General features: G+C 64.5%; 44 protein-coding genes, 11 tRNA genes and 1 pseudogene. 47 read left to right on the forward strand and 9 right to left on the reverse strand.

Going from position 1 to position 55,698, the window contains the following annotated elements; translation table 11 throughout:
• Positions 1-303 precede the first annotated feature (303 nt).
• From ACNFG0_RS16655 to ACNFG0_RS16670, 4 genes are all read left to right on the forward strand, one after another.
• Positions 304-1,272 carry a GTP 3',8-cyclase MoaA gene (locus tag ACNFG0_RS16655; RefSeq protein WP_196145013.1) on the forward strand — a complete coding sequence of 323 codons (969 nt, stop codon included), beginning with the start codon at positions 304-306 and terminating at the stop codon, positions 1,270-1,272.
• A 65-nt stretch (positions 1,273-1,337) separates the two neighbouring features.
• Complete coding sequence (locus ACNFG0_RS16660; protein ID WP_416765677.1) at positions 1,338-1,943, forward strand: DUF4823 domain-containing protein; 606 nt, start codon at positions 1,338-1,340, stop codon at positions 1,941-1,943.
• A gap of 10 nt (positions 1,944-1,953) precedes the next feature.
• The gene (locus ACNFG0_RS16665; protein ID WP_416765679.1) at positions 1,954-2,511 is read left to right on the forward strand and encodes a DUF1285 domain-containing protein; all 558 of its coding nucleotides are present in this window, start codon (positions 1,954-1,956) and stop codon (positions 2,509-2,511) included.
• A gap of 198 nt (positions 2,512-2,709) precedes the next feature.
• Positions 2,710-3,096 carry a cupin domain-containing protein gene (locus ACNFG0_RS16670; protein WP_230385991.1) on the forward strand — a complete coding sequence of 129 codons (387 nt, stop codon included), beginning with the start codon at positions 2,710-2,712 and terminating at the stop codon, positions 3,094-3,096.
• Positions 3,097-3,159: 63 nt separating this feature from the next.
• Here the strand turns inward: ACNFG0_RS16670 and ACNFG0_RS16675 are convergent.
• Positions 3,160-3,235, reverse strand: a tRNA-Asn gene (locus tag ACNFG0_RS16675).
• A 62-nt stretch (positions 3,236-3,297) separates the two neighbouring features.
• Positions 3,298-4,494 carry an amino acid aminotransferase gene (locus tag ACNFG0_RS16680; RefSeq protein ID WP_196145017.1) on the reverse strand — a complete coding sequence of 399 codons (1,197 nt, stop codon included), beginning with the start codon at positions 4,492-4,494 and terminating at the stop codon, positions 3,298-3,300.
• 278 nt (positions 4,495-4,772) lie between these two features.
• Between ACNFG0_RS16680 and uvrB the strand changes: the two genes are divergently transcribed.
• The 11 genes from uvrB to ACNFG0_RS16735 all read left to right on the forward strand — a co-directional run bounded on the left by uvrB (position 4,773) and on the right by ACNFG0_RS16735 (position 11,539).
• The gene (uvrB, locus tag ACNFG0_RS16685) at positions 4,773-6,788 is read left to right on the forward strand and encodes an excinuclease ABC subunit UvrB (RefSeq protein ID WP_196156320.1); all 2,016 of its coding nucleotides are present in this window, start codon (positions 4,773-4,775) and stop codon (positions 6,786-6,788) included.
• Positions 6,789-6,939: 151 nt separating this feature from the next.
• A complete protein-coding gene (gene gltX, locus ACNFG0_RS16690; protein WP_416765682.1) occupies positions 6,940-8,421 on the forward strand; it encodes a glutamate--tRNA ligase in 1,482 nt (493 codons plus the stop codon).
• Between the two features lie 331 nt (positions 8,422-8,752).
• Positions 8,753-8,828, forward strand: a tRNA-Ala gene (locus tag ACNFG0_RS16695).
• Between the two features lie 78 nt (positions 8,829-8,906).
• Positions 8,907-8,982 (forward strand) — tRNA-Glu (locus tag ACNFG0_RS16700).
• A 53-nt stretch (positions 8,983-9,035) separates the two neighbouring features.
• Positions 9,036-9,111: transfer RNA gene (locus tag ACNFG0_RS16705), tRNA-Ala, on the forward strand.
• Positions 9,112-9,153: 42 nt separating this feature from the next.
• Positions 9,154-9,229, forward strand: a tRNA-Glu gene (locus ACNFG0_RS16710).
• Positions 9,230-9,297: 68 nt separating this feature from the next.
• Positions 9,298-9,373 (forward strand) — tRNA-Ala (locus tag ACNFG0_RS16715).
• A 43-nt stretch (positions 9,374-9,416) separates the two neighbouring features.
• Positions 9,417-9,492 (forward strand) — tRNA-Glu (locus ACNFG0_RS16720).
• 168 nt (positions 9,493-9,660) lie between these two features.
• Positions 9,661-10,200, forward strand: coding sequence for a TetR/AcrR family transcriptional regulator (locus ACNFG0_RS16725; protein ID WP_196145019.1), 540 nt, complete (start codon positions 9,661-9,663; stop codon positions 10,198-10,200).
• 24 nt (positions 10,201-10,224) lie between these two features.
• Positions 10,225-11,058, forward strand: a complete 834-nt coding sequence (locus ACNFG0_RS16730; protein ID WP_196145020.1) for an alpha/beta fold hydrolase — start codon at positions 10,225-10,227, stop codon at positions 11,056-11,058.
• Between the two features lie 43 nt (positions 11,059-11,101).
• Positions 11,102-11,539 carry an acyl-CoA thioesterase gene (locus ACNFG0_RS16735; RefSeq protein ID WP_416765683.1) on the forward strand — a complete coding sequence of 146 codons (438 nt, stop codon included), beginning with the start codon at positions 11,102-11,104 and terminating at the stop codon, positions 11,537-11,539.
• A gap of 123 nt (positions 11,540-11,662) precedes the next feature.
• Here ACNFG0_RS16735 and ACNFG0_RS16740 read toward each other — a convergent pair whose 3' ends face one another.
• On the reverse strand, positions 11,663-11,869 hold the full coding sequence (locus ACNFG0_RS16740) for a hypothetical protein (RefSeq protein WP_416765685.1): 207 nt from the start codon (positions 11,867-11,869) through the stop codon (positions 11,663-11,665).
• Between the two features lie 313 nt (positions 11,870-12,182).
• Between ACNFG0_RS16740 and ACNFG0_RS16745 the strand changes: the two genes are divergently transcribed.
• Positions 12,183-13,154, forward strand: coding sequence for a tRNA dihydrouridine synthase (locus tag ACNFG0_RS16745; RefSeq protein ID WP_196145021.1), 972 nt, complete (start codon positions 12,183-12,185; stop codon positions 13,152-13,154).
• Positions 13,155-13,368: 214 nt separating this feature from the next.
• The gene (locus ACNFG0_RS16750; protein ID WP_196145022.1) at positions 13,369-13,812 is read left to right on the forward strand and encodes an Hsp20 family protein; all 444 of its coding nucleotides are present in this window, start codon (positions 13,369-13,371) and stop codon (positions 13,810-13,812) included.
• A 61-nt stretch (positions 13,813-13,873) separates the two neighbouring features.
• On the opposite strand, the gene ACNFG0_RS16755 is transcribed toward ACNFG0_RS16750, so the two are convergent.
• Both ACNFG0_RS16755 and ACNFG0_RS16760 read right to left on the reverse strand, forming a co-directional pair.
• Positions 13,874-17,170: a PAS domain S-box protein gene (locus ACNFG0_RS16755; RefSeq protein WP_196147001.1), complete on the reverse strand. Its 3,297-nt coding sequence runs from the start codon at positions 17,168-17,170 to the stop codon at positions 13,874-13,876.
• Positions 17,171-17,226: 56 nt separating this feature from the next.
• Positions 17,227-18,105 (reverse strand): LysR family transcriptional regulator, encoded by an 879-nt coding sequence (locus ACNFG0_RS16760; RefSeq protein ID WP_196147002.1) that lies wholly within the window; start codon positions 18,103-18,105, stop codon positions 17,227-17,229.
• Between the two features lie 131 nt (positions 18,106-18,236).
• Here ACNFG0_RS16760 and leuC point away from each other — a divergent pair, with 131 nt between their 5' ends.
• From leuC to ACNFG0_RS16860, 20 genes and pseudogenes are all read left to right on the forward strand, one after another.
• On the forward strand, positions 18,237-19,670 hold the full coding sequence (gene leuC / locus ACNFG0_RS16765) for a 3-isopropylmalate dehydratase large subunit (RefSeq protein WP_196156325.1): 1,434 nt from the start codon (positions 18,237-18,239) through the stop codon (positions 19,668-19,670).
• Positions 19,667-20,311, forward strand: a complete 645-nt coding sequence (gene leuD / locus ACNFG0_RS16770; protein ID WP_416765688.1) for a 3-isopropylmalate dehydratase small subunit — start codon at positions 19,667-19,669, stop codon at positions 20,309-20,311. The genes leuC and leuD overlap by 4 nt, the downstream gene beginning before the upstream one ends.
• Before the next feature lie 119 nt (positions 20,312-20,430).
• Entirely contained in the window at positions 20,431-21,513 is a 1,083-nt protein-coding gene (gene leuB, locus ACNFG0_RS16775; protein ID WP_196147005.1) for a 3-isopropylmalate dehydrogenase, read from the forward strand.
• Positions 21,514-21,577: 64 nt separating this feature from the next.
• Positions 21,578-22,690, forward strand: a complete 1,113-nt coding sequence (gene asd, locus ACNFG0_RS16780; RefSeq protein WP_196147006.1) for an aspartate-semialdehyde dehydrogenase — start codon at positions 21,578-21,580, stop codon at positions 22,688-22,690.
• Positions 22,691-22,892: 202 nt separating this feature from the next.
• The gene (locus ACNFG0_RS16785) at positions 22,893-23,897 is read left to right on the forward strand and encodes an aspartate-semialdehyde dehydrogenase (RefSeq protein ID WP_416765689.1); all 1,005 of its coding nucleotides are present in this window, start codon (positions 22,893-22,895) and stop codon (positions 23,895-23,897) included.
• 71 nt (positions 23,898-23,968) lie between these two features.
• Positions 23,969-26,599, forward strand: a complete 2,631-nt coding sequence (locus ACNFG0_RS16790) for a FimV/HubP family polar landmark protein (RefSeq protein WP_416765690.1) — start codon at positions 23,969-23,971, stop codon at positions 26,597-26,599.
• Between the two features lie 195 nt (positions 26,600-26,794).
• On the forward strand, positions 26,795-27,649 hold the full coding sequence (gene truA, locus ACNFG0_RS16795; RefSeq protein WP_416765692.1) for a tRNA pseudouridine(38-40) synthase TruA: 855 nt from the start codon (positions 26,795-26,797) through the stop codon (positions 27,647-27,649).
• Positions 27,650-27,709: 60 nt separating this feature from the next.
• Entirely contained in the window at positions 27,710-28,330 is a 621-nt protein-coding gene (locus ACNFG0_RS16800; protein WP_196146004.1) for a phosphoribosylanthranilate isomerase, read from the forward strand.
• 250 nt (positions 28,331-28,580) lie between these two features.
• Entirely contained in the window at positions 28,581-29,474 is an 894-nt protein-coding gene (gene accD / locus ACNFG0_RS16805; RefSeq protein WP_196146005.1) for an acetyl-CoA carboxylase, carboxyltransferase subunit beta, read from the forward strand.
• Positions 29,474-30,777: pseudogene (folC, locus tag ACNFG0_RS16810) on the forward strand (bifunctional tetrahydrofolate synthase/dihydrofolate synthase). The gene accD and the pseudogene folC overlap by 1 nt, the downstream one beginning before the upstream one ends.
• A complete protein-coding gene (locus ACNFG0_RS16815; RefSeq protein ID WP_416765694.1) occupies positions 30,761-31,429 on the forward strand; it encodes an SPOR domain-containing protein in 669 nt (222 codons plus the stop codon). The pseudogene folC and the gene ACNFG0_RS16815 overlap by 17 nt, the downstream one beginning before the upstream one ends.
• A gap of 263 nt (positions 31,430-31,692) precedes the next feature.
• Positions 31,693-32,247: a CvpA family protein gene (locus ACNFG0_RS16820; protein WP_084855060.1), complete on the forward strand. Its 555-nt coding sequence runs from the start codon at positions 31,693-31,695 to the stop codon at positions 32,245-32,247.
• 42 nt (positions 32,248-32,289) lie between these two features.
• The gene (purF, locus tag ACNFG0_RS16825) at positions 32,290-33,795 is read left to right on the forward strand and encodes an amidophosphoribosyltransferase (protein WP_196146008.1); all 1,506 of its coding nucleotides are present in this window, start codon (positions 32,290-32,292) and stop codon (positions 33,793-33,795) included.
• Between the two features lie 15 nt (positions 33,796-33,810).
• Complete coding sequence (locus ACNFG0_RS16830) at positions 33,811-35,022, forward strand: O-succinylhomoserine sulfhydrylase (RefSeq protein ID WP_196146009.1); 1,212 nt, start codon at positions 33,811-33,813, stop codon at positions 35,020-35,022.
• Positions 35,019-35,792: an SDR family oxidoreductase gene (locus tag ACNFG0_RS16835; protein WP_196146010.1), complete on the forward strand. Its 774-nt coding sequence runs from the start codon at positions 35,019-35,021 to the stop codon at positions 35,790-35,792. The genes ACNFG0_RS16830 and ACNFG0_RS16835 overlap by 4 nt, the downstream gene beginning before the upstream one ends.
• A gap of 360 nt (positions 35,793-36,152) precedes the next feature.
• Positions 36,153-36,228 (forward strand) — tRNA-Val (locus ACNFG0_RS16840).
• 78 nt (positions 36,229-36,306) lie between these two features.
• A tRNA-Asp gene (locus tag ACNFG0_RS16845) sits at positions 36,307-36,383 on the forward strand.
• A gap of 99 nt (positions 36,384-36,482) precedes the next feature.
• Positions 36,483-36,559 (forward strand) — tRNA-Asp (locus tag ACNFG0_RS16850).
• Positions 36,560-36,699: 140 nt separating this feature from the next.
• Positions 36,700-36,776: transfer RNA gene (locus tag ACNFG0_RS16855), tRNA-Asp, on the forward strand.
• 188 nt (positions 36,777-36,964) lie between these two features.
• Complete coding sequence (locus ACNFG0_RS16860) at positions 36,965-37,804, forward strand: DUF2242 domain-containing protein (RefSeq protein WP_196154634.1); 840 nt, start codon at positions 36,965-36,967, stop codon at positions 37,802-37,804.
• A 279-nt stretch (positions 37,805-38,083) separates the two neighbouring features.
• On the opposite strand, the gene ACNFG0_RS16865 is transcribed toward ACNFG0_RS16860, so the two are convergent.
• Together ACNFG0_RS16865 and ACNFG0_RS16870 are read right to left on the reverse strand one after the other, a co-directional pair.
• Complete coding sequence (locus tag ACNFG0_RS16865; RefSeq protein WP_416765696.1) at positions 38,084-39,169, reverse strand: AraC family transcriptional regulator; 1,086 nt, start codon at positions 39,167-39,169, stop codon at positions 38,084-38,086.
• 3 nt (positions 39,170-39,172) lie between these two features.
• Positions 39,173-40,291: a nitrilase-related carbon-nitrogen hydrolase gene (locus ACNFG0_RS16870; RefSeq protein WP_416765697.1), complete on the reverse strand. Its 1,119-nt coding sequence runs from the start codon at positions 40,289-40,291 to the stop codon at positions 39,173-39,175.
• A gap of 187 nt (positions 40,292-40,478) precedes the next feature.
• Between ACNFG0_RS16870 and ACNFG0_RS16875 the strand changes: the two genes are divergently transcribed.
• Complete coding sequence (locus ACNFG0_RS16875) at positions 40,479-42,515, forward strand: FAD-dependent oxidoreductase (protein WP_416765699.1); 2,037 nt, start codon at positions 40,479-40,481, stop codon at positions 42,513-42,515.
• Positions 42,516-42,661: 146 nt separating this feature from the next.
• Positions 42,662-43,558 carry a 1-aminocyclopropane-1-carboxylate deaminase/D-cysteine desulfhydrase gene (locus tag ACNFG0_RS16880; RefSeq protein ID WP_416765700.1) on the forward strand — a complete coding sequence of 299 codons (897 nt, stop codon included), beginning with the start codon at positions 42,662-42,664 and terminating at the stop codon, positions 43,556-43,558.
• Here ACNFG0_RS16880 and ACNFG0_RS16885 read toward each other — a convergent pair.
• Together ACNFG0_RS16885 and ACNFG0_RS16890 are read right to left on the reverse strand one after the other, a co-directional pair.
• A complete protein-coding gene (locus ACNFG0_RS16885; RefSeq protein WP_196154637.1) occupies positions 43,549-44,094 on the reverse strand; it encodes a cytochrome b in 546 nt (181 codons plus the stop codon). The genes ACNFG0_RS16880 and ACNFG0_RS16885 overlap by 10 nt on opposite strands.
• A 220-nt stretch (positions 44,095-44,314) precedes the next feature.
• Positions 44,315-45,304, reverse strand: a complete 990-nt coding sequence (locus ACNFG0_RS16890; RefSeq protein ID WP_416765702.1) for a DUF1853 family protein — start codon at positions 45,302-45,304, stop codon at positions 44,315-44,317.
• A 57-nt stretch (positions 45,305-45,361) separates the two neighbouring features.
• Here ACNFG0_RS16890 and ACNFG0_RS16895 point away from each other — a divergent pair, with 57 nt between their 5' ends.
• The 8 genes from ACNFG0_RS16895 (at position 45,362) to ACNFG0_RS16930 (ending at position 55,564) form a co-directional block, all read left to right on the forward strand.
• A complete protein-coding gene (locus ACNFG0_RS16895) occupies positions 45,362-46,252 on the forward strand; it encodes an NAD(+) kinase (protein ID WP_084855071.1) in 891 nt (296 codons plus the stop codon).
• The gene (locus ACNFG0_RS16900; RefSeq protein WP_196146017.1) at positions 46,252-47,223 is read left to right on the forward strand and encodes a metallophosphoesterase; all 972 of its coding nucleotides are present in this window, start codon (positions 46,252-46,254) and stop codon (positions 47,221-47,223) included. The genes ACNFG0_RS16895 and ACNFG0_RS16900 overlap by 1 nt, the downstream gene beginning before the upstream one ends.
• Entirely contained in the window at positions 47,220-48,095 is an 876-nt protein-coding gene (locus ACNFG0_RS16905; RefSeq protein WP_196154639.1) for a rhomboid family intramembrane serine protease, read from the forward strand. The genes ACNFG0_RS16900 and ACNFG0_RS16905 overlap by 4 nt, the downstream gene beginning before the upstream one ends.
• Before the next feature lie 13 nt (positions 48,096-48,108).
• Entirely contained in the window at positions 48,109-48,369 is a 261-nt protein-coding gene (locus tag ACNFG0_RS16910; protein ID WP_084855074.1) for a YeaC family protein, read from the forward strand.
• Positions 48,366-49,196 carry a DUF2797 domain-containing protein gene (locus ACNFG0_RS16915; RefSeq protein ID WP_416765706.1) on the forward strand — a complete coding sequence of 277 codons (831 nt, stop codon included), beginning with the start codon at positions 48,366-48,368 and terminating at the stop codon, positions 49,194-49,196. The genes ACNFG0_RS16910 and ACNFG0_RS16915 overlap by 4 nt, the downstream gene beginning before the upstream one ends.
• Before the next feature lie 13 nt (positions 49,197-49,209).
• Positions 49,210-51,867, forward strand: a complete 2,658-nt coding sequence (pepN, locus tag ACNFG0_RS16920; RefSeq protein ID WP_416765707.1) for an aminopeptidase N — start codon at positions 49,210-49,212, stop codon at positions 51,865-51,867.
• Positions 51,868-52,136: 269 nt separating this feature from the next.
• Positions 52,137-53,165, forward strand: coding sequence for a WD40/YVTN/BNR-like repeat-containing protein (locus ACNFG0_RS16925; protein ID WP_416765709.1), 1,029 nt, complete (start codon positions 52,137-52,139; stop codon positions 53,163-53,165).
• Complete coding sequence (locus tag ACNFG0_RS16930; RefSeq protein ID WP_196154643.1) at positions 53,162-55,564, forward strand: efflux RND transporter permease subunit; 2,403 nt, start codon at positions 53,162-53,164, stop codon at positions 55,562-55,564. Before ACNFG0_RS16925 ends, ACNFG0_RS16930 begins: the two co-directional genes overlap by 4 nt.
• Positions 55,565-55,698: the final 134 nt, after the last annotated feature.

Genomic DNA, 55,698 nt, shown 5'->3' on the forward strand with positions numbered 1-55,698 from the left:
GCAAGCCCGCTCCCACAGGCCCTGTGTACGCTTGTTGCGGGAGGTCACCCAGCCCTTTGGGCTGCGCTGACGAGCAAAGAACAAACGGCCAGTGCTGACCCTCTGTGGGAGATTCTATGGTTGTGGGCAAGCCGGCTCCCACTGGTGCAGCGCCAACCACACCCTGTAGGAGCGGCCTATGCCGCGAAAAGGCCGCGTAGCAGCCTCCATTCGATCGCCCGGCAAAAGAAGGGGCTTGCAAAAACCTGATTTATGAGTCAGGTTTTGCCAGCCCCGATTCATCCGTGCCGGAGTCACCCACCCATGATCGTCGATCGTCAAGGCAGGCGCTTTCGCAACCTGCGAGTCAGCCTGACGGCTGCCTGCAACTACGCCTGCACGTATTGCGTGCCTGACGGCAAGCGCCTGGTGGCGGCGCAGGACGAACTCTCGGCTGAGCTGCTGGCCCGCGGTGTGGCCTACCTGGTCGAGGCTGCCGGTATCGAACGGCTGCGTATCACTGGGGGAGAGCCGCTGGTCAGCCCGCGGCTCGAGGCCTTTCTCGAGGCCGTGGGGAAGCTGGGCCTGGCGGATATCGGCCTGACCACCAATGGCCAGTTGCTTTCGCGCAAGCTCCCGTTGCTCAAGGCCGCCGGTATCCGTCGGCTGAATGTATCCCTCGACACGCTCGACCCCGACGCCTTCCGCCGCATCGCCCGTGGCGGCGACCTGGCCACGGTGCTGGCCGGCATGGAACAGGCCAGTGCCGCCGGCATGGGCATCAAGGTGAACATGGTGCCGATGCGCGGGCAGAACCTGGACCAGGTAGTGCCATTGCTCGACTACTGCCTGGAACGGGGCTACGAATTGCGCTTCATCGAGCTGATGCGCATGGGCCATCTTGCCCGCGACCACAACGCATTTCTTCAGCAGTTCGTCAGCCTCGAGCAATTGCTCGGCCTGGTTGGCCAAGCCCATGCCTTCCAACAGGCCAGCGCGCCGCTGGATGCCACCGCCTTACGCTATCGGGTGGCCGGTAAAGGCCATTTTGGCGTGATCGCCAACGAGAGCGTGCCGTTCTGCCGGACCTGCTCACGGCTGCGCTTGTCTTCCACCGGCTGGTTGCACGGCTGCCTGTCGTCGGGTAACCGGCATTTTGTCGGCGACCTACTGGAAAAGCCTCGCCACCAAGCCTTGCCGGCCCTGCAACGCTTGCTGGTCAAGGCTCTGGCGGACAAGCAGGACGTGGCGTTTTCCGGTGGTGTGACGGTGATGAAGGTGATCGGCGGCTGACCTGGCGTAAAAGCTGCATCTGGCGGCTATTCGCCGGTTTTTCGTCGCCGGTTTCTGGAGGAAGAATGCGTAGGCTGGTCTTGCCGCTGGCGCTGTTGGCGCTGGGCGGTTGCATGAATGTCAGTGATATGGGCGAGGGGGTTCGCTACCACATGAGCGATGCCGGGCTGCTGGATCACAGCGATACCCGTCGCAGCCTGTCGGTGCGCCTGCAGCCCGACTCGTTCATCTTCATCGGCCAGGGGCATTTCGCACCGCCAGGCAAGGGGCCTGTGCCCCGGGCGAACGTGGTGGCCGAGGAGGCCTACAAGAGCTTCGTCGAATACTTCCCGCTGGTGCGTCGTGCCCAAGGCCCGCTGGGGTTGGAGGAGGCATTGGCCGAAGCGCGCTCGGTGGGCGCTCATTATGTGCTCTACACCCGTTTCGCCCGAACCGACGATCGCATCGGCAACGGTGACGAATGGTATGACGAGCAGGCCGTCGACCGCCTGGGCGTCGACACCGGCGTGGTGCAGATGATGTTGATCGAGACCAGCACCCGCTACTTGATCGATACCGCGCGGATCAAGAGCCGTGGCGGTTTGTTGACGTTTCACGACAAGGCGCCGGAAGATTTGCTTGGCCCCCCTATGCGCGATTACGCTCGTAGCCTCTTGGGCATGAGTCGTTGAGGGTAGGGTGATGACAGGTACCGGCAAGGCCAATGATCTTCTGGCGCAGATCCCCAAGGAAAAGGGATTGCCGCCGGTACACCTGTGGAACCCGGATTTCTGCGGCGACATCGACATGCGCATCGCCCGCGATGGCACCTGGTACTACCTGGGGACGCCGATCGGGCGCAAGCCGATGGTCCGGTTGTTCTCCACCATCATCCGTCGTGATGGCGATGACTATTTCCTGGTTACGCCGGTAGAGAAGGTCGGTATCCGGGTCGATGACGCGCCTTTCGTCGCCGTGCTGCTCGAGGTGCAGGGCAGTGGCGAGCAGCAGGTGCTGCGCTTTACCAGCAATGTCGATGATCAGGTCGAGGCGGGCCCAGAGCACCCGTTGCGGGTCGAGATCGACCCTCTGACCCAAGAGCCTTCGCCCTACATCCTGATGCGCAGCAACCTCGAGGCGCTGATCCACCGCAATGTGTTCTACCAATTGGTGGAGCTGGCGGTGCCGCGTGAGATCGAGGGGCAGGAGTGGCTTGGGGTCTGGAGTGGCGGGGAGTTCTATCCGGTGGGGCGTCTTTGAGGATGCTGGGGCTGCCTTGCAGCCCTTTCGCGGCGCAAGGCCGCTCGTACATGGGTACAGCGTGTGCGTCGCCTGCGGCCCTAATAGGCCTCCTCGTTTTTCCCTGTATTGGCCATTTGTCCGCGAGCCGCCTGGGCATAACCTGCTGGCAGTCGCCAACAGGAGAACACCATGAACATTCCCCGTCTATCCATCGCCATGCTGTTTGCCTTCTGCGTACTAGGCGTCCAGGCTCCCGTCTGGGCCCACGGTGAGCAGCCCGATCAGGTCAAGGTCCTGCAGGAAAAGCGCCCCAGCAATGCGCCGGGCAAGAAAGCCGTGATGCTCACCGTTCACTATGCTCCAGGCCAGGCATCGCCTGCCCATCAGCACCCAGGGGCGGTGATGGCCTACGTGCTTGAAGGCGCGGTGGTATCGAAGCTCAACGATGACCAGGAACACACCTACAAGGCGGGGGAGTATTGGTACGAAGCGCCGGGCACCGTGCACAGCGTCTCGCGTAATGCCAGCAAGACCCAGCCAGCCAAGCTGCTGGTCTGGAGCCTGGTGGACGAAGACAAGCCAGTGACCGAACCGCTGAAATAAAAAGTGCGACGCCAGAAACGAAAAAACCTCCAGTGCTTGCGCAACTGGAGGTTTTTCAGTGTTTGGCTCCGCGACCTGGACTCGAACCAGGGACCCAATGATTAACAGTCATTTGCTCTACCGACTGAGCTATCGCGGAATCTGGGCGTATCTTACTGATTGCCAAGGGGAAGTCAAGCTTACCCCCTGGCAATCAACGGGTTACAGCACCTCGACGATGGCCTTGGTGACCACGTGGATGTTGCTCTGGTTCAGCGCGGCCACGCAGATGCGGCCGGTGTCCAGGGCATAGATGCCGAACTCGTCCTTCAGGCGGCCGACCTGTTCGGCGGTCAGGCCCGAGTAGGAGAACATGCCGCGCTGGCGACCGACGAAGCTGAAATCGCGCTTGGCACCGTATTCGGCCAGCAACTGGACCATCTGCTTGCGCATGCCATGGATGCGACCGCGCATCTCGCCCAGCTCGGCTTCCCACATCTGGCGCAGCTCGGTGCTGTTGAGCACGGCGGCGACGATGCTGGCGCCGTGGGTTGGCGGGTTGGAATAGGTGGTGCGGATCACGCGCTTGACCTGGGACAGCACGCGGGTGCTTTCGTCCTTGGAACCGGTGACGATCGACAGCGCGCCGACGCGCTCGCCGTACAGCGAGAACGACTTGGAGAACGAACTGGAAACGAAGAAGTCCAGGCCCGACTCGGCGAACAGGCGCACGGCGAAGGCGTCTTCGGCGATGCCATCGCCGAAGCCCTGGTAGGCCATGTCGAGGAACGGCACATGGCCCTTGGCCTTGACCACCTCCAGGACGTTCTTCCAGTCGTCCAGGCCCAGGTCGACACCGGTCGGGTTGTGGCAGCAGGCGTGCAGGACGATGATCGAGCCGGACGGCAGGTTGTTCAGGTCCTCGAGCATGCCGGCGCGGTTGACGTCGTTGCTCGGCGCATCGTAGTAACGGTAGTTCTGCACCGGGAAGCCCGCGGTTTCGAACAGGGCCCGGTGGTTTTCCCAGCTCGGGTCGCTGATGGCGACCACGGCGTCGGGCGAGAGGCGCTTGAGGAAGTCTGCGCCGATCTTCAGAGCGCCGGTGCCGCCGACCGCCTGCACGGTCACCACGCGGCCTGCGGCCAGCAGCGGCGACTCGGCGCCGAACAGCAGCTTCTGTACTGCCTGGTCGTAGGTGGCGATACCGTCGATCGGCAGGTAGCCGCGGGAGGCGTGCTGGGCGGCACGCTGGGTCTCGGCTTCGATCACCGCGCGCAGCAGCGGGATACGGCCTTCCTCATTGCAATAGACGCCCACGCCCAGGTTGACCTTGGCGGTACGGGTATCGGCGTTGAATGCTTCGTTGAGGCCCAGGATGGGGTCGCGGGGTGCCAGCTCGACAGCGGAAAACAGGCTCATTGTTACCTTGGCTCTGAATGGGAGAGTGATAGGGCGCGCATGCTCCGGCCGAGTGCGTTGAAGCGGTGCGCAAACGGGGAGTCAGTATAGTGATACCGACCGGTCACCGCGACAGTCTGGCGCAGCTTTTCCGGGCTTTTGTGCGAATATTTTTCGACCATTGGTCTAATTGCCCGGTCCATTGAAAGGCCAGTCCTTGAAACGGGCGCCGGGCGCGCTCATTTGGGTTAGACTACTGGCTAAATTTACAGTTGCCGCGTCATCCACGAGGTCCCGTCATGTCCGAGTTCCAGCTCGTCACCCGTTTCCAGCCGGCCGGCGACCAACCCGAGGCCATCCGCCTGATGGTCGAGGGTATCGAGGCCGGGCTTTCGCACCAGACCCTGCTCGGGGTGACCGGCTCGGGCAAGACCTTCAGCATCGCCAACGTCATCCAGCAGGTACAACGCCCGACCCTGGTGCTGGCACCGAACAAGACCCTGGCCGCGCAGCTGTATGGCGAGTTCAAGGCGTTCTTCCCGAACAATGCGGTGGAGTACTTCGTTTCCTACTACGACTACTACCAGCCGGAAGCCTACGTACCGTCATCGGACACCTTCATCGAGAAGGACGCGTCGATCAACGACCACATCGAACAGATGCGCCTGTCGGCGACCAAGGCGCTGCTGGAGCGTCGTGACGCGATCATCGTCACCACGGTGTCATGCATCTACGGCCTGGGCAGCCCGGAGACGTACCTGAAGATGGTCCTGCACGTCGACCGTGGCGACAAGCTCGACCAGCGTGCCTTGCTGCGCCGCCTGGCCGACCTGCAATACACCCGCAACGAGATGGACTTCGCCCGCGCCACCTTCCGCGTGCGTGGCGATGTGGTCGACATCTTCCCGGCCGAATCGGACCTCGAAGCCATTCGCATCGAGCTGTTCGACGACGAGGTGGAGAACATCGCCGCCTTCGACCCGCTCACCGGCGAGGTCATCCGCAAGCTGCCGCGTTTCACCTTCTACCCCAAGAGCCACTACGTCACCCCGCGCGAAACCCTGCTCGAGGCGGTGGAGGGCATCAAGGAAGAACTCCAGGACCGCCTGGAGTACCTGCACAAGGCCAACAAGCTGGTGGAGGCCCAGCGCCTGGAGCAGCGCACCCGCTTCGACCTGGAGATGATCCTGGAGCTGGGCTACTGCAATGGCATCGAGAACTACTCGCGCTACCTGTCCGGGCGCCCGGCCGGCGCGCCGCCGCCGACCCTGTACGACTACCTGCCGGCCGATGCGCTGCTGGTGATCGACGAGTCCCACGTCAGCGTTCCCCAGGTCGGTGCCATGTACAAGGGCGACCGCTCGCGCAAGGAAACGCTGGTCGAATACGGCTTCCGCCTGCCGTCGGCGCTGGACAACCGGCCCATGCGTTTCGACGAATGGGAGGCGGTCAGCCCGCAGACCATCTTCGTCTCGGCGACCCCCGGCCCCTACGAGGCCGAACATGCGGGCAGGGTGGTGGAGCAGGTGGTACGGCCCACCGGCCTGGTGGACCCGCAAGTGGAGGTGCGCCCGGCGCTGACCCAGGTCGACGACCTGCTTTCGGAAATCCACAAGCGCGTCGCTGCCGGCGAGCGGGTGCTGGCCACGACGCTGACCAAGCGCATGGCCGAGGACCTCACCGACTACCTGGCCGACCACGACGTGCGTGTGCGCTACCTGCACTCGGATATTGACACCGTCGAACGGGTGGAAATCATCCGCGACCTGCGCCTGGGTACCTTCGACGTGCTGGTGGGCATCAACCTGCTGCGCGAGGGCCTGGACATGCCCGAAGTCTCGCTGGTGGCCATCCTCGATGCCGACAAGGAAGGCTTCCTGCGCTCGGAGCGCTCGCTGATCCAGACCATCGGCAGGGCCGCGCGCAACCTCAATGGCAAGGCGATCCTCTATGCCGACCAGGTCACCGGCTCCATGCAGCGGGCCATCGACGAGACCGAGCGGCGCCGGGCCAAGCAGATCGACTTCAACCAGGCCCACGGCATCGTGCCCAAGGGTGTGGTCAAGGACATCACAGACATCATGGAAGGCGCCAGCGTGCCCGGCGGGCGCAGCAAGAAGCGCAAGGCCATGGCCAAGGCGGCAGAGGAGAGCGCCCGCTATGAGGCCGAGCTGCAGACCCCAGCCCAGATCACCAAGCGCATCAAGCTGCTGGAAGAGAAGATGTTCCAGTTGGCCCGCGACCTGGAGTTCGAGGCCGCGGCGCAGTTGCGTGACGAAATTGCCCAGCTGCGCGATCGCCTGATCGCCAGTTGAGTGCCTTGCCTACAAGGACGAAGCCCTTGCCCTGCGACTGGGCCGGCCCTGTCTGCGGCCCTCGACGCACGTCGGCGCGCCATCGCTGGAGCCCGACGCCCGCTCCCTGCTACCATTCGGCCTTTGTTTCATCTTTCGTCCGAGACTCTCCATGACCACCGTTCGCACGCGCATCGCGCCATCGCCTACCGGCGATCCCCATGTCGGCACCGCCTACATCGCCCTGTTCAACTACTGCTTCGCCAAGCAGCACGGCGGTGAGTTCATCCTGCGTATCGAAGACACCGACCAGTTGCGTTCGACCCGCGAGTCGGAGCAGCAGATCTTCGACGCCCTGCGTTGGCTCGGCATCGAGTGGAACGAGGGCCCGGACGTCGGTGGCCCCCATGGCCCGTATCGGCAGAGCGAGCGTGGCGAGATCTACGCCAAGTACGCCAAGCAATTGGTAGACGCCGGCCACGCCTTCTATTGCTTCTGCACCGCCGAAGAGCTGGAGCAGATGCGCGCTGAGCAGATGGCCCGCGGCGAGACCCCACGCTACGACGGTCGCGCGCTGTTGCTGAGCGCCGAGGAAGTGCAGCGCCGCCTGGACGCCGGTGAGCCCCATGTGATCCGCATGAAAGTGCCGAGCGAGGGTGTGTGCGTGGTGCCGGACATGCTCCGTGGCGACGTCGAGATCCCATGGGACCGCATGGACATGCAGGTGCTGATGAAGAACGACGGCCTGCCGACGTACTTCCTGGCCAACGTGGTCGATGACCACCTGATGGGCATCACCCACGTCCTGCGCGGCGAGGAATGGCTGCCGTCGGCACCGAAACTGATCAAGCTGTATGAGTATTTCGGCTGGGAACAACCCAAGCTGTGCTACATGCCGCTGCTGCGTAACCCCGACAAGAGCAAGCTGTCCAAGCGCAAGAACCCGACCTCGGTGACCTTCTACGAGCGCATGGGCTTCATGCCCGAGGCGATGCTCAACTACCTGGGCCGCATGGGCTGGTCGATGCCCGACGAGCGCGAGAAGTTCTCCCTGGCCGAGATGGTCGAACACTTCGACCTGTCGCGTATCTCCCTGGGTGGCCCGATCTTCGACATCGAGAAGCTGTCCTGGCTCAACGGCCAGTGGCTGCGCGACCTGCCGGTGGAAGAATTCGCCGCGCGTGTGCAGAAGTGGGCCTTCAACAGCGACTACATGATGAAGATCGCGCCCCATGTACAGGGCCGGGTCGAAACCTTCAGCCAGATCGCCCCGTTGGGCGGCTTCTTCTTCGAAGGCGGCCTGAGGCTCGACGCCAAGCTGTTCGAAAGCAAGAAGCTGTCCGCCGACCAGGTGCGTCAGGTGATGCAGTTGATCCTGTGGAAGCTCGAGAGCCTGCGCCAGTGGGAAAAGGACCGCATCACCGGTTGCATCCAAGCCGTGGTCGAAGCCCTGGAACTGAAATTGCGTGATGCCATGCCGCTGATGTTCGCCGCGATCACCGGCCAGGCCAGTTCGGTCTCGGTGCTCGATGCCATGGAAATCCTCGGCCCTGACCTGACCCGCTACCGCCTGCGCCAGGCCCTGGACCTGCTCGGTGGTGTGTCGAAGAAGGAAAACAAGGAGTGGGAGAAGCTGCTGGCGACTATCGCCTGAAGCCTTCCGCGCTTTCGTAGGAGCGGCCTTGCGTCGCGAAAGGAGCGCACGCGGTCTCGCGTTTTGCATCTCGGTGCCAAACCCATGGGGCCGCTGTGCGGCCCTTTCGCGGCGCAAGGCCGCTCCTACAATTCGCGCTTACAGGACCCAGTGGTCTCGAAAACGGGGCAGGGCGATAAGTGATTGTTATCTGTGAAAAATTTTTTGGATATTTTCAAAAATATGTTTGACAGCCCTGCAATCGGATCTTAATATGCGCCCCGTCCACAGCGATGAGCTAAAGCGAAACGCCAGGCACCCAGCCAGCGATTCCAGTTCAGCGCGACATTGTGGGGCTATAGCTCAGCTGGGAGAGCGCCTGCATGGCATGCAGGAGGTCAGCGGTTCGATCCCGCTTAGCTCCACCAAATTCCGCTTCACGATCAGCTAGGCTGGTCGGGAAGAAAGATCGGTTCCAGCAAATCGGTCTTGAAGGTAGAAGGTTCGTCCCCTTCGTCTAGTGGCCTAGGACACCGCCCTTTCACGGCGGTAACAGGGGTTCGAGTCCCCTAGGGGACGCCAGTTTTACACAAGCGATGTTTCACGATGTCGCTGGGCCGAGAGGCTAGAAATCCGGGGCTATAGCTCAGCTGGGAGAGCGCCTGCATGGCATGCAGGAGGTCAGCGGTTCGATCCCGCTTAGCTCCACCAATTTTGCCAGGTCCGCGTAAGCGGGTCGGTACGAAGGTTGTTGTCCCCTTCGTCTAGTGGCCTAGGACACCGCCCTTTCACGGCGGTAACAGGGGTTCGAGTCCCCTAGGGGACGCCACTTTTACCCGCGTTTTGCGGGAGTTGAAAGGCTCATTCGCACATTGGATGGGCCTTTTGTTTTCACTTGGGGCTATAGCTCAGCTGGGAGAGCGCCTGCATGGCATGCAGGAGGTCAGCGGTTCGATCCCGCTTAGCTCCACCAATTCTGCCAGGGTCTGCGTAAGCAGGCCTGCACGAAGGTTCACGTCCCCTTCGTCTAGTGGCCTAGGACACCGCCCTTTCACGGCGGTAACAGGGGTTCGAGTCCCCTAGGGGACGCCATTTTTACCCGCGTTTTGCGGGACTTCAAAGGCTCATTCGCATATTGAATGGGCCTTTTGTTTTTCTTCCTCCAAAAAAATCAAGTGATTGCAGCGTCGGCGGCAGATTTCGCTTGCCAATAAATATTACGAGCATAATATTACGCTCATAATGTTTCGAGGCCCGGCCATGAGCGACAAGAAGAGCAAGACCCGCGAACGCATCCTGGATGCGGCCTGCAGTGCCCTTATCCAGCACGGCCCCGCCGAACCGAGCGTGAGCCAGGTAATGAGCGCCGCCGGGCTGACGGTAGGTGGGTTCTATGCCCATTTCGACAGCAAGGATGAACTCATGCTGGAGGCGTTTCGCCAGTTGCTGGGCGAACGACGCGCCTTGCTCGCCCAGGTGGACCCCAGCCTCGATGCCGAAGGGCGGCGAGCCCTGGTGGCGGCGTTCTACCTCTCGCGCAAGCACCGTGATGCCCAGGAGCATGCCTGCCCACTGCCCAATGCCTTGAGCGAGATGCAGCGCCTGCCGGACGCCTTTCGCGACGTGCTGGCCGAGCACATTGAGCTGATCACCGCACAGATGGTCGATCGGCCCGAAGACATCGACAAGGCCCTCGCCGACCTCGCCTTGATGGTTGGCGGCCTGGCTCTGGCCCGGGCGCTGGGCGGTAGCGAATTGTCCGACCGGATCTTGCGTGCCGCCAAGTCGGCGGTGATCTGAACCACCTGACCCCTGGAGCAAGCCATGACTACCCTGAGTTGGATTCGCGGTGTCAACGGTACACTTGGCCACCTGGCCCCCGAGCATGTCGCCGGCAGAATGCGCCGAGCCTTCATGACCCCGCGCAACTTGCCACCACGGCAGTGGGAACTGCCGCTGCTGGCCAGGGCTGAGCGCATCACCCTGCGTTTCGGCCTGTCGGCCCTGCGTTGGGGCAAGGGTCCGACGGTGTTGATGATGCACGGTTGGGAAGGGCGCCCAACGCAATTCGCCGCGCTGATCGACACCTTGGTGGCCGCCGGGCATACGGTGGTGGCCCTGGAAGGCCCGGCCCATGGCCGTTCTCCCGGGCAGCAGGCGCACGTAGTGCTGTTCGCCCGTGCCTTGCTGGAGGCGGCTGGCGAGTTGCCACCGCTGCGAGCTGTGATCGGTCATTCCATGGGCGGCGCCAGCCTGCTGCTGGCCTTGCAATGGGGGTTGCGTACCGAGGCGGCGGTGAGCATTGCCGCGCCGGCACAGCTGTTGGGGGTGCTGCGCGGTTTTGCCCATCGTCTGGGGTTGCCGGCGCGGGCCAGGGCGGCGTTCATTCGCCAGATCGAGCAGGACGTCGGCGTGCAGATCTCGCGCCTGGACGTGAGCGGCTATCAGCTGGACCTACCCGGTCTGGTGGTGCATGCCCGCGATGACACCCTGGTGCCGGCCAGCGAGGCGCAGCTGATCCACAAGGCCTGGTTCGACAGCCGCCTGATGGTGCTGGACGAAGGTGGGCACCAGCGCGTGCTGGCCGACCCGCGGCTGAACGAGGCGGTGCTCGAACTGCTGGCCCGCACCGCGACCGGGGTACGGCAAAGCGCCTGAGATCCGGTACACTCTGCCCGTTCACTGACCAACGGGAGCGGGCATGAGCTGGGACCTGGCATCGCCATTCATCATCGACCTTCGTGTCGGCGCCGAGGACATCGACGGCCTCGGCCACGCCAATAACGCCGTCTACGTCACCTGGCTGGAACGCTGCGCGTGGCGCCATTCCCAGCGCCTGGGGCTGGACCTGGCCGAGTACCGGCGCCTGGATCGCGCCATGGCCGTGGTGCGCCACGAAATCGACTACCTCGCCGCCGCCTACGAGGACGACGAACTGCAACTGGCCACCTGGATCATCGACTGGGACCAGCGCCTGCGCATGACCCGCCGCTTCCAGCTCAAACGCCCCCGCGATGGCGTCACCGTGCTGCGCGCGCAAACCACCTTCGCTTGCATCGAGCTATCCAGCGGCAAGCCCAAGCGTATGCCGGCCGAGTTTCTCGACGGTTATGGCCCGGCTCTTTTGCCAATCAGTTGACCGATTTGCTTAATGATCAAATGGAGCTGTATTGGTTTGGCTAATGGCTGAGCTCTATCAAGGGGCCTGTTCCCTTCCGTTGCGGTTTCTTCGGGTTCTGGTGGAGGTTTTGCTGCAGGTAGCTCAAGGGAAAAATTGAGTATTTCGTAGTTGTAAGGCCTGATAGGTTTCATGGGACGATAATCGCGTAGGCTCTTCCGTACCTTGCGGTCTTTGAAGAGCATTCATCGAGAAGCATCGTCTCTCTGTTGTTGGCGCTAAGGTGCGGACCAGGAAGAGTGCAATGCCACGAAGTGCTTTGGTTTCCTGATCGGTAAACAATGTCTTCATCGAAATCTCCTGGCCTCGTTAGCGAGTCGGAAAATCGTATACCGGCCTTTAGCGGCGTGGTTGTGGCTCGCTTCTGAGTGACATGTAGTCCTTTTCTTTTGGTTTTCACGGAAAAGATATCCGGAAGATGAGTAGATCGTGCGCCGTCTGCCTGTGATCAAAACCAGGCGCTGCATCCTTCGAGGCGAACACTTCGCAAGACAAGCACCTCCTTTCTTTTAAGCTGACGACGGAGGCCTTCTCGGACGAATGCTTGACCGTTTTTTCAGCGAGTCTGGTAGCATTCGCGCATTTTTCAATGCGACTTCTTCCCATGCAAATTGCCCTGGCCCCCATGGAGGGGCTGGTCGACAACATCCTGCGCGACGTCCTGACCCGGGTCGGTGGCATCGACTGGTGCGTCACCGAGTTCATCCGTGTCTGCGACCGCCTGCTGCCACCATCGTCGTTCGACAAGCTGGCGCCGGAGCTGCGTCAGGGCGCGCGGACCGCGGCCGGGGTGCCGATGCGTGTGCAGTTGCTCGGCTCGGACCCGGCATGCCTGGCTGATAACGCCGTGCTGGCCTGCGAGCTGGGTGCGCCGGTGATCGACCTGAACTTCGGTTGCCCGGCCAAGACGGTGAACAAGTCCCGTGGCGGTGCGGTGCTGCTCAAGGAGCCGGAACTGTTGCACGCCATCGTTCGCGAAGTGCGCCGGGCGGTACCGGCGCACATTCCGGTGACGGCGAAGATGCGCCTGGGCTTCGACAGCCCGGACGGTGCCTTGGAATGCGCCACGGCCTTGGCCGAAGGCGGCGCCGAGCATCTGGTGGTGCATGCCCGGACCAAGGTCGAGGGCTACAAGCCGCCGGCCCACTGGGAGTGGGTGGCGCGGGTGCAGGATGTGGTGAAGGTGCCGGTGTTCGCCAACGGTGAGATCTGGACCGTGGACGATTGGCGGCGTTGCCGTGAAGTCAGCGGGGCCGAGGACATCATGCTCGGGCGTGGCCTGGTCTCGCGGCCGGACCTTGGCCTGCAGATCGCCGCGGCACGCGATGGCCGCGACTATCAGCCCATGAGCTGGGACGACCTGCTGCCACTGCTGCGCGAATTCTGGCGCCAGGCCCAAGCCAAGCTGTCGCCGCGCTATGCGCCGGGGCGGTTGAAACAGTGGCTGGCCATGTTGACCCGCAGCTATCCCGAGGCGGTGACATTGTTCGCCCAGTTGCGGCGCGAGGATGATTGCCTGCGGATCAGCGGGTTGCTCGGGGTTGGGGTGCAGGCATTCGACGAATGTGTTGCCTGACTGGCCCGATCGCCGGCAAGCCGGCTCCTACAGGTCTGGCGGAGCTTCTGAAAACAGCGCAGGACAGGTGGGAGCCGGCTTGCCGGCGATTGGACGAAAAATTTTTTGTTCATCCCTCTTGAAACCACCTTGCCGGCCCCTATCTCTTGAGTACGCGATGCCGAAGTCGGGTCGCGTAGTGACTTAACTTGCTGAATCTCAGGAGTTCATGACCATGACTACCGCTTTCTCTCTCGCACCACTGTTCCGCAATTCCGTTGGCTTCGACCGTTTCAATGACCTGTTCGAATCCGCGGCACGTAACGAGGCGGGTAGCAGCTACCCTCCCTACAATGTGGAAAAGCACGGCGATGACCACTATCGCATCGTGGTTGCCGCAGCAGGTTTCCAGGAGCAGGACCTCGATCTTCAGGTCGAAAAAGGCGTCCTGACCGTCACCGGCGGCAAGCGCGACAACAGCGCCGAAGGCGTTACCTACCTGCATCAGGGCATTGCCCAGCGCGCCTTCAAGCTGTCCTTCCGCCTGGCCGACCACATCGAGGTGAAGGCCGCAGGCCTGGCCAACGGCCTGCTCAGCATCGACCTGCTGCGCATCGTGCCGGAAGAAGCCAAGCCCAAGCGCATCCCGATCAATGGCGAACAGCCTGCGCTGAACTGAGTTCGGCTCAGTGAAGAAAAGGGCACCTTCGGGTGCCCTTTTCGCGTTCTTGGGAGGTGGCTCAATAATCCGCTGGGGTCTCGATCAATATCTGGCGGAATTCCATCAGCGGCAGCGGCCGACTGTGCAGGTAGCCCTGGTACAGGTGGCAGCCCTGGCGCTCGAGGAACTCCAGCTGCTCGGACTGCTCGACCCCTTCGGCGATCACCGCCAGGTCCAGGCTGCGGGCCATGGCCACGATGGCCCGGACGATCTCGGCGTCGTTCGGGTCATTGGGGGCGTCGCGCACGAAGGTCTGGTCAATCTTCAAGGCATCCACCGGCAGGCGCTTGAGGTAGGTCAGCGAGGAATAGCCCGTGCCGAAGTCGTCCATGGCAAAGCTCACCCCGTAGCGTTTGAGCTCACGCATCTTGCTGATGGTGTCCTCCAGGTTCTGGATGACGATGCCCTCGGTGATCTCCAGCGTCAGCATCGGCCGTGGCAGGCGGTAGTCGTCCAGGCTGCGCAGCACCCGTTCGACGAAATCGTTCTGGCGGAACTGCCGGGGGCTGATGTTCACGCACAGGCTGAAGTCGTCGGCATCGATCAGCCCGTCGGCCAGCATGCGCGCGCAGGCATCGCAGGCTTCGTCGAGGATCCAGTTGCCGACTTCGAGGATCAGGCCGCTTTCCTCCAATACCTGGATGAACTGCGCCGGAGGTTGCTGGCCCAGCTGTGGGTGATGCCAGCGCAGCAGTACCTCGGCGCCGACGATGCGGTTGTCGCGGGCATCGACCTGGGGTTGGAAGTGCAGGGCAAGTTCGCCCCTGGCCAGGGCCAGGCGCAGGTCGGTCTCCATGCGCAGGCGCTCGCTGGCCGCCTTCTGCATGGTGGTATGGAACAGCTGTGTGGTGTTGCGCCCTGAATCCTTGGCCCGGTAGAGGGCGATATCGGCACGCTTGAGCAGGTCGGCCGGGGTCGCGCCGTGGTCGGGTATCAGCGCAACGCCGATGCTTGGCGTCACCTGCAGGCGCTGGCCGTCCAGGGACATCGGCTCGGCGAGCAGCTCGCGCAGGGTGTCGGCCAGGTCGCGCACTTTATGCTCGACCTGTTCGCGGCTGCCCTCCAGGCCGCTGAGCAGCACCACGAATTCGTCGCCGCCCAGGCGTGCCACGGTGTCTTCCAGGCGCACGCTGGCCTCCAGGCGGGCGGTGATGATCTTGAGCACCGTATCGCCCACCGGGTGGCCGAGGGAATCGTTGATGTGCTTGAAGTGATCCAAATCCAGGAACAGCAGGGCACCGCGCAGATTGTGGCGCTTGAGCAGGGCGATCTGCTGGCTCAGGCGATCCATCAGCAGGGCACGGTTGGGCAGGTTGGTCAGCGGGTCGTGGTAAGCCAGGTGGCGGATCTGCGCCTGGGCATTCTTCAATTGGCTGACGTCCCGGGCGGTCAACAACAGGCAGTCGGCCTCGTTGAGGCTGAGCGGCTCGACCGAGACCTCCACGGTCAGGATGTCGCCACGTTTGTTGCGCCCGAGCATTTCCCGGTGATGTACCCGGCCATGCTCCTTGAGCTCGGTGAGCAAGGCGGCGCGTTGCTTCTCGTCGGCCCAGATGCCGATCTCGTAGACGCTGCGGCCGATCACCTCGGCAGCGCTGTAGCCGGTCAGCCGGCAGAAGCCGTCGTTGACCTCCAGATAGCGGCCCGTCCGGCGTTCGGTGAGGGTGATGGCGTCGGGGCTGGAATGGAAGGCCTTGGCGAACTTTTCCTCGCTGGCCTTGAGCGCTGCCTCGGCGCGCTGCTGCTGGGTGATGTCGCGCAGCGTGGTGACGCTGCAAGGGGAGCCGTCGACCGTGATCAGGCAACTGGAAATCAGGCAGGTGAGGGCGGTGCCGTTGCGATGGTTGACCACCACCGCCACGTTGCTCAGGGCTTTTTCGCGGATCACCCGCTCGATGCGCTGTGCGCGGGCGGCCGATTCGGCCCACAGGCCGATCTGCTCGGCGGTGCGGCCGATCACCTGGTCGGCGCTCCAGCCGAAGGTCTGGGTGAAGGCGCGGTTGATCTCGATGAACTGGCCGCTGTCCTGGCGGGTCACACAGATCGGGTCGGGGCTGACTTGGAACAGGCTGGCGAACTTCTCTTCCGAGGCGGTAAGGCGCTGTTCGCGTTCCACCTGGTCGGTGATGTCGAGCAAGGTGCCGGCCATGCGCAGCGGGTTGCCTTGCTCGTCGCGGTACAGGCGAGCGCGGCTTTCGATGTAGCGCGAAGCGCCGTTTTCCAGTTGCACACGGTAGGTGATCTGGTAATTGCCCGCCGGCCCTTCGCGCAGGCTGCGGTAGGCCTGGCGCATGACGTTGCGCTCCTGCTCAGGCACGCCTTCGAAGAATGCGTCGAAGGACTCGTGGAAAGGCACCGGTTCCAGGCCGTGCAATTGTGCGGCGCGGGCCGAGCCATAGAGCATGCCGCTGGGGATGTGCCAGTCCCAGGTACCCAGTTGCGCGGAGTCCAGCGCCAGGTCCAGGCGCTCCTGGCTGTCCTTGAGCGCCTGCTCGGCGCGCTTGCGTTCGCTGGTATCGACGAAGGTGCTGAGCAGGTATGTCACCCCCTCGAGTTCGATGCTCTGGGTACACAGGATGCCGTCGTGGAGCTTGCCGGTGCTGGCGCGGAACTGCACTTCCAGGGTCAGTGGCCCAGCATTGCCGCGGGTGTTGTCGAGCACCTGGTGGCGCAGGTCCGGGTTGACCCACAGGCCCAGCTCCAAGGTGGTCTTGCCGACCACCTGGTCGCCCGGCCAGCCGAACATGTCCTCGAAGTGTTGATTGACCTCATAGATCATGCCGTCATGGCGCCGGGTCAGCAGAATCGCGTTGGGGCTTAGGTGGAACAGCGTCGCAAAGCGCTTTTCCGAGTTGATCAGCGCGGTTTCCCGCTCCCGTTGCCGGGTGATCTCACGGACCACGCCGATCATCTGCGGGCGACCATGACGGTCGTGGGTCAGGCTGCCGTTGATCTCAAGCCAATGCAGGCTGCCATCCGGCCAGCGGATGCGGTGGCGCATGGCCTGTTCCACCGGCTCGCCATTGGCCACGGCCTGGAACACCTGGCGCGTGCGGGCGCGGTCTTCCTCGGGCAGCAGTTCAAGGTAGTCGATGTCGCGGGGCATGGGCCGCTGCGGGTCGAAACCGAACAAGGCCTGGGTGGCACGGGACCAACTGACCCGGCCGCTTTCTATATCCCAGAGCCAGGCACCGAGGCGGGCCCCATTGAGCGCGGCCAGCAGTTGCGGGGCGTTCTGCCAGGTCTGCTCCGACTCCTGGGGATCCGCCGCGTGAATGCGTGGCAGGCGCGGAAAACGGTTTGCTGATTTGGGCATCGATACCAGACCTTTGGCGGATGACGCGTCCTTGAAGAAGGCCGACCGACCCGGAGTCAGGCGGACCCTGCATGGCTGTCGAGCAAGGCCATGAACGCCCTGGCCGCGTTCGACAGCGTGCGTTCCGTATGCAAAATGTAGCCTAGCTGGCGGGACAGCTGTATGCCGGGCAAGGCGATGGATGCAACCTGCTCATCGAGCATGGTGCGCGGCAGCACGCTCCAGGCCAGGCCGATGGACACCATCATCTTGATGGTTTCCAGGTAATTGGTGCTCATGGCGATGTTCGGCGCCAGGCCCTGGCTTTCGAACAGGCGCTGGACGATGTGGTGGGTGAAGGTGTTGCCGCCGGGGAACACGGCCGGGTGCCGAGCCACATCGGCCAGGCTGACCTGCTGATTGCTGGCCAGCGGGTGCTCCGGCGCTGCGACGAAGTCCAGGGCGTCGTCCCATACCGGAACTGCCCGGATCAGATGATGGGGCTCGGGGGCGAGGGTGATCACAGCGATTTCCGCGCGGCCATGGAGAATTTCATCGTAGGCCGCTTCCGAATCGAGGAACTGAATATCCAGCGCCACGCCAGGGTGCTCCCGGGTGAAGGCCCGCAACAGCGGGGGCAGACGGTGCAGGCCGATATGGTGGCTGGTGGCCAGGGTCAGGCGACCCGTGACTTCGCCGGTCAAATTGTTCAAGGCCCGTCGGGTATCATCCAGCACATTGAGAATCTGATAGGCGCGCGGCAGCAGGGCACGGCCGGCCTCGGTCAAGGTCACCTCGCGGCCGAGGCGGTCGAACAGGCGCACGTCCAGCTGCTGCTCGAGCCCGGCGATGCGTTTGCTGATGGCTGGCTGGGTCAGGTGCAGGCGCTCGCCGGCCCCGGAAAAACTGCCGGTCTCGGCGATGGCGATGAAGGCACTGAGGTTGGCCAGGTCCATGGATTCGAATTCCTGTCGGTTATCCAAAGTATAAAAATTATGAATTTGAGTTATTCAATCTAACGCCATAGCATCGACCGTACAAGCCAAGGGGTTATTGGCATAGAAATACGCTGATGAGGAACAGTCTGATGGCTGGCAAAACGCTCTACGACAAACTCTGGGAAGCACATGAAGTCAAGCGACGCGACGATGGTTCGTCCTTGATCTACATCGACCGTCACATCATCCACGAAGTGACCTCGCCCCAGGCCTTCGAAGGCCTGCGCCTGGCCAACCGCAAGCCATGGCGCATCGACGCCAACATCGCCACCCCTGATCACAACGTGCCGACCACGCCTGAGCGCAAGGGCGGCATCGATGCCATCGTCGACCAGGTGTCGCGCCTGCAGGTGCAGACCCTCGACGAGAACTGTGACGAATACGGCATCGTCGAATTCAAGATGAACGACGAACGCCAGGGCATCGTCCACGTCATCAGCCCGGAGCAGGGCGCCACCTTGCCCGGCATGACCGTGGTCTGCGGCGACTCGCACACCTCGACCCACGGCGCCTTCGGCGCGTTGGCCCACGGCATCGGCACGTCCGAGGTCGAGCATGTGCTCGCCACCCAGTGCCTGGTCGCCAAGAAGATGAAGAACATGCTGGTTCGCGTCGAAGGCACCTTGTCTGCCGGCGTGACCGCCAAGGACATCGTCCTGGCCGTGATCGGCAAGATCGGCACCGCCGGTGGCAATGGCCACGCCATGGAGTTCGCCGGCAGCGCCATCCGCGAGCTGTCCATGGAAGGCCGCATGACCATCTGCAACATGTCCATCGAAGCCGGTGCCCGCGTGGGCCTGGTGGCCGTGGACGACACCACCGTCGCCTACGTCGAGGGCCGCCCGTACGCGCCCAAGGGCGAGCAGTGGAAGCAGGCGGTACAGGCCTGGAAGGGCCTGGTCTCCGACGCCGATGCGGTGTTCGACACCGTGGTCGAGCTGGATGCCTCGCAGATCAAGCCACAGGTCAGCTGGGGCACCTCGCCTGAGATGGTCCTGGCCGTCGACCAGCGCGTGCCGGACCCGGCTGCCGAGCCCGACCTGATCAAGCGCGGCTCCATCGAGCGTGCGCTCAAGTACATGGGGCTGGCTGCCAACCAGGCGATCACCGACATCAAGCTTGACCGCGTGTTCATCGGCTCGTGCACCAACTCGCGTATCGAAGACCTGCGCGCCGCTGCCGAGATCGCCAAGGGCCGCAAGGTCGCCGCCAACGTCAAGCAGGCGCTGGTGGTGCCGGGCTCCGGTCTGGTCAAGGCCCAGGCCGAGCGTGAAGGGCTGGACAAGATCTTCATCGAGGCCGGTTTCGAATGGCGTGAACCAGGCTGCTCCATGTGCCTGGCCATGAACCCGGACCGCCTGGAGAGCGGCGAGCATTGCGCCTCGACCTCCAACCGCAACTTCGAAGGCCGCCAGGGTGCCGGTGGTCGTACCCACCTGGTCAGCCCGGCCATGGCCGCCGCCGCCGCGGTGACCGGCCACTTCATCGATGTCCGCGAGTTGATCCAAGGGAGCGCAGCATGAAAGCCTTTACCCAGCACATCGGTCTTGTCGCGCCATTGGATCGCGCCAACGTCGACACCGACCAGATCATTCCCAAGCAGTTCCTGAAGTCGATCAAGCGTACCGGCTTCGGCCCCAACCTGTTCGACGAGTGGCGCTACCTGGACGTGGGCCAGCCCTACCAGGACAACAGCAAGCGCCCGCTGAACCAGGAGTTCGTGCTCAACCACGAGCGCTACCAGGGTGCCAGTGTATTGCTGGCGCGGGAGAACTTCGGTTGTGGGTCGAGCCGCGAGCATGCTCCATGGGCACTGGACGAATACGGCTTCCGTAGCGTCATCGCGCCGAGCTTCGCCGACATCTTCTTCAACAACAGTTTCAAGAACGGCTTGCTGCCGATCATCCTCAGCGACGAGGAAGTCGGCGAGCTGTTCAAGCAGGTCGAGGCCAACCCGGGCTACCAGCTGACCATCGACCTCCAGGCCCAGGCCGTGACCCGCCCGGACGGCAAGGTGCTGCACTTCGAGATCGATGCCTTCCGCAAGCACTGCCTGCTCAACGGCCTGGACGACATCGGCCTGACCCTGCAGGACAGCGATGCGATCGAGGCGTTCGAGGCCAAGCACCGCGCCAGCCAGCCCTGGTTGTTCCGCGAGGTTTGATCGCTGCGCATTGCCCGGCGGGCCGGCTCCTGTAACGATGTGGCACAGGGGCCGGTTCGCCGGGCCGGTTTTTACCGGTGGGCCGAGCAGGCGCGCCGTACGAAAGGATAGAGGAAAGCATGAGCAAGCAGATTCTGATTCTCCCAGGTGATGGCATCGGTCCGGAAATCATGGCCGAGGCCGTCAAGGTGCTGGAGCTGGCCAACGACAAGTTCCAGCTCGGTATCAGCCTGGAGCACGACGTGATCGGCGGCGCCGCCATCGACAAGCACGGCGTGCCGCTGGCCGACGAGACCCTGGAGCGCGCACGCAAGGCCGACGCAGTGCTGCTCGGTGCAGTGGGTGGGCCGAAGTGGGACAAGCTCGAGCGTGATATCCGCCCTGAGCGTGGCCTGCTGAAGATCCGTTCGCAACTGGGCCTGTTCGCCAACCTGCGCCCGGCCATCCTCTACCCGCAACTGGCCGATGCTTCCTCGCTCAAGCCGGAAATCGTCGCCGGCCTGGACATCCTCATCGTTCGTGAGCTGACCGGCGGCATCTACTTCGGTGCCCCACGCGGCCAGCGCGAGCTGGAAGGCGGCGAACGCCAGGCCTACGACACCCTGCCGTACAGCGAAAGCGAAGTACGCCGCATTGCCCGCGTCGGCTTCGACATGGCCCGTGTACGCGGCAAGAAGCTGTGCTCGGTGGACAAGGCCAACGTCCTGGCTTCCAGCCAGCTCTGGCGCGAAGTGGTCGAGGACGTGGCCAAGGACTACCCGGACGTCGAGCTCAGCCACATGTACGTCGACAACGCCGCCATGCAGCTGGTCCGTGCGCCCAAGCAGTTCGACGTGATGGTGACGGACAACATGTTCGGTGACATTCTGTCGGATGAAGCTTCCATGCTGACCGGTTCCATCGGCATGCTGCCGTCTGCGTCCCTCGACGCCAACAACAAGGGCATGTACGAGCCATGCCATGGCTCGGCCCCGGACATCGCCGGGCAGGGCATCGCCAACCCGTTGGCGACCATCCTGTCGGTGTCGATGATGCTGCGCTACAGCTTCAACCAGGTGGCCGCCGCCGACGCGATCGAGCAGGCTGTCAGCCGGGTGCTGGACCAAGGCCTGCGTACCGGCGACATCTGGTCGGCCGGGTGCAGCAAGGTAGGTACGCAGGAAATGGGCGACGCAGTAGTCGCAGCGCTGCGGAATCTGTAATCTCTCTGGCCCGCCATCGTCTTCCCTTCGATGGCGGCCCACTTTTAGCAAAGGTGTAGTTGCGATGAAACGTGTAGGTCTGATCGGTTGGCGCGGTATGGTCGGTTCCGTGCTCATGCAGCGGATGCTGGAGGAGCAGGATTTCGACCTCATCGAGCCGGTGTTCTTCACCACGTCCAACGTGGGTGGCCAGGGTCCGAACGTGGGCAAGGACATTGCTCCGCTCAAGGACGCCTATAGCATCGAAGAGCTCAAGACCCTCGACGTCATCCTGACCTGCCAGGGCGGCGACTACACCAACGAAGTCTTCCCCAAGCTGCGCGAAGCCGGCTGGCAGGGCTACTGGATCGACGCTGCCTCGTCCCTGCGCATGCAGGATGACGCGGTGATCATCCTCGACCCGGTCAACCGCAAGGTCATCGACCAGCAGCTGGACGCGGGCACCAAGAACTACATCGGCGGCAACTGCACCGTCAGCCTGATGCTGATGGGCTTGGGTGGCCTGTTCGAGGCGGGGCTGGTGGAGTGGATGAGCGCCATGACCTACCAGGCTGCCTCCGGTGCCGGCGCGCAGAACATGCGTGAACTGATCAAGCAGATGGGCGGCATCCACGCGGCGGTGGCCGATGACCTGGCCAACCCGGCCAGCGCCATCCTCGACATCGACCGCAAGGTCGCCGAGACCATGCGCGGCGAAGCCTTCCCGACCGAGAACTTCGGTGTACCACTGGCGGGCAGCCTGATCCCATGGATCGACAAGGAACTGCCGAACGGCCAGAGCCGTGAAGAATGGAAGGCCCAGGCCGAGACCAACAAGATCCTCGGTCGCTTCAAGAACCCGATTCCGGTCGACGGTATCTGCGTGCGCATCGGCGCCATGCGCTGCCACAGCCAGGCGCTGACCATCAAGCTGAACAAGGACGTGCCGCTGGCGGATATCGAAGGCATGATCAGCCAGCACAACCCGTGGGTGAAGCTGGTGCCGAACCAGCGCGACATCAGCATGCAGGAGCTGAGCCCGACCAAGGTGACCGGTACCCTGAACGTGCCGGTTGGCCGTCTGCGCAAACTGAACATGGGCTCGCAGTACCTGGGCGCCTTCACCGTGGGTGACCAACTGCTGTGGGGCGCTGCCGAGCCGCTGCGCCGCATGCTGCGGATCCTGCTGGAGCGTTGATCGCCCCTCGCCGGGCTGAGCGAAAAACCCGTGCCCTTGGTGGTGCGGGTTTTTTGTTTATGGGTGGTGTGGGTGTACGGTTTGGGAGTGGGGCGGCGCGCGATTTCCGCACCGCCCCAAAACTCAAGCCAAGCACTTACTTTCAGCCGCCCGACCCAAGTAAAGTCCCCACCCCCCCCCAGTTCCACCAGAAGGACCCCAAATGCCCCAGCCCATCGACATCGCCATCATCGGCGCCACCGGTAACGTCGGCGAAACCCTCGTTCAGATCCTCGAGGAACTCGATTTCCCCGTGGCCACCCTGCACCTGCTGGCCAGCATGGAATCCGCCGGCAGCAACTTGATGTTCGCCGGCAAGAAGCTGCGCGTACGCGAAGTCGACAGCTTCGATTTCACCCAGGTCAAGCTGGCATTCTTCGCCGCCAGCCCAGCCGTGACCCGCAGCTTCGCCCCCAAGGCCCAGCAGGCCGGCTGCGCGGTGATCGACCTGTCCGGAGGCCTGGACCAGGCCTTGGCCGTGGTCCCGGAAGCCAATGGCGACAAGCTCGCCCAGCTCGAACAACCCGCCCAGGTCGCCAGCCCCAGTGCTGCAGCCGTCGCCTTGGCCGTGGCCCTGGCCCCGCTCAAGGGCCTGCTGGACATCGAGCGTGTGCAGGTCATGGCATGCCTGGCCGTTTCAGCCCAGGGCCGCGAAGCGGTCAGCGAGCTGGCTCGCCAGACCGCCGAGCTGCTCAACGCCCGGCCACTGGAGCCGCGCTTTTTCGACCGCCAAGTCGCCTTCAACCTGCTGGCGCGGGTCGGCGCTGCCGATGAGCAGGGCCACACTCGCCTGGAACGCCGCTTGGTCGATGAGCTGCGCGTATTGCTTGACCTGCCGACCTTGAAGATCTCCGTGACCTGCGTCCAGGCCCCAGTGTTCTATGGCGACAGCTTCAGCGTGGCCGTGCAGAGCCGCCGTCCGGTCGACCTGGCCGCCGTCAATCACGCCCTGGAAGCTGCCGAAAGCGTCGAGTTGGTCGAGTTGGATGACTTTCCGACGGCCGTCGGCGACGCAGTAGGCCAGGACGTGGTCTATGTTGGTCGTGTACGCCACGGCATCGATGAACAAGAGCAGCTCAATCTATGGCTGACCACCGACAACGTGCGCAAGGGCGCGGCCCTCAACGCCGTGCAAGTGGCCACCTTGTTGATAAATGACATGGCGTAAAAGATACTGGCGGGTACTTTTGTCCTGCACCACACGCAGGTTTCGGGACGATTCTTACAAGGGAAGAGGTCATGCTTCGAATTCGCAAACTGGTTCTGGCCATGGCGGCAGCCTCGGCGTTGTCGTCCGGAATGGCGAACGCCCTCGGATTGGGTGAACTGACCCTCAAGTCGGCGCAGAACCAGCCATTGGATGCCGAGATCGAACTGCTCGATGTGCGCGACCTTACCACTGCCGAAGTGGCGCCGAGCCTGGCGCCACCGGAAGAATTCGCCAAAGCTGGCGTGGCCTATCCCAGTTATCTCGAAGACCTCACCTTCACCCCGGTGATCAACCCCAACGGCAAGAGTGTGCTGCGAGTCACCTCCAGCCAGCCGTTGCCGGCACCGGTGGTGAAGTTCCTGGTGCAAGTGATGTGGCCCCAAGGCCGCCTGTTGCGCGATTACAACGTCCTGCTCGACCAGGCCAAGGCCCAGGGCGAGGCACCGTCTGCGGCCAACGTCGAGCCAGCGGTCAGCGGTGCGGGCAGCTACACCACCAAGCGCCGCGACACGCTCTGGCAGATTGCCGCGCGCAATACTCAGGGCGGCTCGATCCAGCAGACCATGCTGGCGATCCAGGCGTTGAACCCGGATGCCTTCATCGGCAACAACATCAACCAGCTCAAGACTGGGCAGGTGCTGCGCTTGCCTGATCAGCAGCAGATCCAGGGCATTCCCCAGGGCGAAGCCGTTCGCGAGGTGGCCGAGCAGTACACTGCCTGGCGTGAAGGCCGGCGCCTGGGGCCGCGTGCCCGGCAGTTGGACGCCACCCGACGCGCCGCGGCCGGCGAGGCGCCAGAGCGTATCGCCCAGGGTGACAACCTGCGCCTGGTCAGCCCCGGCGGGCAGGGCGAGGCGGGCGAGGCCAAGGCGTTGAGCGACAAGCTCGCCGTGGCCCAGGAAAGCCTCGACACCAGCCGCCGTGACAACGAAGAACTCAAGAGCCGCATGGCCGACCTGCAGAGCCAGCTGGACAAGCTGCAGCGCCTGATCGAGCTCAAGAACGACCAGCTGGCACGCCTCGAGGCGCAAGGCGCGGTGCAGGCCCCACCGCCTGCCGCGCTGCCTGGCGAACCTGCGCCCACGCAGCCGCCAGTCAATGCCCAGCTGCCCTCGACCGAGCCGGTGGTCAAGCCGGCACCGGCTGCGGTGGACACGGCGCCTGCCGAGCAAGGCGAGCAGGCCCGGGGCGTGCTCGACGAACTGATGGGCAACCCGGTACTGCTGGGCCTGCTCGCCGGCTCTGCGTTCCTGGTACTGCTGGTACTGCTGTTGTTGCTTGCCCGCAAGCGCAAGGCCCAGCAGGAAGCCGAGAAGCACCTGCGCATGGCCCGCGCGCTGGCCGAGGAGGGCGAACGCAGCCCTGACCTGAACGCGCCGGCTGGAAGCTTCGATGAACTGGATGTGTCGGCGCCGAGCGTGAAACTCTCCCCAGCCGTGGTTGCTGCCTCGGCCGCTGCCGCTACGGCTGCGGAAAAACCGCTTGCACCGGAGCCTGCGCCTGTAGCTGACGCGGACCCAACGGCCAGCCTGCTGGCCGAGGTGGAGCAGAGCCTGGCGCAAGGTCGCCTGAACCATGCCGCCGACCTGCTGGAGCCGGCGGTGGCTGCCGAGCCGCAGCGCAGCGACCTGCGATTGAAACTGATGGAAGTCTATGCCCGCCAAGGCGACCAGACCGCGTTCGCGGACCAGGAGCGTGCGCTTTCGCCTACCGATCAGAACAAGGCCCAGGTCGACACCTTGAAGGAGCGCTTCCCGGCCATGGTCGGCGTTGCTGCCCTCGGCCTGGGGGCGGCAGCCCTGGCGGCCGAGATGGACAAGCAGTACGTCCATGACCTGCTGCAGGACGGCGAACAGGCGCCTGCAGACGCCGAGCCGGATCCGCTCGATGCGCCTGTCGCGGCCGAGGCCCCGCCTGAAGCCGAGCTGGACGCCGTCGCCGACGTCCCTGCCATCGAAGAAGATGAGCTGGACGGCGCATTCGACCTGAGCCTGGACGACGACCTGCCGGTGGATGCTGCGCTTGAGGCGGCGCCGGAGCAAACCGTAGTGGCCGAAGAAGCTGCACCGCAGGAAGCCGAACCGGTCGCCTCTGACGCCGAAGCCGATGCCGATTTCGAAGCCCTGTTGGAGCAAGCCCAGGCCGAACCGCAAAGCCTGGATGACCTGTCCGATTTCGACCTGGATGTCGGCGAGCCGCAAGCGCCGGCGGCAACGGAAGAGGCGCCGGTCGACGTGGCTGCGGAGCTGGCAGCGTTCGATGAGATTCCCGAATTCGACCCGCTCTCGGAGCTGGAGCTGCCGGAGGACTTCGACCTGTCCCTGTCGCTGGAGGACGAGTCGCCGGCCGACAAGCAATTCGCCTCGGAGCTCGATGACGTCAATGCCGAGCTGGACAAACTGTCCCAAAGCCTGGAGTCGCCATCGCTGGAGCCGCACTTCACCGCCGCCGATGCCGCTCAGGAGCCGGACCCGCTGGATGACCTGGACTTCGACTTCTTCTCCGGCGTCGACGAGGTAGCCACCAAGCTCGACCTGGCGCGTGCCTATATCGACATGGGCGATCACCAGGGCGCCCGCGACATCCTCGACGAAGTGGTCAAGGATGGCGACGACGAGCAGCGCCAGGAAGCCGAGGACATGCTGTCGCGACTGGTTTAGCGTTGTAGGCGCGGCGGTCCGACTTGTCCCGCGATCAAGGGCGACGGTGATATCGGACCCGGCCTAATCGCGGGACAAGCCCGCTCCCACAGGGCCGGCATTGTTTGCGGACCGCGTCGCCAGCAACGGCAGCCCTCCCGGCTGCCGTTGCCGTTATAATGCCCGCCTTCCGTTCCACCCACAGGTTTCGCGCTCTTGGACATCAACGACATCGACCCGGCCGAATCGGCGGCCGAAGGCTACTTCCGCATCGCCCTGGGCGTGGAATACAAAGGCTCGCGTTACCGCGGCTGGCAGCGCCAGGCCAGCGGCGTGCCGAGTGTCCAGCAGGCCCTGGAGCAGGCGTTATCGACGGTGGCCAACGAACCGATCTCGGTGATCTGCGCCGGGCGCACCGATGCCGGTGTGCACGGGTGCGGGCAGATCGTCCATTTCGATACCCGCGCCGTGCGCGATGAGCGAGCTTGGACCCTGGGCAGCAATTTCAACCTGCCCCACGACATCAGCGTCACCTGGGCCCGACCGATGCCGGCGCATTTCCATGCCCGCTTCAAGGCGACGGCGCGGCGCTACCGCTATGTCATCTACAACGACCCGATCCGCCCTGCGCACCTGGCCGAGGAAGTGACCTGGAACCACCGACCGCTGGATGTCGAACGCATGGCCGAGGCCGCGCAGTTCCTGCTCGGTACCCACGACTTCAGTGCCTTCCGCGCCAGCCAGTGCCAGGCCAAGTCGCCGATCAAGCACATCCATCACCTGCGAGTCACCCGTCACGGCAAGATGATCGTGCTGGATGTCCGGGCCACGGCCTTCCTGCACCACATGGTGCGCAACATCGCCGGCGTGCTGATGACCATCGGGGCCGGCGAGCGGCCAGTCACCTGGGCGCGCGAGGTGCTGGAGGGGCGCAACCGCCGGGAAGGTGGCGTGACGGCCCACCCCTATGGCCTGTACTTGGTCCAGGTGGAGTACCCCGAGGAATTCGACCTGCCGGCCCGTTACATTGGCCCACACTTTCTGACCGGCTACGAGGCGCTTGCGGACTGACGGGCGAAACGTCATTTGCTAACATTCGGCCTTTCACCGATCACTCAAGGTTCGCTGTCCATGAGCAACGTTCGCAGCAAGATCTGCGGGATTACCCGCATCGAGGACGCCTTGGCGGCCGCCGAAGCAGGCGCCGACGCCATCGGCCTGGTCTTCTATGCCAAGAGCCCGCGAGCGGTGGACGTGCGCCAGGCGCGGGCCATCATCGCCGAACTGCCGCCGTTCGTGACCACGGTCGGCCTGTTCGTCAACGCTTCGCGTTGCGAACTCAACGAGATTCTCGAGGCGGTCCCGCTCGACCTGCTACAGTTCCACGGCGATGAAACCCCGGCCGATTGCGAGGGCTATCATCGCCCCTGGGTCAAGGCCCTGCGGGTGCGCCCCGGTGATGACCTCGAGGCGGCTTGCCGGCAGTACGCCGGCGCCCGTGGCATTCTCCTGGACACCTACGTGCCGGGTATTCCGGGTGGCACGGGCGAGGCTTTCGACTGGTCGCTGGTGCCGGCTTCCCTGAGCAAGCCAGTCATCCTGGCTGGCGGCCTGTCGGCGGACAACGTCGCTCAGGCCATCGCCCAGGTGCGCCCTTATGCGGTGGATGTCAGTGGCGGCGTGGAGCAGGCCAAGGGGATCAAGGACGCTGCGAAGATCGAGGCGTTCATGCGTGCGGTGAAACAGGCGTGATGACGGATGTGACGGTTGCCCGCGCGCCATCGTCCATAGCTTTCGCAGCCCGGTGCTGCCAGGCCTGCCCATGGGGCGGGCCGTGCGGACTACCGGCATGACAGGTTGACGATGGCTCGGCCACCAGGCTGGCTCGCATCGCGCGGGCCCCGGAGCCGGGCCGTCATCGTTTCATTGAAGAACATGAGCTCAAGGGCAGGGCATGGCCGGCCAGACCGGCCCCCGCCCACCGATACTGGAGAAAGAAAGCATGAGCAACTGGTTAGTCGACAAACTGATCCCTTCGATCATGCGTTCCGAGGTGAAGAAGAGCTCGGTGCCAGAAGGCCTGTGGCACAAGTGCCCGGCCTGCGAGGCCGTGCTGTATCGTCCGGAGCTGGAAAAGACCCTGGATGTCTGCCCCAAGTGCAACCACCACATGCGCATCGGCGCACGTGCGCGCATCGACATCTTCCTCGACGCCGAAGGCCGTGCCGAGCTGGGTGCCGACCTGGAGCCGGTCGACCGCCTGAAGTTCCGCGATGGCAAGAAGTACAAAGACCGCCTGACCGCGGCCCAGAAGCAGACCGGCGAGAAAGACGCCCTGATCTCCATGAGCGGTACCCTGATGGGCATGCCGATCGTGGTCAGCGCCTTCGAGTTCTCGTTCATGGGTGGCTCCATGGGCGCCATCGTCGGTGAGCGCTTCGTACGCGCGGCCAACTACGCCCTCGAGCACCGCTGCCCGATGGTCTGCTTCTCCGCATCCGGCGGCGCGCGCATGCAGGAAGCTCTCATCTCGCTGATGCAGATGGCCAAGACCTCCGCCGTGCTGGCGCGCCTGCGTGAAGAAGGCATCCCGTTCATTTCGGTGCTGACCGACCCTGTCTACGGCGGCGTTTCTGCGAGCCTGGCGATGCTCGGCGATGTGATCGTCGGTGAGCCTAAGGCCCTGATCGGCTTCGCCGGCCCACGCGTGATCGAGCAGACCGTGCGCGAGAAGCTGCCCGAAGGCTTCCAGCGCAGCGAGTTCCTGCTCGAGCATGGCGCCATCGACCTGATCATCTCCCGTGGCGAGCTGCGTCCGCGCCTGGCCCGCCTGCTGGCGCAGATGACCGGTCAGGCGACCCCGGCAGAGGCCCTCGAGGTGGCTGCCGTCGCGTGATGAACCTTCATACCCTGGGCGACTGGCTCGCCTACCTCGAGCAGTTGCACCCCTCGGCCATCGACATGGGCCTGGAGCGGTCGCAACAAGTGGCTGCCCGGCTCGGGCTGGGCACGCTTGCGCCTCGGGTGGTGACGGTCACCGGCACCAACGGCAAGGGCTCGACCTGCGCGTTCGTCGCTGCGCTGCTCCAGGCCCAGGGCCTCAAGGTCGGCGTGTACAGCTCGCCGCACCTGTTGCGCTACAACGAACGGGTGCGTATCGACGGCGTCGAGGCCAGCGATGAGCGCCTGTGCCAAGCCTTCGCGGCCGTCGAGGCGGCCCGTGGCGAGATCACGCTGACCTATTTCGAAATGGGCACCCTGGCGGCCTTCTGGCTGTTCCAGCAATCGGCCCTGGATGCCGTGGTGCTCGAGGTCGGCCTGGGTGGCCGTCTGGATGCGGTCAACCTGGTCGATGCAGACCTCGCCCTGGTGACCAGCATCGGTGTCGACCATGCCGATTATCTGGGTGATACCCGCGAATCGGTTGCCTTCGAGAAAGCAGGGATTTTCCGCCAGGGCAAGCCTGCCCTGTGTGGCGACCTGAACCCGCCACAGCCTCTGCTGGACAAAGCGCGCGAGCTGGCCTGCCCGTTCCTGCTGCGTGGGCGCGATTTCGATCTGGCCACCACCGAGCAGCACTGGCAATGGCGCGGCACGCGGGCCGATGGCAGCAGCGTCGAGTTGCACGACCTGCCATTGCTGGACCTGCCGATGGAAAATGCGGCCCTGGCCTTGCAGGCCTACGTGTTGATGGGGCTGCCCTGGGATGCCGGGCAGATTCGCCAGGCACTGCTCGATACTCAGGTTACCGGCCGTCTGGACCGCCGTGCGGTGCACTGGCAAGGCAAGCGCCTGGAGTTGTTGCTGGATGTAGGGCACAACCCGCACGCTGCCGAATACCTCGCGGCCCGCCTGGCCGCTCGCCCTGTCAAGGGGCGGCGCCTGGCGGTGTTCGGTCTGCTCGCCGACAAGGACCTGGAAGGCGTCATCGCGCCGCTCAAGGGGCTGGTCGATGAATGGGCAGTGGCGCCGCTGCACACCTCGCGTAGCCGTCCGGCCGCGGAGCTTGCGGCGGCCTTGACGAACCTCGGTGCGACGGTGAAGTCTTACGCCAACGTCGATGCGGCCCTCGAGGGGCAGTGCGCGCAGGCGACGGCGGATGACCAGATCCTGCTGTTCGGTTCGTTTTTCTGTGTCGGCCAAGCCCTGGAATGGCTAGAGCGGCAAGCTCCGGAGGAGTAGATGGCAGTGCTGGATAAAGGGATGAAGCAGCGCATGGTCGGTGCGTTGGTGCTGGTGGCGCTGGCGGTGATCTTCCTGCCGATGCTGTTCACCCGTGAGGACGAGATGCGCCAGGTGCGTGTCGAGGCACCCGAGGCGCCGGCGATGCCGAGCTTACCGCAGGTGGAGGTGACACCTGTGCAGGTGCCCGAGCCTCAGCCTTTGCCGGAACAGCCGGAGCAACCGCCGGTGGTCGTCGACGAGTCCTCCGCGCCCATGACCACGCCCAGCCAGCCGATTACCCCGGGGCCGTCCCAGTCGGCAGTTGCACAGGCGCCGGCACCCAAGCCAGTGCCGAAAGTCGAGAACAAGCCGGTTGCGACGCCAACGCCCGCACCCACCGCGACCGCGCCCAAGCCTGCCGCACCGTCCAAGGTCGATGCCAATGGCCTGCCGGTGAGCTGGTCGATCCAGCTGGCCAGCCTGTCCAACCGTGCCGGTGCCGACAAACTGCAGAATACCCTGCGTAGCCAGGGCTATAACGCCTATGTCCGCTCGGCCGGCGGCATGAACCGGGTCTATGTCGGGCCACTGATCGAGCGTGCCGAGGCCGAGCGCCTGCGCGACGCGATCAACCGCCAGCACAACCTCAAGGGCTTCGTGGTGCGCTTCCAGCCTGAGCGCGGCTGAGCCTGGGCTGCGCCTGCAGCCCTATCGCCGGCAAGCCGGTTCCCATAGGGTGTGCGGACTGCTCGCGAACTCAGTTCCCTGCGACAGCGTAGCCCGAAGGGCAGGGTGATCTCCCATAGGGCAACGCATCATTTTTGATTTTGCGGGGGCTGTGGGAGCCGGCTTGCCGGCGATAGGGCTATCGCGAATCACCTGACATTCCGCTTACCCCAAGCCCGCCGCTCTGGTAAAATGCGCCGCCTCAAACGTCGGCAGGCAACACCGTGGCATTTACCTGGGTTGATTGGGCGATCATCGCGATCATCGCCATTTCCTCATTGATCAGTCTCAAGCGCGGCTTCGTCAAGGAAGCCTTGTCCCTGCTCATCTGGATCGTTGCCGGTGCGGTCGCCTGGATGTTCGGCGGCTCCCTTTCGCAGTATCTTGAAAGCTATATCCAGACGCCCTCGGCACGCATCATCGCCGGTTGCGCCATTCTTTTCGTCGCCACCCTGCTGGTGGGGGCCATGATCAACTTCCTCATCGGCGAGCTGATCCGCGTGACCGGGCTGTCCGGCACCGATCGTTTCCTTGGCATGGCATTCGGTGCCGCGCGGGGGGCCTTGCTGGTGGTGGTGGCCATCGGGCTGTTGAGCCTGGGGCCGGTACAACAGGACCCGTGGTGGCAGGAATCGCGCCTGATTCCACAGTTCCTCCTTGTGGCTGATTGGTCGAAGAACCTGATCCTGGGGTTCACCGGTCAGTGGATGTCCAGTGGAGTCAGCGCACCCGCTGATCTTCCGTTCAAGGAACAGTTGCTCGGGCCCACCAGGCCCTGAGCGCTTTTCAATCAAGTTTCATCAAAGTAGGGGTTGCGTCGCATGTGTGGCATCGTCGGTATCGTCGGTAAGTCGAACGTCAATCAGGCGCTGTATGACGCGCTAACCGTGCTCCAGCACCGCGGCCAGGACGCTGCCGGTATCGTGACCAGCCACGACGGCCGGTTGTTCCTGCGCAAGGATAACGGCCTGGTGCGCGACGTCTTCCAGCAGCGCCACATGCAGCGCCTGGTCGGCCACATGGGCATCGGCCACGTGCGCTACCCGACCGCGGGCAGCTCGACCTCGGCCGAGGCCCAACCGTTCTACGTCAACTCGCCTTACGGCATCACCCTGGCCCACAACGGCAACTTGACCAACGTCGAGCAGCTGGCCAAGGAGATCTACGAGTCCGACCTGCGCCACGTCAACACCAACTCCGACTCGGAAGTGCTGCTCAACGTGTTCGCCCACGAGCTGGCCGTGCGCGGCAAGCTGCAGCCGACCGAGGAAGACGTGTTCGCTGCGGTCTCCCACGTGCACAGCCGCTGCGTTGGTGGCTACGCGGTGGTGGCGATGATCACCGGCTACGGCATCGTCGGCTTCCGTGACCCCAACGGCATCCGCCCGGTCGTGTTCGGCCAGCGCCATACCGACGAAGGCGTCGAGTACATGATCGCCTCGGAAAGCGTTGCCCTGGACGTGCTCGGCTTCACCCTGATCCGCGACCTGGCGCCGGGCGAAGCGGTGTACATCACCGAAGAAGGGCAGATGTTCACCAAGCAGTGCGCCAACAACCCGAAGCTGCAGCCGTGCATCTTCGAACACGTCTACCTGGCCCGCCCGGACTCGATCATGGACGGCGTCTCGGTATACAAGGCGCGCCTGCGCATGGGCGAGAAGCTGGCCGAGAAGATCCAGCGCGAGCGCCCGGACCATGACATCGACGTTGTCATCCCGATCCCGGACACCAGCCGCACCGCGGCCCTGGAGCTGGCCAACCACCTGGGCGTCAAGTTCCGCGAAGGCTTCGTCAAGAACCGCTACATCGGCCGAACCTTCATCATGCCCGGCCAGGCCGCGCGCAAGAAGTCGGTACGCCAGAAGCTCAACGCCATCGAGCTGGAGTTCCGCGGTAAGAACGTGATGCTGGTGGACGACTCCATCGTGCGCGGCACCACCTGCAAGCAGATCATCCAGATGGCCCGCGAAGCCGGCGCCAAGAACGTCTACTTCTGCTCCGCGGCCCCCGCGGTGCGCTACCCCAACGTCTACGGCATCGACATGCCGAGCGCTCACGAACTGATCGCCCACAACCGTACCACCGAACAGGTGGCCGAGTTGATCGGCGCCGACTGGCTGGTCTACCAGGACCTGCCTGACCTGATCGACTCGGTCGGTGGCGGCAAGATCAAGATCGAGCACTTCGATTGCGCGGTGTTCAATGGTGAGTACGTCACCGGCGACATCGACGACGCCTACCTGGAGCGTATCGAGCAGTCGCGCAACGACGCAGCCAAGGTGAAGAACCAGGCCGTCAGCGCGATCATCGACCTCTACAACAACTGATTTGGGAGCGACGGCATGACGGATCAATGGGATGCCGGTCGACTGGACAGTGACCTCGAGGGTGTCGGTTTCGACACCCTGGCGGTGCGCGCCGGTCAGCACCGCACACCGGAAGCCGAGCACAGCGAAGCGCTGTTCCTGACTTCCAGCTATGTCTTCCGCACGGCCGCCGACGCGGCTGCGCGCTTTGCCGGCGAAACGCCGGGCAATGTCTATTCGCGTTACACCAACCCGTCCGTGCGTGCCTTCGAGGAGCGCCTGGCGGCCATGGAAGGCGCCGAGCAGGCCGTGGGCACGTCCACCGGCATGTCGGCGATCCTGGCCGTGGTCATGTCGCTGTGCAGCGCGGGTGACCATGTGCTGGTGTCGCAGAGCGTGTTCGGCTCGACCATCAGCCTGTTCGAGAAATACTTCAAGCGCTTCGGCGTGCAGGTCGACTACGTGCCGCTGGTTGACATCGGCGGTTGGGAAAAGGCCATCAAGGCCAACACCAAGCTGCTGATCGTCGAGTCGCCGTCCAACCCCCTGGCTGAGCTGGTGGATATCACCGCCCTGGCCGAAGTCGCCCACGCCCGTGGTGCGCTGCTGGTGGTGGACAACTGCTTCAGCACGCCGGCCCTGCAACAACCGCTCAAGCTCGGCGCGGACATCGTGTTCCACTCGGCGACCAAGTTCATCGACGGCCAGGGCCGTTGCATGGGCGGCGTGGTGGCCGGGCGCAGCGAGCACATGAAGGAAGTGGTGGGCTTCCTGCGTACCGCCGGCCCGACCCTCAGCCCATTCAACGCCTGGATCTTCACCAAAGGGTTGGAGACGCTCAAGCTGCGCATGCGTGCGCATTGCGAGAGCGCCCAGGCCCTGGCCGAATGGTTGGAGCAACAGGAGGGTGTGGAGAAGGTCCACTACGCCGGCCTGCCGAGCCACCCGCAACATGAGCTGGCCAAGCGCCAGATGAGCGGGTTCGGCGCGGTGGTGAGCTTCGAGGTCAAGGGCGGCAAAGAGGGCGCGTGGCGCTTCATCGATGCCACCCGGGTGATCTCCATCACCACCAACCTGGGTGACAGCAAGACCACCATCGCCCACCCGGCCACCACCTCCCACGGGCGCCTGACGCCTCAGGAACGTGAGGCTGCGGGGATCCGCGACAGCCTGATCCGCGTCGCCGTCGGCCTGGAAGACGTGGCCGACCTGCAAGCCGACCTGGCCCGCGGCTTGGCGGCGCTGTGATCGACTGGGCGGGCGGCGAGCCCGGCCATAACGGCCGGGTCGCCCTGGTGACCGGTGCCGCCCGCGGCATCGGCCTGGGCATCGCCGCTTGGCTGATCTGCGAAGGCTGGCAGGTGGTGCTGGGCGACCTGGATCGCAAACGCGGAGCCAAGGTCGCCAAGGCATTGGGCGACAACGCCTGGTTCGTGGCCATGGATGTCGCCGACGAGGCCCAGGTCAGCGCGGCTGTTTCCGAGGTGCTGGGGCAGTTCGGGCGTCTGGATGCGCTGGTGTGCAACGCGGCCATCGCCAACCCGCACAACCAAACCCTCGAAAGCCTCTCCCTGGCCCAATGGAATCGCACCCTGGCAGTCAATCTCAGTGGGCCGATGCTGTTGGCCAAGCATTGTGCGCCGTACTTGCGTGCCCATGGCGGGGCCATCGTCAACCTCACGTCCACCCGTGCCCGCCAATCGGAGCCCGATACCGAGGCCTATGCGGCGAGCAAGGGCGGGCTGCTGGCCTTGACCCATGCGCTGGCCATGAGCCTGGGGCCGGAGATTCGCGTCAATGCCGTGAGCCCCGGCTGGATCGATGCCCGCGACCCATCCGAGCGGCGCGCAGAGCCTTTGACCGACGCCGACCATGCCCAGCATCCGGCGGGCAGGGTAGGGACGGTGGAAGATGTCGCCGCGCTGGTGGCCTGGCTGTTGTCGCGTCAGGCAGGGTTCGTCACCGGGCAGGAATTCGTGGTCGATGGCGGGATGACCCGCAAGATGATCTACGCCTGAGCGGCGGGTCTTGAGCTGCAACAGGGGACCGTCTGGTCCCTTTTTGCTTTGTGCCCTGCAGGTCAGCCCAATCGCCGGCAAGCCGGCTCCCACAGGGGCAGCGCTAGCCGTTTGTTCTGCGCGATAGCGAAGCCCGGAAGGGCTGGGTGATCTCCCACCTGTCCTGCGCTGTTTTCCGAGGCCCCGCTGTACCTGTAGGCGTTGGCTTGGCAGCCAACCAAGTAGCCGAGCAAGGCATCACTTTTCCCATCACCGTTTTTGCCCTTTTTGAAAAAAATTCAATGGGGCTATTGACTTAGCTTCGGTATCTGCGTAAATTTCGCGGCCTCAGCGAAGCAAACGCAACAAGCAACACTGCGAGGGTGATTAGCTCAGCCGGGAGAGCATCTGCCTTACAAGCAGAGGGTCGGCGGTTCGATCCCGTCATCACCCACCACTTCCTGAGATGTTCCTGACCCGGGAGCCTTCGAAAGAAGCTTCCTAATTGAGAGGAACCGGACGCAAGTCCATATGCGCAGCGGTAGTTCAGTCGGTTAGAATACCGGCCTGTCACGCCGGGGGTCGCGGGTTCGAGTCCCGTCCGCTGCGCCACTTATTCTTCAGATGGGTGTTTTCACCGGTCTGGGGTCTGAAGGCCAAGAGCACTTCAGGCCGATCCCAGTTTCAATCAGGCGCAAGCCTGAACGATACGCAGCGGTAGTTCAGTCGGTTAGAATACCGGCCTGTCACGCCGGGGGTCGCGGGTTCGAGTCCCGTCCGCTGCGCCATCTTCGCTTCGAGGCCCCTTGAACGCCTCGTAGCAACAAACGAAGCGATCAGCGAATCGCTTTTTTTGTGCCTGCCTTACGAGCGAACGCTTCGCAAGGTCAGATCCTCAGTTTCAACCAGGCGCAAGCCTGGGCGATACGCAGCGGTAGTTCAGTCGGTTAGAATACCGGCCTGTCACGCCGGGGGTCGCGGGTTCGAGTCCCGTCCGCTGCGCCATCTTCGCCTCGAGGTCCCTTGAACACCTCGAAGCCTACGAAAAGCGACCTTCGGGTCGCTTTTTCGTTTTCTGCGCCCAGGCCGGCAGGCGATGATGAATTTTGCTCGGTCTGGCCAGCGCCGCAGTTTCAGTGAGCGTTCTTGTGTTGCACAATACACACCGTTTGTCCTTTTCTCCGGAATCCAAGATGTCCAGATCTTCCGTCTTCGGTGCGCTCGGGCTGGCCCTTGTGCTGGCGGGTGTGTCCGGTTGTTCGTCGAAAAAGCCTGCCATCTACGAGCACGAGAACTTCGATGACTCGGGCACTTTCTCGCGCAGCTTTGCGGTGAGCGAGGCGGGGTCCTGCGAGGCCGCCCGTCGTGCGTTGCTCAGCCAGGGCTATATCATCACCAGCAGCGGCCCCAACCAGATCGCGGGCAACAAGAGCTTCCAGCAGAACAGCGATAACCACCTGCAGATCAGCTTCAACGTCACCTGCGCACCGGACACCAACGACGAACAGCGTTCCACCATGTTCGCCAACGCCCTGCAGGACCGCTACGCCCTGAAGAAATCCAACACCTCGGCCAGCCTGGGAGTGGGTGTACTGGGCTCGGTGTCCATGCCCATCGGTTCGAGCGACGATTCGATGGTCAAGGTGGCCAGCGAGACGGTCACCGCGCCGCAGTTCTACGAGCGCTACTTCGCGTTGGTGGAAAGCTACCTGCCCAAGCCAAAGAAGGTGGAGAAAGCCGAGCCGAAAGTAGAGGCGCCCAAGCCTGAGCCTGAGCAACCGGCGCCTGCCCTGGGCTTGCCAGAGCAGGCACCCGCTACCCAACCTGCTCCGGCACCCGTTGCCGCCGAAGCAGCGATGCCGGCGCCAGTGGTCGAGACACCCCCCACTACCGCGCCTGCCAGCGAAGTGCAGGCCGCGCCGGTCGTGGATGACAGCCAAGGCTCCCAGCCCATCGCCCCGCCTGCCGAGCCGGCACCCATCGAGGTGCAGCAAGAGGCGCCTACGACCGAGGCGCCACCTGCGCCGTTGTGAACCGTGGGGCAGGTCTGCTCTCATAGAACAAGGCATAACTATTTGAGTTTGCAGGTCCTTCGTGGGAGCGGCGGTGCGGCGGTCCGACTTGTCCCGCGATTGGGCTGCGTGGCGGTCTTTAACTTTCCCGGCACCGGCACCGGCTCCGTCTACCTCTTATCAGCGTGTCATGATGCGGTCATCCAATACGCTTAGCGTGGCGGCATGACTCGACCGATAAATGACTGAAGAGGACGCAGCGATGGACGATTACCAGGAAGAACTGCTCGAATTCCAGGCCTACGAACTGGACCCGATGGAGCCGGCAGACGACGCTACCGAGCTCTGACCCTCCCGCCGCTGGTTGCGGCGAAACGCGCCGGGCGTAATGCCGGTCCAGCGCTTGAACGCGCGCTGGAAGGCCTCTGCCGAGGCAAACCCCAGCAGATAGGCAATTTCGCCGAAGGCCAGCTGCGTATCGCGGATATAGGTCTCGGCCAGGTCGCGGCGTGTGTCGTTGAGCAGGTTGCGAAAGCGCGTGCCTTCTTCGGCCAGCTTGCGCCGCAGCGTCCAGGTCGGCAGTTGCAGGTGACGCGCCACGGCTTCCAGGTCCGGTTCCTGGCCGCCATTGAGCAGCGGGCCCAGCAAGTGGGTGATGCGTTCACCCAAGCTGCGTACGCGCGTACGTTGGGCCAGTTCCGCTTCGCACAGTTGCAGCAGGTGGTGCCAGGTGCTGGGGCAATGCTGGGGGTTAGGAAGCTCCAGGGTCGCGCGGTCCAGGCGCAGCTGGTTATTGGCGGCTGCGAACTGTACCGGATTCGCGCACAGGGGCTGGTACTGCGCAGCATAGCTGGGCGCCTCGAACTCGATGTCCATCCGCTCGGCCTGCACCGGCACGCCTGCCAGGTGGGACAACTGTGCCAACCAGCCAGCCAGCAACGAATCGACCACGAAACGGTTGTAGTCGTTGTAAGGGCTGATCGAATAGAAGCGTAGCCAGGCGCCCTGGCGGTCCTCGAGAAAACTCGACTGGCCGCGGTAGTTCGCTGCATATAAGGGTTCGAAGCGCAGCAGCGTGCGGGCGGCCTCGCCGAGGGTCGGGGCCTGGGCCGCCGTGACGCCTGCCAGCCCCGCCTGGGCCAGGCGGCTTGCGCGGCCCATGCGCAGCCCCAATGCCGGCTCGCCGCACAACTCGATGGCGGCATGGCCCAGGTGCATGTAGCGCGGGATCGACAGGCGCGCCCCGGCTTCGGCCAGGCGAGAGGCGTCCAGGCCGTAGCGGCGCAGCAGGGGGGCCGGGTCGTACCCCAGGTGCTTCAGCGCCTGGCCCAAAGGCTGGACGAAGCCTACCGAAAGGTCACCCAGGCGCACGCGTGGCCGGGCCATCGGTCACAGCCAGAGGTTGAGCAGGCGGGCACCTTGGCTGGGAGTGCCGGCCAGGTGTTGGCCTGCCTGGTTGGCAAAGCCCTGGCCGTCGCTGCCTTGTTCCCAGAACTGGCCACGCAGGAACACGCTCAGGCTGGGCGTGCTGGCGTTGGCGGTCAGCGTCAGGCGCTGCCAGGCGGCCTGTTCATCGACCTCGCCGCGCTGCAGCGGCAGTGCGCTGGCGGCATCCTGGTGGCGATTGCCGCGCCAAGGCGCATTCCAGGTGTGCTTGCCGGTGAGAAACACCGGGTTGGCGACCAGTTCCACCGATTGGCGGGCCAGCTGTTGGTAGTTTTCCGGGTACCAGCTGTCGCTGCCCACCAGCACGCCCAGGCGCCCGGCCGGGGTCTGGATGACCTGCAACGGGTGCTGGCGGCCATCATGAATGTAGCGACGCACTTCGCTGTCGGGGTACTGCTGGCGCTGCGGTTGGCCGAGCACCGTGCCGTCGGCGCCGAACACCAGGCTGCTGTTGAACAGCGGGCCGCTGCCGGGATGCAGGATGCCGCGGTCGACGTACGGGGCGGGCAGGACGATGGAGCCTGCCACCAGCGTTACGCCGAATTCCTTGGCCAGCCCACCGAACAATTGCTGGTAGTCGCGGGCCATCTGCTCGGCCTTCATGCGCAGGTGAGCGTCGGCGCGGCGATCGTCGCCCGTGGCGGTGAGCATGGCCAGGCCGTAGCGCAGCGGGTTGCTCAGCTCCAGCCACTGCCAGGCTTCCCGGCGCTGGGTCACCTGGTACAGCTCGTTCTTTTCGCCGCGGGCCCACAGCCAGGTGCCGATGTGCTCGGGCAGCACCACCACGGTGCGCGGGCTCACCAGGCCCTGGGCGCGTGCCTGTTCCAGATAGGCCGACAGCTTGCGGTGCAAGCGCTGCAGGTTCTGGTAGTCGCCTGGGTAGAGCAGGGGTTCGACACCGAGCAGGTTGCCCTGTTCGCCCGGCACGCCATGGTTGAGCGCCAGGTCGATGCGCAGGTCGGACAGGTAGTGGCCTTCCGGGCGCTGCAAGGTCCAGAAACCGTAGCCGCAGAGGGCGGCGATCATCACCAGCGCCAGGGCGCTTGCCAGGAGTTTTCGCATGAGGCGGCCAGGTCAGCTTCCTGAATCGAGGGTGTCCTAGGGTAGACCTGCTGTACAGCAGGATCAACAACTTGTCACTTTCGATCATTGAGCGCGCTCAAACGCCTGTTTAATGTCAGGGCCAGACAAACGATGGGGCCTGCGAGGCGCCCGCATACCGTGATCACGCCTGATAGGGAGTTCGCCCATGGCTGCCGACCGTTACCCGCACCTGCTGGCCCCGCTGGATCTGGGCTTCACCACCCTGCGTAACCGTACCCTGATGGGCTCGATGCACACCGGCCTGGAAGAGCGCCCAGGTGGCTTCGAGCGGATGGCTGCGTATTTCGCCGAACGTGCCCGCGGCGGCGTTGGCCTGATGGTCACCGGCGGCATCGCGCCGAACGATGAAGGCGGCGTGTATTCCGGTGCGGCCAAGCTGAGCACCGAGGAAGAAGCCGACAAGCACCGCATCGTCACCGAAGCGGTGCATGCCGCCGGCGGCAAGATCTGCCTGCAGATCCTCCATGCCGGGCGCTATGCCTACAGCCCGCGCCAGGTCGCACCCAGCGCCATCCAGGCGCCGATCAACCCGTTCAAGCCCAAGGAGCTGGACGAAGCCGGCATCGAGAAGCAGATCGCCGACTTCGTCAATTGCGCCGTGCTGGCCCAGCGCGCCGGCTACGACGGTGTCGAGATCATGGGGTCGGAAGGCTACTTCATCAACCAGTTCTTGGTCGCCCATACCAACCAGCGCACCGACCGCTGGGGCGGCAGCTACGAGAACCGCATGCGCCTGGCCGTGGAAATTGTCCGCCGGGTGCGCGAGGCGGTCGGAAGCGACTTCATCATCATCTTCCGCCTGTCGATGCTCGACCTGGTGGAAGGTGGCAGCACCTGGGACGAGATCGTGCTGTTGGCCAAGGCCATCGAGCAGGCCGGCGCCACCTTGATCAACACCGGCATCGGCTGGCACGAGGCGCGTATCCCGACCATCGCCACCAAAGTGCCGCGCGCGGCCTTCACCAAGGTCACCGCCAAGCTGCGCGGTGCAGTGAAGATCCCGCTGATCACCACCAACCGCATCAATACCCCCGAGGTGGCCGAAGCAGTGCTGGCCGAGGGCGATGCCGACATGGTGTCCATGGCCCGCCCGTTCCTGGCCGACCCGGAGTTCGTCAACAAAGCCGCCGAAGGCCGTAGCGACGAGATCAACACCTGCATCGGCTGCAACCAGGCCTGCCTGGACCATACCTTTGGCGGCAAGCTGACCAGCTGCCTGGTCAACCCTCGCGCGTGCCACGAGACCGAGCTCAATTATCTGCCTGTGCGCGCCGTTAAGCGCATCGCCGTGGTGGGCGCAGGCCCCGCCGGCCTGGCCGCGGCCACCGTGGCCGCCGAGCGAGGCCACCAGGTGACGCTGTTCGACAGTGCCAGCGAGATCGGCGGGCAGTTCAACGTGGCCAAGCGTGTGCCGGGCAAGGAAGAGTTCTACGAAACCCTGCGCTACTTCCGCAGCAAGGTGGCGCGCACGGGTGTCGAGCTACGCCTCAATACCCGGGTCGGTGTCGACGAACTGATGGCCGGAGGCTTCGATGAAATCGTCCTGGCCACCGGTATTCGCCCGCGTACGCCTGCTATCCCTGGCATCGAGCATGCCAAGGTGCTCAGCTACCTGGACGTGCTGCTCGAGCGCAAGCCGGTGGGCAAGCGAGTGGCGGTGATCGGAGCCGGGGGCATCGGCTTCGATGTGTCCGAATACCTGGTGCATGAAGGCGTGGCCACCAGCCAGGACCGCCAGGCGTTCTGGAAGGAGTGGGGCATCGATACCCGTCTCGAGGCACGGGGCGGCGTCGCGGGTATCAAGGCCGAGCCGCATGCGCCGGCCCGCCAGGTGTACTTGCTGCAGCGCAAGCAATCCAAGGTGGGCGATGGCTTGGGCAAGACCACCGGCTGGATCCACCGCACGGGCTTGAAGAACAAGCGGGTGCAGATGCTCAACAGCGTCGAGTACCTGGCGATCGATAACGATGGCCTGCATGTGCGCATCGGTGGGGGCGAGCCGCAGGTGCTGGCGGTGGACAACGTGGTGATCTGCGCGGGCCAGGAACCATTGCGCGAGTTGCACGATGGGTTGGTGGCGGCGGGGCAGTCGGTGCATTTGATCGGCGGCGCCGATGTGGCGGCGGAGCTCGATGCCAAGCGGGCGATCAACCAGGGGTCGAGGTTGGCTGCGCAGTTGTGAGTTGACTGTCGGAGCGGGCCGCTGCGCGGCCCAATCGCCGGCAAGCCGGCTCCCACCAGGCCCACAGGAGCCGGTGCATGCGCTGTACCTGTGGGAGCCGGCTTGCCGGCGATTGGACCAGGCCTGGCCACTGATATACTCGCCCGATGTCCGTGACCTTCGCTGATCTTCCCCAAGCGCCCCTGCAACCGTTGCCCTTGCCCTGGCTCGTCCAAGCCGGTGTCGAGGTCGCAGTGCTGCGCCTCGACCTCATCGACCCGCTGATCAGCGGCAATAAATGGTTCAAATTGCGCCACCACCTGCTCGTGGCCCAGGCCGCTGGCGCACAGGGCCTGGTCAGCCTGGGTGGCAACCACTCCAACCACCTCCATGCCCTGGCGGCAGCAGGCAAGCGTTTCGGTTTCGCCACTGCCGGGCTGTTGCGCGGCCATGCGCAGGACACACCCACCGTACGCGACCTGCAGGCCCTGGGCATGGAGTTGCATTGGCTGGGCTACGGTGGCTACCGCGAACGCCACCAGGCAGGTTTCTGGGCACCTTGGCAAGCGCGCTATCCGGGTTGGCACTGTATTCCCGAAGGGGGCGGTGGCTTGGCCGGTGCCCAAGGCTGCCAGCTGATCGTCGAGCAGGCGAGCGCACAACTGGCAACATTGGGCTGGTCAGGGCATGACGGGTGGTGGCTGGCGGTCGGCACGGGTACGACCCTGGCGGGCCTGGTGCTCGCTGAAGGCGGCGCCCGGACGGTGCATGGAGCGCTGGCAGTGCCGCGTGGCCATGGCGTTGAGCAGAGCCTCGCCGGGCTGGTGCAGGGGGGCCATGAACTGCATGACGCCTGCCGGAGCGGGTTCGGCCGCTTCGACGATAAACTGCTGGCCTTCATCGACGAGACCGAGCGCCACAGCGGCGTGCCGCTGGAGGCCGTGTACACCGGCAAGGCCTTGATGGCGCTGCGAGACCAGGTCGCGGCCGGGCGCTTTGCGCCCGGCACGCGCCTGATCTTCCTGCACACCGGTGGGCTGCAGGGGCGTCGCGGTTACCGGTAGGGCAGCATGCGCACCAGCGTGTTGTCGCGTTGGACGTAATGGTGGTAGAGGCCGGCCAAGGCGTGCACGCCGATCAGCCAGTAACCCCAGCTGCCGATGCGTTCATGCCAGCCCTTGATGAACTTGGCCAGGTCCGTATCCGGGGCGGTCAATGCCGGAAGTTCCAGGCCATAGAACGGGATCGGCTTGTCGGCGGCGCTCAGGATCAACCAGCCGGCGATGGGCAGGCCGATCATCATCAGGTACAGCAGCAGGTGCACCAGGTGCGCCAGGCCCGTCTGCCAGGCCGGCGGCTTGGGCAGGATCGGTGGGGCAGGACGGATCAGGCGCATGGCCAGGCGCAGCCAGACCAGGATGAACACCGTCAGGCCCAGCATGAAGTGCAGGTCCTTCATCAGGTTGCGTTCGGCGCTGTCCTTGGGGAACAGCCCGCGCAGCTCGATGCAGGCGTAGACCGCAGCCAGCAGCACCAGCATCAGCCAGTGCAGGGTGATAGAGAGGCGAGCGTAGTGCGTCGAGGGGGTAGGTGAAGCCATGGGTGGTCCTCATCATCAGGTCGGGGGTGGCGCTCTTTCTGGCGCGTAACTGCAACTCTAATCGTTGCCTGGGGGTTTTTCTTTGAGCCAGGTCTTTGAATTGATGTTGGCAGTGGCGGTTCAATCATGGGGCAAGCCCCACAAGGACAGTGATAGCGGTAAGGCCGGGCTGTGGGAGCGGGCTTGTCCCGCGATTGGGCCGGCATGGGCAGCCAAGGTATCAAGCCGGTAGATAGGGCCAGTTGTCCGCCACCATGAATATGCGCTCGGCCTCTTCCCAGCTACCGTCCCCGGCATTTTCCAACCGGACCAGCAGGTGCGCCGGCGCCTGGCTGTCCAGCTCACTGAGCCAGGCCTCGAATTGGGCTGGCGCCCAGCACGCGTGCGCCTCGACCCGCGCCGGTGCCAGCCAGGCATGCCGGGGCAGGGGCTGCCAGCGCCCGGCGGGGTTGGCTTGCCGGTAGCCGCGCCAATCGCTTCGATGCAGCCAGCGGCCACGCAGGTGATGCGCATCGGCGCCGATCGGCGCTTGGGCATGCCCCGGCCAGGGGTAGAACAGGTAGCCGCCGAGCCAGGCATGCGCGTGAACCTCGCCCACCCCCAGCAGCGCCAGGGCCTTACGGCTTTGGGGGCTGGCCGAGATGGGCAGTTGGTGCCCGGCCAGGTGGTTCAGCTTGCGGTCCAGCCGGTCATGGCAGCCTGGGCCCAGCCAATGCGCCGGGTCATGGCCGTCCCCGCCGGGTGGGCCGAGGTAGAGCTTGATGGCCAGCTCCAGGTGGTGCACGCCCTCCCGGTCACGCAGGACGATATCCAGCTCCCCCAGGGTATGCCCGCCTTCACGGATCGGCAGATTGGCTGCCAGCAGCTCGATGCCGGGCGCCTGGCCGAGGGCGAACTGCCACAGGCTTTCGTAGTACAGGCCCAGACGGTGGCTGGTCAGGCGGGCGAGCCAGTCGCGCAGCGGCCGGTCGTCCTGATCCAGTGCCAACAGCCATTGCAGCAGGCGCGCGGGGTCGTGCGCCCAGGCGCTGGCCGCCAGCGGGTGGCGCTGCGCGCAAGGCGGTTGGCCGAGCAAAGGCGGCGATACCAACACCCATGCCAGGTCGCGCACCGCAGGGCGGTGCAACTGGCGGGGCAGGGCGTGAAGATCGGCGAACGGCATCATCCCGCGAGCATAGCCGGTTTGCCGCTGGCCGGTCGTTTCGCCCATAATCCCCAAGGCCGCACCGGCCACCCGTTACCCGCCGCAGAGCCTCGCAGGAGCCCCATGGAGCAATTTCGCAATATCGGTATCATCGGACGCCTTGGCAGCTCCCAGGTGCTCGACACCATTCGCCGGCTGAAAAAATTCCTGCTCGAGCGCCACCTGCACGTCATCCTCGAGGACACCATCGCCGAGGTGCTGCCCGGCCATGGCCTGCAGACCTCCACGCGCAAGCTGCTGGGCGAGGTGTGCGACCTGGTCATCGTGGTCGGTGGTGACGGCAGCCTGCTGGGCGCGGCCCGTGCCCTGGCCCGGCACAACATTCCGGTGCTGGGCATCAACCGCGGCAGCCTGGGGTTCCTCACCGATATTCGCCCCGACGAACTCGAGGTCAAGGTCGCCGAGGTGCTCGACGGCCATTACCTGGTGGAAAACCGCTTCCTGCTGCAGGCCGAGGTGCGTCGCCACAACGAGGCCATCGGTCAGGGCGATGCGCTCAACGACGTGGTGCTGCACCCGGGCAAGTCGACGCGGATGATCGAATTCGAAATCTACATCGACGGCCAGTTCGTCTGCAGCCAGAAGGCCGACGGCCTGATCGTCGCCACGCCCACCGGCTCCACCGCCTATGCATTGTCTGCCGGCGGGCCGATCATGCATCCCAAGCTCGACGCCATCGTCATCGTGCCGATGTACCCGCACACCCTCTCCGGGCGGCCGATCGTGGTGGACGGCAACAGCGAACTGAAGATCGTCGTTTCCCAGGACCTGACGATCTACCCGCAGGTCTCCTGCGATGGCCAGAACCACTTCACCTGCGCCCCAGGCGACACCATCACGGTGTGCAAGAAGCCGCAGAAGCTGCGCCTGATCCATCCGCTGGACCATAACTACTACGAGGTCTGCCGCACCAAACTCGGCTGGGGCAGCCGTCTGGGTGGTGGAGGCGACTGATGCTCGATCCGGCGCGAAGTTTCGACATCATCGGCGATGTCCACGGTTGTGCCCTGACCCTGGAGCGCCTGCTCGACACCCTCGGCTACAAGCGCATCGGCGGTGTCTGGCGTCACCCGTGGCGCCAGGCGCTGTTCCTGGGCGACATCGTCGACCGAGGCCCGCGTATCCGCGAGGCGCTGCATATCGTCCACGACATGGTCGAGGCCGGCCAGGGGTTCTGCATCATGGGCAACCATGAATACAACGCCCTGGCGTGGGTCACCCCGGCGCTGCCCGGCAGTGGCAAGGCCTATGTGCGCGAGCATACGCCGCGCCATGCCCGCCTGATCGACGAAACCCTGACCCAGTTCGCCCAGCATCCAGGCGACTGGCACGACTTCCTCGAATGGTTCTACACCTTGCCGCTGTTCGTCGACGCTGGCCGTTTCCGCCTGGTGCATGCCTGCTGGGACCCTCGCTTGATCGAGCCGCTGCGCCGGGAATATCCCGACGGGCGCATCGACGAACACTTCATCCAGGCCTCGGCGGTGTCCGGCAGCTTCGCCGCCACCGTGTGCAACCGCCTGCTGCGTGGCACCGACATGCGCCTGCCGGACGGCCTGACACTGACCGGCGGCGATGGCCTGACCCGCGCCTTCTTCCGCACCAAGTTCTGGGAAGAAGACCCACAGACCTACGGAGACATCGTGTTCCAGCCAGACGCCCTGCCCGAGGAAGTGGCCCGCACGCCCTTGAGCCACAGCGAGAAGAACGCCCTGCTGCGTTACGGCGAGGACGAGCCTTTGCTGTTCGTTGGCCATTACTGGCGCAGCGGCCGACCCGCGCCGATCCGCGCCAACCTGGCCTGCCTGGACTACAGCGCGGTGCTCTACGGCAAGCTGGCGGCCTACCGCCTGGACGACGAAACCCGCATCGACCCGCACAAGTTCGTCTGGGTCGATGTCGAACGCCCGCAGGCCAACCAATGAGCGTGGTCGCGGCGATGCGCCTGCCGCTGGCGGTGGACCTGGGCGGTTTCGTGCGGATGCTACGGCGCCTGCAGGTGCCGCACCGGGTGGTCGAGGAGGGCCAGGAGCAGGTGCTCTGGGTGCCCGAGCACCTGGCCGACGACGTGCGCCAGTTGTATCAGCGCTTCCCGGAGGGCAACGACGACCTGGACATCGAGGGAGCGGGTCTACCTGCGAATGGCCCGACCCAGCCATCGCTGGCCGACCAGGCCCGTGCCTGCAAGGTCACCGCTGCCATTCTGTTGCTGTGCCTGGTGGTGGCCGGGGTGACCGGCCTGGGTGACAACCTGTCGACCATCGGTTGGTTCACCTTCCTGGAGTTCCGTGTACAGGGCGAGTACCTGTACTTCACCCCGCTGGCCCAGGGCCTGGCCGAAGGGCAGTGGTGGCGCTTGGTATCGCCGATGCTGTTGCACTTCGGTGTCCTGCACCTGGCGATGAACGCGCTCTGGTACTGGGAGCTGGGCAAGCGCATCGAGCTGCGCCAGGGCCCGTGGGTGCTGCTGGGCCTGACCCTGGTGTTCAGCCTGGTGTCGAACCTTGCCCAGCACTACACCAGCGGCCCCAGCCTGTTCGGAGGCTTGTCCGGCGTGCTCTATGGCCTGCTCGGGCACGTATGGCTGTATCAGTGGCTGGCGCCCAACCCCCTGTTCAGCCTGCCCAAGGGCGTGCTGGTGATGATGCTCATCTGGCTGCTGGTATGCCTGACCGGCGTGGTCGGCCAGCTCGGCTTCGGCCAGGTCGCCAATGCCGCCCATGTCGGCGGGTTGCTCATCGGATGCCTGACCGGGCTCTTGGGTGGGGCGTTGGCACGGCGTAAACTGTCGGCCTGATTGAGGAGACGCTATGTCCACGTTCGCGCAAATGATCCAGAACATCACCCCCGAAATCTACGAAAGCCTGAAACTGGCCGTGGAAATCGGCAAATGGGCCGACGGCCGCAAGCTGACCCCGGAGCAGAAGGAATTGTCCCTGCAGGCGGTGATCGCCTGGGAGATGAAGAACCTGCCCGAGGAGCAGCGCACCGGCTACATGGGCCCGCAGGAGTGCGCGTCGAAGTCGGCACCGGTCCCCAACATCCTGTTCAAGTCGGACTCGGTACATTGATCGAACTCGCTCGTGGCTCTCTGAGCAAGATGGCGGTGCGCCTGGAAGCACCCGTCGTTCAATACAGTTTCCGCCTGGGTGAGGAGCAGGTGCCGGTCAACCCGCTGATCGGGTCCACCGTGCGCCTGGAATACCTCGGCGCCATCCATTGCACCCATTGCGGCAAGCGCACCAAGACCAGCTTCAGCCAGGGTTACTGCTACCCCTGCATGACCAAGCTGGCCCAGTGCGATGTATGCATCATGGCCCCGGAAAAATGCCATTACGACGCCGGCACCTGCCGTGAACCTTCGTGGGGCGAGCAGTTCTGCATGACTGACCATGTGGTGTACCTGGCCAACTCGTCGGGCATCAAGGTGGGCATCACGCGTGCCACCCAGCTGCCCACCCGCTGGCTCGACCAGGGCGCCAGCCAGGCCCTGCCGATCATGCGCGTGGCCACCCGGCAGCAGTCGGGCCTGGTCGAAGACCTGCTGCGCAGCCAGGTGCCGGACCGCACCAACTGGCGCACGCTGCTCAAGGGCGATGCCGAAGTGCTCGACCTGCCGGCTATCCGCGAGCAGATCTTCGATGCCTGTGCCGAGGGCCTGCGCGGTCTGCAGGAGCGCTTCGGCCTGCAGGCCATACAGCCGGTGCACGACGCTGAAGTGGTGCAGATGCGCTACCCGGTCGAGGCCTACCCGAAAAAGATCGTCAGCTTCAACCTCGACAAGGACCCAGTGGCCGAAGGCACGCTGCTGGGCATCAAGGGCCAGTACCTGATCTTCGACACCGGCGTGATCAACATTCGCAAGTACACGGCCTACCAGTTGGCCGTGCACCAGTAAAAGGACCAGCACTATGCGTACCGAACAACCGCAAGTGATCTACCTCAAGGACTACCAGGCGCCCGAGTACCTGATCGACGAGACGCACCTGACCTTCGAGCTGTTCGAGGACCACAGCCTGGTCCATGCGCAGTTGGTCATGCGCCGCAACCCGGCGCGTGGCGCCGGCCTGCCGCCACTGGTGCTCGATGGCCAGCAGCTTGAACTGCTGAGCGTGCAGCTCGACGACCAGCCCCTGGCCGCCGGCGACTACCAGCTCGACGACGACAGCCTGACCCTGCAGCCCAAGGCCGAGCGCTTCACCCTCGACACCAGCGTGAAGATCCACCCGGAAAGCAACACCGCGCTGGAAGGCCTGTACAAGTCCGGCAAGATGTTCTGCACCCAGTGCGAGGCCGAGGGTTTCCGCAAGATCACCTACTACCTCGATCGCCCGGACGTGATGAGTACCTTCACCACCACGGTGATCGCCGAGCAGCATCGCTACCCGGTGCTGCTGTCCAACGGTAACCCTGTCGGCAACGGCCCGTCGGAAGACGGGCGCCACTGGGCCACCTGGGAAGACCCGTTCAAGAAGCCGGCCTACCTGTTCGCCCTGGTCGCCGGTGACCTGTGGTGCGTCGAGGACACCTTCACCCGCGTGTCCGGTCGCGATGTGACCCTGCGCATCTATGTCGAGCCCGAGAATATCGACAAGTGCGACCACGCCATGGTCAGCCTGAAGAAGTCCATGCGTTGGGACGAAGAAGTCTATGGCCGCGAATACGACCTGGACATCTTCATGATCGTCGCGGTCAACGACTTCAACATGGGCGCCATGGAAAACAAGGGCCTGAACATCTTCAACTCCAGCTGCGTGCTGGCCCGGGCCGAAACTGCCACCGATGCCGCCCACCAGCGTGTCGAAGGCGTGGTGGCCCACGAGTACTTCCACAACTGGTCGGGCAACCGCGTGACCTGCCGCGACTGGTTCCAGCTGTCGCTCAAGGAAGGCTTCACGGTGTTCCGCGACGCCGAGTTCAGCGCCGACATGAACTCGCGCACGGTCAAGCGCATCGAGGATGTGGCCTACCTGCGTACCCACCAGTTCGCCGAGGACGCCGGCCCCATGGCCCACCCGGTGCGCCCGGACAGCTTCATCGAGATTTCCAACTTCTACACCCTGACGGTGTACGAGAAGGGTGCCGAGGTGGTGCGCATGGTGCGTACGCTGCTGGGCGCGGAGGGTTTCCGCAAGGGCAGCGACCTGTACTTCGAGCGCCACGATGGCCAGGCGGTGACCACCGACGACTTCATCAAGGCCATGGAGGACGCCAACGGCGTCGACCTGACCCAATTCAAGCGCTGGTACAACCAGGCCGGCACCCCGCGCCTGGAGGTCAGCGAAGCCTATGACGCCGCGGCCCAGACCTACAGCCTGACCTTCCGCCAGAGTTGCCCGCAGACCCCGGACAAAGCCCAGAAGCTGCCGTTCGTGATCCCGGTCGAGCTGGGCCTGCTCGACGCCCAGGGCAACGACCTGCCGCTGCGCCTGGCCGGCGAAGCCGCGCCGCAAGGCACAAGCCGCGTGCTGTCGGTGACCGAGGCCGAGCAGACCTTCACCTTCGAGGGCATCACGGCCAAGCCGCTGCCTTCGCTGCTGCGTGGTTTCAGCGCGCCGGTCAAGCTGAGCTTCCCTTACGACCGCGATCAGTTGATGTTCCTCATGCAGCACGACAGCGACGGCTTCAACCGCTGGGAAGCGGGGCAGCAACTGTCGGTGCAGGTGTTGCAGGAGCTGATCGGCCAGCACCAGCGCGGCGAGGCGCTCAAGCTCGACCAGCGCCTGATCACGGCCCTGGGCACCGTGCTGGGCAATGCGTCGCTGGACGCGGCCATGGTCGCCGAGATGCTCTCGTTGCCAGGCGAGGCGTACCTGACCGAGATCAGCCAGGTGGCCGACGTCGAGGCTATCCATGCTGCCCGTGAGTTCGCTCGCAAGCAGATCGCCGAGCAGCTGTTCGATGCCCTGTGGGCGCGCTACCAAGCCAACCGCGAGGTGTCGGCGAAAACTGCCTATGTCGCCGAGGCCGAGCACTTCGCCCGTCGCAGCCTGCAGAACATCGCCCTGTCGTACCTGATGCTCAGCGGCAAGCCAGAGGTGCTGGCGGCAACGCTGGAGCAGTTCGACCAGTGCGACAACATGACCGAGCGCCTCACCGCCTTGGCGGTGCTGGTCAACTCGCCGTTCGAGGCCGAGCGCGCCAAGGCCCTGGAAGCCTTCGCCGAGCACTTCAAGGACAATCCGCTGGTCATGGACCAATGGTTCAGCGTGCAGGCGGCCAGCACCCTGCCGGGCGGCCTGGCGCGGGTCAAGGCGCTGATGCAGCACCCGGCCTTCACTCTGAAGAACCCGAACAAGGTGCGTGCGCTGATCGGGGCCTTCGCCGGGCAGAACCTGGTGAACTTCCATGCCGCCGACGGTTCGGGCTACCGCTTCCTGGCGGACCTGGTGATCGAGCTCAACGCCCTCAACCCGCAGATCGCCTCGCGCCAGCTGGCGCCGCTGACCCGCTGGCGCAAGTACGACGATGCGCGCCAGGCATTGATGCGTGGCGAGCTGGAGCGGATTCTGGCCTCCGGTGCGTTGTCCAGCGATGTGTATGAAGTGGTGAGCAAGAGCTTGGCTTGAAGCCCTCGGGGCCGCCTTGCGGCCCTTTCGCGGCACAAGGCCGCTCCTAACAGGCGAATGCGACCCATTGTAGGAGCGGCCTTGTGCCGCGAAAGGGCTGCAGGGCAGCCCCTGCTCTTGCGGTTAACAAAACATAACGTCCCGCTCGTTGTCTTCCCGCCGATAACCCCGATACGATGGCCCCAAAGCTATTGCAGGGCTCTGGAACAGGCTTTTCGCAGTACCTGGCAATAGATTGACCCACTACAAGAACACAACAGGGGGCGATCATGACGGATCGGGTGATGGCGCAAGCCAGGCGTGGAGCCTGGCCGCTGGCGGCCAGTGCGCTGCTGGCACTGGCGTTGGCAACAGGAGCGAATGGTGCGCGTGCGGCGGCGGCCGAGGAGTATTCGGTGGAGTCGGCCCGGGCCAGCCAGAGCCTGTTGATCGATGTCGCCCATGCCGGCAAGCGGCTGGTGGTGGTCGGCGACCGCGGCCATATCCTGTTCTCCGATGATCAGGGCAAAACTTGGGCCCAGGCCCGGGTGCCCACCCGTCAACTGCTCACCGCGGTGTTTTTCCTCGACGACAAGCGCGGCTGGGCCGTCGGCCATGACGCTCAGGTGCTGGCCAGCAACGATGGCGGCGCCACCTGGAGCAAACAGTTCGAAGACCTCGCCCGCGAGGCCCCGCTACTCGATGTCGCTTTCCTCGACGCCCTGCACGGTTTCGCCGTCGGCGCCTATGGCGCACTGCTCGAGACCACCGATGGCGGCCAGCACTGGCAGGACATCGGCGAGCGCCTGGACAACCCTGACCAGCTGCACCTGAACGCCATCGCTCAGGTCAAGGACGCCGGCCTGTTCATCGTCGGCGAGCAGGGCAGCATGTTCCGCTCCAGCGATAACGGCCAGAGCTGGTCCGTGGTCCAGGGCCCCTACGAGGGGTCGCTGTTCGGCGTGATCGGCACCACGCAGGCGCGCACGTTGCTGGCCTACGGGCTGCGCGGCAACCTGCTGCGCTCCACCGACTTCGGCGACACCTGGCAACCGGTCCCGCTCAAGACTGCCCGTGGCCCGTTCGAATTCGGCCTGGCAAGCGCTACGCTTCTGGAGGATGGCAGCCTGGTGCTGGTGGGCAACAGTGGCAGCGTGTTGCGCAGCCAGGATGACGGCCAGAGCTTCTCGGTCTACAACCGCGCCGACCGCATCGCCTTGTCGGCTGCCACTGGCCTTGCCGACGGCGGCTTGTTGCTGGTCGGGCAGGGCGGGGTGCACCTGGCCACGGCCCACGGTGCCGAGGAGGTGCAGCCATGACCAGCCGGGAGAGCTTCGACATGCACCAGCAACACCACCAGGACAAGGCCACATTGCTCGAGCGACTGATCTTCAACAACCGGCCGGTGGTCATCGCCCTGTGCCTGCTGGTGAGCATCTTCCTGTTCTGGCAGGCCACGCAGATCCGCCCGTCTACCAGCTTCGAGAAGATGATCCCGCTGCAGCACCCGTTCATCGAACAGATGATCGAGCACCGCAACGACCTGGCCAACCTGGGCAACACCGTGCGTATCTCGGTGGAGGCGGTCAACGGTGACATCTTCGACAAGGACTACATGGAGACCCTTCGCCAGATCCACGACGAGGTGTTCTACGTTCCCGGCGTCGACCGTGCGGGGCTCAAATCGCTATGGAGCCCGGCGGTGCGCTGGACCGAAGTCACCGAAGACGGCTTCGCCGGCGGCGAGGTGATCCCCAACACCTACAACGGCTCGGCGCAAAGCCTCGACGAGCTGCGCGACAACGTGCTCAAGTCCGGCCAGGTCGGGCGCCTGGTGGCCAACAACTTCAAGTCCAGCATCGTCGACGTGCCGTTGATGGAGAGCTACCCGGACCCACAGGACCAGAGCAAGCAAGTCAAGCTCGACTACCAGCAGTTCTCCCACCAGCTGGAAGAGAAGATCCGTGACAAGTTCCAGGCCCAGAACCCCAACGTGAAGGTGCATATCGTCGGCTTCGCCAAGAAGGTCGGTGACCTGATCGACGGCCTGGTGATGGTGGTGATGTTCTTCGGCGTGGCCCTGGCCATCACCTGGGCCTTGCTGTACTGGTTCACCTGGTGCATCCGCAGCACCATCGCGGTGCTCGTCACCACGCTGGTGGCGGTGGTGTGGCAACTGGGGCTGATGCACGCTGTGGGCTTCGGGCTGGACCCGTATTCGATGCTGGTGCCGTTCCTGATCTTCGCCATCGGCATCTCCCACGGGGTGCAGAAGATCAACGGCATCGCCTTGCAGTCCAGCGGTGCCGACAATGCCCTGACCGCCGCCCGGCGCACGTTCCGCCAGCTGTTCCTGCCGGGCATGATCGCCATCTTGGCCGACGCCGTGGGCTTCATCACCTTGTTGGTGATCGACATCGGGGTGATCCGCGAACTGGCCATCGGTGCGTCGATCGGCGTGGCGGTGATCGTCTTCACCAACCTGATCCTGCTGCCGGTGGCGATTTCCTATGTAGGTATCAGCCAGAAGGCCATCGCCCGCAGTAAGAAGGACGCGACCCGCGAACACCCGTTCTGGCGCCTGCTGGCCAATTTCGCCAGCCCCAAGGTGGCACCGGTGTCCATCGCCTTGGCCCTGGCCGCTTTTGCCGGTGGCCTGTGGTACAGCCAGAACCTGAAGATCGGCGACCTCGACCAGGGCGCGCCGGAGCTGCGCCCGGACTCGCGTTACAACCAGGACAACAACTTCATCATCAACAACTATTCCACCAGTTCCGACGTGCTGGTGATCATGGTCAAGACGCCATCGGAGAGTTGCTCGATCCACTCCACCATGGCGCCGATCGACGAGCTGATGTGGACCATGGAGAACACTCCAGGCGTGCAGTCGGCGATTTCCCTGGTGACCGTGTCCAAGCAGGTGATCAAGGGCATGAACGAGGGCAGCCTGAAATGGGAGACCCTGTCGCGCAACCCGGACGTGCTCAATAACTCCATCGCCCGTGCCGATGGCCTGTACAACGCCGATTGCTCCCTGGCACCGGTGCTGGTGTTCCTCAACGACCACAAGGCCGAAACCCTGGAGCGCGTGACCTCGGTGGCCAAGGCCTTTGCCGACAGCCACAACAAGGATGGCCTGCAGTTCCTCCTGGCGGCGGGTAACGCCGGCATCGAGGCGGCCACCAACGAGGTGATCAAGTCGGCCGAGCTGACCATCCTGGTGCTGGTCTACCTGTGCGTGGCGGTGATGTGCCTGATCACCTTCCGCTCGTTCGCCGCCACCTTGTGCATCGTCCTGCCCTTGGTGCTGACCTCGGTGCTGGGCAACGCCCTGATGGCCTTCATGGGCATCGGCGTGAAGGTCGCCACCTTGCCGGTGGTTGCCCTGGGCGTAGGTATCGGCGTGGATTATGGCATCTACATTTACAGCCGCTTGGAGAGCTTCCTGCGCGCCGGCCTGCCGTTGCAGGAGGCCTACTACGAAACCCTGCGTTCCACCGGCAAAGCCGTGCTGTTCACCGGCCTGTGCCTGGCCATTGGCGTGTGCACCTGGATCTTCTCGGCGATCAAGTTCCAGGCCGACATGGGCCTGATGCTGACCTTCATGTTGCTGTGGAACATGTTTGGCGCACTGTGGCTGCTGCCGGCGCTGGCGCGGTTCCTGATCAAGCCACAGAAGCTGGCGGGCAAGGTGGGCGGGTCGATCTTCGCCCATTGATCCATGAAGGGGCCGCCTTGCGGCCCAATCGCCGGCAAGCCGGCTCTCACAGAGGGTCAGCACTGGCCGTTTGTTCTGTGCTCGACAGCGCAGCCCAAAGGGCTGGGTGACCTCCCGCAACAAGCGTACACAGG

Origin of the sequence: Pseudomonas sp. NY15372, from assembly GCF_048068215.1 — a bacterium.
GTDB classification, from domain to species: domain Bacteria; phylum Pseudomonadota; class Gammaproteobacteria; order Pseudomonadales; family Pseudomonadaceae; genus Aquipseudomonas; species Aquipseudomonas guariconensis_A.

Excerpts from the sequence above, each read along its gene's own strand:
- ACNFG0_RS16655 (WP_196145013.1), top strand. The coding sequence starts at position 304 with ATGATCGTCGATCGTCAAGGCAGGCGCTTTCGCAACCTGCGAGTCAGC.
- ACNFG0_RS16660 (WP_416765677.1), top strand. The coding sequence starts at position 1,338 with ATGCGTAGGCTGGTCTTGCCGCTGGCGCTGTTGGCGCTGGGCGGTTGC.
- ACNFG0_RS16665 (WP_416765679.1), top strand. The coding sequence starts at position 1,954 with ATGACAGGTACCGGCAAGGCCAATGATCTTCTGGCGCAGATCCCCAAG.
- ACNFG0_RS16670 (WP_230385991.1), top strand. The coding sequence starts at position 2,710 with ATGCTGTTTGCCTTCTGCGTACTAGGCGTCCAGGCTCCCGTCTGGGCC.
- ACNFG0_RS16680 (WP_196145017.1), bottom strand. The coding sequence starts at position 4,494 with ATGAGCCTGTTTTCCGCTGTCGAGCTGGCACCCCGCGACCCCATCCTG.
- uvrB (WP_196156320.1), top strand. The coding sequence starts at position 4,773 with ATGTCCGAGTTCCAGCTCGTCACCCGTTTCCAGCCGGCCGGCGACCAA.
- gltX (WP_416765682.1), top strand. The coding sequence starts at position 6,940 with ATGACCACCGTTCGCACGCGCATCGCGCCATCGCCTACCGGCGATCCC.
- ACNFG0_RS16725 (WP_196145019.1), top strand. The coding sequence starts at position 9,661 with ATGAGCGACAAGAAGAGCAAGACCCGCGAACGCATCCTGGATGCGGCC.
- ACNFG0_RS16730 (WP_196145020.1), top strand. The coding sequence starts at position 10,225 with ATGACTACCCTGAGTTGGATTCGCGGTGTCAACGGTACACTTGGCCAC.
- ACNFG0_RS16735 (WP_416765683.1), top strand. The coding sequence starts at position 11,102 with ATGAGCTGGGACCTGGCATCGCCATTCATCATCGACCTTCGTGTCGGC.
- ACNFG0_RS16740 (WP_416765685.1), bottom strand. The coding sequence starts at position 11,869 with ATGAAGACATTGTTTACCGATCAGGAAACCAAAGCACTTCGTGGCATT.
- ACNFG0_RS16745 (WP_196145021.1), top strand. The coding sequence starts at position 12,183 with ATGCAAATTGCCCTGGCCCCCATGGAGGGGCTGGTCGACAACATCCTG.
- ACNFG0_RS16750 (WP_196145022.1), top strand. The coding sequence starts at position 13,369 with ATGACTACCGCTTTCTCTCTCGCACCACTGTTCCGCAATTCCGTTGGC.
- ACNFG0_RS16755 (WP_196147001.1), bottom strand. The coding sequence starts at position 17,170 with ATGCCCAAATCAGCAAACCGTTTTCCGCGCCTGCCACGCATTCACGCG.
- ACNFG0_RS16760 (WP_196147002.1), bottom strand. The coding sequence starts at position 18,105 with ATGGACCTGGCCAACCTCAGTGCCTTCATCGCCATCGCCGAGACCGGC.
- leuC (WP_196156325.1), top strand. The coding sequence starts at position 18,237 with ATGGCTGGCAAAACGCTCTACGACAAACTCTGGGAAGCACATGAAGTC.
- leuD (WP_416765688.1), top strand. The coding sequence starts at position 19,667 with ATGAAAGCCTTTACCCAGCACATCGGTCTTGTCGCGCCATTGGATCGC.
- leuB (WP_196147005.1), top strand. The coding sequence starts at position 20,431 with ATGAGCAAGCAGATTCTGATTCTCCCAGGTGATGGCATCGGTCCGGAA.
- asd (WP_196147006.1), top strand. The coding sequence starts at position 21,578 with ATGAAACGTGTAGGTCTGATCGGTTGGCGCGGTATGGTCGGTTCCGTG.
- ACNFG0_RS16785 (WP_416765689.1), top strand. The coding sequence starts at position 22,893 with ATGCCCCAGCCCATCGACATCGCCATCATCGGCGCCACCGGTAACGTC.
- ACNFG0_RS16790 (WP_416765690.1), top strand. The coding sequence starts at position 23,969 with ATGCTTCGAATTCGCAAACTGGTTCTGGCCATGGCGGCAGCCTCGGCG.
- ACNFG0_RS16800 (WP_196146004.1), top strand. The coding sequence starts at position 27,710 with ATGAGCAACGTTCGCAGCAAGATCTGCGGGATTACCCGCATCGAGGAC.
- accD (WP_196146005.1), top strand. The coding sequence starts at position 28,581 with ATGAGCAACTGGTTAGTCGACAAACTGATCCCTTCGATCATGCGTTCC.
- ACNFG0_RS16815 (WP_416765694.1), top strand. The coding sequence starts at position 30,761 with ATGGCAGTGCTGGATAAAGGGATGAAGCAGCGCATGGTCGGTGCGTTG.
- purF (WP_196146008.1), top strand. The coding sequence starts at position 32,290 with ATGTGTGGCATCGTCGGTATCGTCGGTAAGTCGAACGTCAATCAGGCG.
- ACNFG0_RS16830 (WP_196146009.1), top strand. The coding sequence starts at position 33,811 with ATGACGGATCAATGGGATGCCGGTCGACTGGACAGTGACCTCGAGGGT.
- ACNFG0_RS16860 (WP_196154634.1), top strand. The coding sequence starts at position 36,965 with ATGTCCAGATCTTCCGTCTTCGGTGCGCTCGGGCTGGCCCTTGTGCTG.
- ACNFG0_RS16865 (WP_416765696.1), bottom strand. The coding sequence starts at position 39,169 with ATGGCCCGGCCACGCGTGCGCCTGGGTGACCTTTCGGTAGGCTTCGTC.
- ACNFG0_RS16870 (WP_416765697.1), bottom strand. The coding sequence starts at position 40,291 with ATGCGAAAACTCCTGGCAAGCGCCCTGGCGCTGGTGATGATCGCCGCC.
- ACNFG0_RS16875 (WP_416765699.1), top strand. The coding sequence starts at position 40,479 with ATGGCTGCCGACCGTTACCCGCACCTGCTGGCCCCGCTGGATCTGGGC.
- ACNFG0_RS16880 (WP_416765700.1), top strand. The coding sequence starts at position 42,662 with ATGTCCGTGACCTTCGCTGATCTTCCCCAAGCGCCCCTGCAACCGTTG.
- ACNFG0_RS16885 (WP_196154637.1), bottom strand. The coding sequence starts at position 44,094 with ATGGCTTCACCTACCCCCTCGACGCACTACGCTCGCCTCTCTATCACC.
- ACNFG0_RS16890 (WP_416765702.1), bottom strand. The coding sequence starts at position 45,304 with ATGGGCGAAACGACCGGCCAGCGGCAAACCGGCTATGCTCGCGGGATG.
- ACNFG0_RS16895 (WP_084855071.1), top strand. The coding sequence starts at position 45,362 with ATGGAGCAATTTCGCAATATCGGTATCATCGGACGCCTTGGCAGCTCC.
- ACNFG0_RS16900 (WP_196146017.1), top strand. The coding sequence starts at position 46,252 with ATGCTCGATCCGGCGCGAAGTTTCGACATCATCGGCGATGTCCACGGT.
- ACNFG0_RS16905 (WP_196154639.1), top strand. The coding sequence starts at position 47,220 with ATGAGCGTGGTCGCGGCGATGCGCCTGCCGCTGGCGGTGGACCTGGGC.
- ACNFG0_RS16910 (WP_084855074.1), top strand. The coding sequence starts at position 48,109 with ATGTCCACGTTCGCGCAAATGATCCAGAACATCACCCCCGAAATCTAC.
- pepN (WP_416765707.1), top strand. The coding sequence starts at position 49,210 with ATGCGTACCGAACAACCGCAAGTGATCTACCTCAAGGACTACCAGGCG.
- ACNFG0_RS16925 (WP_416765709.1), top strand. The coding sequence starts at position 52,137 with ATGACGGATCGGGTGATGGCGCAAGCCAGGCGTGGAGCCTGGCCGCTG.
- ACNFG0_RS16930 (WP_196154643.1), top strand. The coding sequence starts at position 53,162 with ATGACCAGCCGGGAGAGCTTCGACATGCACCAGCAACACCACCAGGAC.